The 52,887-nt window shown below is 66.6% G+C and carries 38 protein-coding genes, 2 tRNA genes, 1 other RNA gene and 1 pseudogene; 22 read left to right on the top strand and 20 right to left on the bottom strand.

Annotated features, from left to right (window positions below):
* The first annotated feature begins 57 nt into the window (after positions 1-57).
* The 6 genes from QZ951_RS16880 to QZ951_RS16855 all read left to right on the top strand — a co-directional run bounded on the left by QZ951_RS16880 (position 58) and on the right by QZ951_RS16855 (position 14,648).
* Complete coding sequence (locus tag QZ951_RS16880; RefSeq protein WP_293002704.1) at positions 58-9,186, top strand: hypothetical protein; 9,129 nt, start codon at positions 58-60, stop codon at positions 9,184-9,186.
* Positions 9,179-9,961: a SapC family protein gene (locus tag QZ951_RS16875; protein ID WP_293002702.1), complete on the top strand. Its 783-nt coding sequence runs from the start codon at positions 9,179-9,181 to the stop codon at positions 9,959-9,961. The genes QZ951_RS16880 and QZ951_RS16875 overlap by 8 nt, the downstream gene beginning before the upstream one ends.
* Positions 9,958-11,085: a hypothetical protein gene (locus QZ951_RS16870; protein WP_293002700.1), complete on the top strand. Its 1,128-nt coding sequence runs from the start codon at positions 9,958-9,960 to the stop codon at positions 11,083-11,085. The genes QZ951_RS16875 and QZ951_RS16870 overlap by 4 nt, the downstream gene beginning before the upstream one ends.
* A 108-nt stretch (positions 11,086-11,193) precedes the next feature.
* Positions 11,194-12,159, top strand: coding sequence for a nitronate monooxygenase family protein (locus QZ951_RS16865; protein WP_293002698.1), 966 nt, complete (start codon positions 11,194-11,196; stop codon positions 12,157-12,159).
* Between the two features lie 32 nt (positions 12,160-12,191).
* A complete protein-coding gene (locus QZ951_RS16860) occupies positions 12,192-12,815 on the top strand; it encodes a PadR family transcriptional regulator (protein WP_293002694.1) in 624 nt (207 codons plus the stop codon).
* A 39-nt stretch (positions 12,816-12,854) separates the two neighbouring features.
* Positions 12,855-14,648, top strand: a complete 1,794-nt coding sequence (locus tag QZ951_RS16855; RefSeq protein WP_293002691.1) for an acyl-CoA dehydrogenase — start codon at positions 12,855-12,857, stop codon at positions 14,646-14,648.
* Between the two features lie 113 nt (positions 14,649-14,761).
* Here QZ951_RS16855 and QZ951_RS16850 read toward each other — a convergent pair.
* The 12 genes from QZ951_RS16850 to QZ951_RS16795 all read right to left on the bottom strand — a co-directional run bounded on the left by QZ951_RS16850 (position 14,762) and on the right by QZ951_RS16795 (position 24,547).
* Positions 14,762-14,838: transfer RNA gene (locus QZ951_RS16850), tRNA-Pro, on the bottom strand.
* A 51-nt stretch (positions 14,839-14,889) separates the two neighbouring features.
* Entirely contained in the window at positions 14,890-15,294 is a 405-nt protein-coding gene (locus tag QZ951_RS20430; RefSeq protein ID WP_366943969.1) for a MerR family transcriptional regulator, read from the bottom strand.
* The gene (locus tag QZ951_RS16840) at positions 15,275-15,571 is read right to left on the bottom strand and encodes an integration host factor subunit alpha (RefSeq protein WP_293002689.1); all 297 of its coding nucleotides are present in this window, start codon (positions 15,569-15,571) and stop codon (positions 15,275-15,277) included. Before QZ951_RS16840 ends, QZ951_RS20430 begins: the two co-directional genes overlap by 20 nt.
* A 5-nt stretch (positions 15,572-15,576) precedes the next feature.
* Positions 15,577-17,937 carry a phenylalanine--tRNA ligase subunit beta gene (pheT, locus tag QZ951_RS16835; protein ID WP_293002687.1) on the bottom strand — a complete coding sequence of 787 codons (2,361 nt, stop codon included), beginning with the start codon at positions 17,935-17,937 and terminating at the stop codon, positions 15,577-15,579.
* Entirely contained in the window at positions 17,934-18,947 is a 1,014-nt protein-coding gene (locus tag QZ951_RS16830) for a phenylalanine--tRNA ligase subunit alpha (RefSeq protein WP_293002685.1), read from the bottom strand. The genes pheT and QZ951_RS16830 overlap by 4 nt, the downstream gene beginning before the upstream one ends.
* Positions 18,948-19,026: 79 nt before the next feature.
* On the bottom strand, positions 19,027-19,386 hold the full coding sequence (gene rplT, locus QZ951_RS16825; RefSeq protein WP_293002683.1) for a 50S ribosomal protein L20: 360 nt from the start codon (positions 19,384-19,386) through the stop codon (positions 19,027-19,029).
* Positions 19,387-19,478: 92 nt separating this feature from the next.
* Entirely contained in the window at positions 19,479-19,676 is a 198-nt protein-coding gene (rpmI, locus tag QZ951_RS16820) for a 50S ribosomal protein L35 (RefSeq protein WP_022975473.1), read from the bottom strand.
* Positions 19,677-19,733: 57 nt separating this feature from the next.
* On the bottom strand, positions 19,734-20,267 hold the full coding sequence (gene infC, locus QZ951_RS16815; protein ID WP_366943974.1) for a translation initiation factor IF-3: 534 nt from the start codon (positions 20,265-20,267) through the stop codon (positions 19,734-19,736).
* A gap of 116 nt (positions 20,268-20,383) precedes the next feature.
* Positions 20,384-21,073 carry a methyltransferase domain-containing protein gene (locus QZ951_RS16810; protein ID WP_293002677.1) on the bottom strand — a complete coding sequence of 230 codons (690 nt, stop codon included), beginning with the start codon at positions 21,071-21,073 and terminating at the stop codon, positions 20,384-20,386.
* Between the two features lie 283 nt (positions 21,074-21,356).
* Positions 21,357-21,433: transfer RNA gene (locus QZ951_RS16805), tRNA-Val, on the bottom strand.
* A gap of 82 nt (positions 21,434-21,515) precedes the next feature.
* Entirely contained in the window at positions 21,516-23,597 is a 2,082-nt protein-coding gene (gene uvrB / locus QZ951_RS16800; RefSeq protein ID WP_366943968.1) for an excinuclease ABC subunit UvrB, read from the bottom strand.
* 68 nt (positions 23,598-23,665) lie between these two features.
* Positions 23,666-24,547, bottom strand: coding sequence for a DMT family transporter (locus QZ951_RS16795; RefSeq protein WP_293002675.1), 882 nt, complete (start codon positions 24,545-24,547; stop codon positions 23,666-23,668).
* A gap of 150 nt (positions 24,548-24,697) precedes the next feature.
* Between QZ951_RS16795 and QZ951_RS16790 the strand changes: the two genes are divergently transcribed.
* The 3 genes from QZ951_RS16790 to QZ951_RS16780 are packed head-to-tail and all read left to right on the top strand — an operon-like array spanning position 24,698 to position 28,408.
* Positions 24,698-25,402, top strand: a complete 705-nt coding sequence (locus QZ951_RS16790) for a response regulator (protein ID WP_293002673.1) — start codon at positions 24,698-24,700, stop codon at positions 25,400-25,402.
* On the top strand, positions 25,399-27,147 hold the full coding sequence (locus tag QZ951_RS16785; protein ID WP_293002671.1) for a GGDEF domain-containing response regulator: 1,749 nt from the start codon (positions 25,399-25,401) through the stop codon (positions 27,145-27,147). The genes QZ951_RS16790 and QZ951_RS16785 overlap by 4 nt, the downstream gene beginning before the upstream one ends.
* Before the next feature lie 7 nt (positions 27,148-27,154).
* Entirely contained in the window at positions 27,155-28,408 is a 1,254-nt protein-coding gene (locus tag QZ951_RS16780) for an ATP-binding protein (protein ID WP_293002669.1), read from the top strand.
* Between the two features lie 19 nt (positions 28,409-28,427).
* Here QZ951_RS16780 and QZ951_RS16775 read toward each other — a convergent pair whose 3' ends face one another.
* Genes QZ951_RS16775 through QZ951_RS16765 form a run of 3 tightly spaced genes read right to left on the bottom strand, consistent with a single transcriptional unit; the run spans position 28,428 to position 31,818 of the window.
* Positions 28,428-29,066 carry a hypothetical protein gene (locus QZ951_RS16775; protein ID WP_293002668.1) on the bottom strand — a complete coding sequence of 213 codons (639 nt, stop codon included), beginning with the start codon at positions 29,064-29,066 and terminating at the stop codon, positions 28,428-28,430.
* Between the two features lie 20 nt (positions 29,067-29,086).
* Complete coding sequence (gene ppsA / locus QZ951_RS16770) at positions 29,087-31,459, bottom strand: phosphoenolpyruvate synthase (RefSeq protein WP_293002666.1); 2,373 nt, start codon at positions 31,457-31,459, stop codon at positions 29,087-29,089.
* A gap of 38 nt (positions 31,460-31,497) precedes the next feature.
* A complete protein-coding gene (locus tag QZ951_RS16765) occupies positions 31,498-31,818 on the bottom strand; it encodes a multidrug efflux SMR transporter (RefSeq protein ID WP_293002664.1) in 321 nt (106 codons plus the stop codon).
* A 50-nt stretch (positions 31,819-31,868) separates the two neighbouring features.
* On the opposite strand from QZ951_RS16765, the gene QZ951_RS16760 reads away from it, so the two are divergent.
* The 5 genes from QZ951_RS16760 (at position 31,869) to QZ951_RS16740 (ending at position 39,805) form a co-directional block, all read left to right on the top strand.
* Positions 31,869-32,690 (top strand): pyruvate, water dikinase regulatory protein, encoded by an 822-nt coding sequence (locus QZ951_RS16760; protein WP_293002662.1) that lies wholly within the window; start codon positions 31,869-31,871, stop codon positions 32,688-32,690.
* Positions 32,691-32,803: 113 nt separating this feature from the next.
* On the top strand, positions 32,804-34,495 hold the full coding sequence (locus QZ951_RS16755; RefSeq protein WP_293002660.1) for an alkaline phosphatase D family protein: 1,692 nt from the start codon (positions 32,804-32,806) through the stop codon (positions 34,493-34,495).
* Between the two features lie 196 nt (positions 34,496-34,691).
* Positions 34,692-37,496 (top strand): TonB-dependent receptor, encoded by a 2,805-nt coding sequence (locus QZ951_RS16750; RefSeq protein ID WP_293002658.1) that lies wholly within the window; start codon positions 34,692-34,694, stop codon positions 37,494-37,496.
* A 25-nt stretch (positions 37,497-37,521) separates the two neighbouring features.
* The gene (locus tag QZ951_RS16745; protein ID WP_293002656.1) at positions 37,522-38,499 is read left to right on the top strand and encodes a tartrate-resistant acid phosphatase type 5 family protein; all 978 of its coding nucleotides are present in this window, start codon (positions 37,522-37,524) and stop codon (positions 38,497-38,499) included.
* Positions 38,500-38,554: 55 nt separating this feature from the next.
* Entirely contained in the window at positions 38,555-39,805 is a 1,251-nt protein-coding gene (locus QZ951_RS16740) for an MFS transporter (RefSeq protein WP_293002654.1), read from the top strand.
* A 42-nt stretch (positions 39,806-39,847) separates the two neighbouring features.
* Here QZ951_RS16740 and QZ951_RS16735 read toward each other — a convergent pair whose 3' ends face one another.
* Together QZ951_RS16735 and QZ951_RS16730 are read right to left on the bottom strand one after the other, a co-directional pair.
* Complete coding sequence (locus QZ951_RS16735) at positions 39,848-40,222, bottom strand: limonene-1,2-epoxide hydrolase family protein (RefSeq protein WP_293002652.1); 375 nt, start codon at positions 40,220-40,222, stop codon at positions 39,848-39,850.
* A 58-nt stretch (positions 40,223-40,280) separates the two neighbouring features.
* Entirely contained in the window at positions 40,281-41,912 is a 1,632-nt protein-coding gene (locus QZ951_RS16730) for an alpha-D-glucose phosphate-specific phosphoglucomutase (protein WP_293002650.1), read from the bottom strand.
* Between the two features lie 82 nt (positions 41,913-41,994).
* Between QZ951_RS16730 and QZ951_RS16725 the strand changes: the two genes are divergently transcribed.
* The 7 genes from QZ951_RS16725 to QZ951_RS16695 all read left to right on the top strand — a co-directional run bounded on the left by QZ951_RS16725 (position 41,995) and on the right by QZ951_RS16695 (position 48,081).
* Positions 41,995-42,492 (top strand): DUF1249 domain-containing protein, encoded by a 498-nt coding sequence (locus QZ951_RS16725; RefSeq protein WP_293002648.1) that lies wholly within the window; start codon positions 41,995-41,997, stop codon positions 42,490-42,492.
* Positions 42,493-42,763: 271 nt separating this feature from the next.
* Complete coding sequence (locus QZ951_RS16720; protein WP_293002646.1) at positions 42,764-43,312, top strand: cytochrome b; 549 nt, start codon at positions 42,764-42,766, stop codon at positions 43,310-43,312.
* Positions 43,313-43,532: 220 nt separating this feature from the next.
* On the top strand, positions 43,533-43,928 hold the full coding sequence (locus QZ951_RS16715) for a rhodanese-like domain-containing protein (protein WP_293002644.1): 396 nt from the start codon (positions 43,533-43,535) through the stop codon (positions 43,926-43,928).
* Positions 43,929-43,933: 5 nt separating this feature from the next.
* Positions 43,934-44,860 carry a serine O-acetyltransferase EpsC gene (epsC, locus tag QZ951_RS16710; RefSeq protein ID WP_293002642.1) on the top strand — a complete coding sequence of 309 codons (927 nt, stop codon included), beginning with the start codon at positions 43,934-43,936 and terminating at the stop codon, positions 44,858-44,860.
* 11 nt (positions 44,861-44,871) lie between these two features.
* Positions 44,872-45,099 (top strand): helix-turn-helix transcriptional regulator, encoded by a 228-nt coding sequence (locus QZ951_RS16705; RefSeq protein WP_293002640.1) that lies wholly within the window; start codon positions 44,872-44,874, stop codon positions 45,097-45,099.
* Positions 45,100-45,201: 102 nt separating this feature from the next.
* Positions 45,202-46,128: a family 2A encapsulin nanocompartment shell protein gene (locus QZ951_RS16700; protein ID WP_293002638.1), complete on the top strand. Its 927-nt coding sequence runs from the start codon at positions 45,202-45,204 to the stop codon at positions 46,126-46,128.
* A gap of 15 nt (positions 46,129-46,143) precedes the next feature.
* A complete protein-coding gene (locus QZ951_RS16695; protein ID WP_293002636.1) occupies positions 46,144-48,081 on the top strand; it encodes a family 2A encapsulin nanocompartment cargo protein cysteine desulfurase in 1,938 nt (645 codons plus the stop codon).
* A 46-nt stretch (positions 48,082-48,127) separates the two neighbouring features.
* Here the strand turns inward: QZ951_RS16695 and QZ951_RS16690 are convergent, their stop codons facing one another.
* Both QZ951_RS16690 and QZ951_RS16685 read right to left on the bottom strand, forming a co-directional pair.
* Positions 48,128-49,852: a sulfatase-like hydrolase/transferase gene (locus tag QZ951_RS16690; RefSeq protein ID WP_293002634.1), complete on the bottom strand. Its 1,725-nt coding sequence runs from the start codon at positions 49,850-49,852 to the stop codon at positions 48,128-48,130.
* Between the two features lie 70 nt (positions 49,853-49,922).
* Positions 49,923-51,281, bottom strand: coding sequence for a phosphomannomutase (locus QZ951_RS16685; protein ID WP_293002632.1), 1,359 nt, complete (start codon positions 51,279-51,281; stop codon positions 49,923-49,925).
* 107 nt (positions 51,282-51,388) lie between these two features.
* On the opposite strand from QZ951_RS16685, the gene ffs reads away from it, so the two are divergent.
* Positions 51,389-51,479, top strand: an RNA gene (gene ffs, locus QZ951_RS16680) — signal recognition particle sRNA small type.
* 317 nt (positions 51,480-51,796) lie between these two features.
* Here the strand turns inward: ffs and QZ951_RS16675 are convergent.
* A pseudogene (locus tag QZ951_RS16675) lies at positions 51,797-52,887 on the bottom strand (glycosyltransferase family 39 protein); the annotation flags it as partial.

Below are 52,887 nucleotides of genomic sequence, written 5' to 3'. Positions count from 1 at the left end.
GCAACCGCGGCAACCGGGATCGATCTCGACACGGCGATTGCGAGCCTGGACGCCAGCGTGACCGGTGCCGGCAGCCTGACGATCGACGAAGCCGACGCGATCACCTTGACCGACGTCGACACGGCGAATGGCTCGATTGCGATCACGGCAGCAGGCGCGTTGGCGGCCGTCGATGTTGCCGCGACCGGCGGCTCGGTTTCGCTGACCTCGACCGGAGCCACGGGCAGCATCGCCACGACCGTGGTCAGCGGCACGGGCGTGACGCTGGTGGCGGACGCCATCGACATCGGCGCGGGCTCGGTCAACGCCGGTGCCGGCACGGCCACGATTCGTCAATCGACGAATGGCACGGCGATTTCGCTGGGCGCTGAAACGGTGGGCGAGCTGAGCCTGACCGATGCCGAACTCGATCGGATCACCGCTGGCACGCTTGCGATCGGCAATGCCGGCAGCGGCACGATCACCGTGCGAGGCGCGGTCAGCCCGGCGAACAGCGCGAACCTGAGCCTGACGACCGGCGGCGCCATCGCCAACACCGTGGCCGGCACCGACATCACCGTGGCGAACTTGAACGCGACGGCCGCCAGCGGCATCACGCTCGACACCGCGATCGCGACGCTGACAGCCAGCGTCACCGGCGCCGGCAGCATCGCCATCAACGAAGCCGACGCCCTGACTGTCACCAGCGCCACGACGGCGAACGGTGGCATCACGATCGCGGCTGGCGGTGCACTGACCGCGACCAGCGTCACCTCGACGACCGACAGCGATGCCAACGACATCAGCCTGACGGCGGCTACCGGCAACCTGAGCGTCGGCACGGTCAACGCTGGCGCGGCCGGCGATGTCAGCCTGACGGCGACGACGGGCGCGATCTCCGATGCCAATGGCGTGACGACCAATGTCACTGCCGATGCCCTGATCGCGCAGGCCGCCACCGGCATCGACCTCGACACGACCATTGCCAGCCTGGCTGCGACCACGAGCGGTGTCGGGAGCATCGACATCAGCGAAGCGAATGCGCTGATCGTTTCCAGCGCGATGACGGCGAACGGCGCGATCACGATTGCTGCCGGCGGCGCACTGACGGCCACCAATGTCGTCTCGACGACCGACAGCGACGCCAACGACATCCGCCTGACGGCGACGACCGGCAACCTGACGGTCGATACCGTCAATGCGGGCGCGGCAGGCGACGTCACGCTGACGGCCACGACCGGCGCGATCATCGATGCCAATGGTGCGGCAACCAACGTCACGGCCGATGTGCTGACGGCGCTGGCAGCAACCGGGATCGACCTCGACACGACGATTGCCAGCCTGGATGCCATGACGACCGGCGCCGGCAGCATCGACATCAACGAATCGAATGCGCTGACGGTCACCAGCGCGATGGCGGCGAACGGCGGCATCGCGATCACGTCCGGTGGCGCGCTGACCGTCCTCAGCGCCGTGTCCACCACCAACAATGATGCGAACGACATCAGCCTGACGGCGACGACCGGCAATCTGGTCGTCGGCACGGTCAACGCCGGCACGGCAGGCGATGTCACGCTGTCGGCGGTGGCGGGTGCGATCACCGACGGCAATGGCGCGACGACCAACGTCGTCGCCGACGTCCTGACTGCGGATGCGGCGACCGGCATCGATCTCGATACGACGATCGCCAGCCTCGATGCGGAAACGACCGCTGCCGGCAGCATCGACATCAATGACACGGATGCGCTGACCGTCACCGATGCGACCACGGCAAACGGCGCGATCACGATCAGGTCGGGCGGCGCGCTGACCGCGACCAATGTCGTCTCGACGACCGACAGCGACGCCAACGACATCAGCCTCCAGGCGGCCGCCGGCAATCTGATTGTCGGCACGGTGAATGCGGGTGCGGCCGGCGACGTCGCACTGGTCGCGAACGCCGGTGCCATCACCGATGCCAACGGAACGGCGACCAATGTCATCGCCGATGTCCTGACGGTGAGCGGCAATACCGGCATCGACCTCGACACCACGATTGCCACGCTGAATGCGACGACGACAGCCATCGGCAGCATCGTCATCGACGAAGCCGACGCACTGACCGTGACCAGTGCAACCGCTTCGAACGGCAGCATCACGATCACCTCGGGCGGCGCGCTGACCGTCGGCAGTGCCATGTCGAACACCAACAGCGATGCCAACGACATCACGCTGACGGCGATGACGGGCAACCTGAGCATCGATGTGGTCAACGCGGGAACGGCTGGCGACGTCAACCTGAGCGCCACCACCGGCGCCATCACGGACGCCAACGGCGCTGCGACCAACGTCACCGCCGATGTGCTGACGGCGAACGCCGCGACGGGCATCGACCTTGACACCACCATCGCCAGCCTCGTCGCGGCAACGACTGGCGCCGGCAGTATCGACATCAACGAAACGAACGCACTGACCGTCACCACGGCCACGACGGCGAACGGCGCAATCACGATCTCGGCCGGTGGAGCGCTGACGGCGACCAGCGTCGCTTCGCTGACCGACAGTGATGCGAACGACATCAGCCTGACCGCAACCACCGGCAACCTCGGTGTCGGCAGCATCAACGCCGGCACCACCGGTGACGTGGTCCTCGTTGCGGTGGCGGGCTCGATCACCGATGCCAATGCCGGGGTGACCAACGTCACCGCGGACGGCCTGACGGCAACCGCGGCAACCGGGATCGATCTCGACACGGCGATTGCGAGCCTGGACGCCAGCGTGACCGGTGCCGGCAGCCTGACGATCGACGAAGCCGACGCGATCACCTTGACCGACGTCGACACGGCGAATGGCTCGATTGCGATCACGGCAGCAGGCGCGTTGGCGGCCGTCGATGTTGCCGCGACCGGCGGCTCGGTTTCGCTGACCTCGACCGGAGCCACGGGCAGCATCGCCACGACCGTGGTCAGCGGCACGGGCGTGACGCTGGTGGCGGACGCCATCGACATCGGCGCGGGCTCGGTCAACGCCGGTGCCGGCACGGCCACGATTCGTCAATCGACGAATGGCACGGCGATTTCGCTGGGCGCTGAAACGGTGGGCGAGCTGAGCCTGACCGATGCCGAACTCGATCGGATCACCGCTGGCACGCTTGCGATCGGCAATGCCGGCAGCGGCACGATCACCGTGCGAGGCGCGGTCAGCCCGGCGAACAGCGCGAACCTGAGCCTGACGACCGGCGGCGCCATCGCCAACACCGTGGCCGGCACCGACATCACCGTGGCGAACTTGAACGCGACGGCCGCCAGCGGCATCACGCTCGACACCGCGATCGCGACGCTGACAGCCAACGTCACCGGCGCCGGCAGCATCGCCATCAACGAAGCCGACGCCTTGACCGTCACCAGCGCCACGACGGCGAACGGTGGCATCACGATCGCGGCTGGCGGCACGCTGACTGCAACCAGCGTCGCGGCAACCGGCGGCAATGCCAGCCTGACCGCGAACGGTGCTGCCAGCGACCTCGTTGCCGGTGCCATCAGCGGGGCCAATGTCAGTTTGTCGGCGGGGCGTGCGATCACCGACGGCAATGGCGCGACGACCAACGTCACGGCTGGCTTGCTGACGGCCGATGCCGTCACCGGCATCGACCTCGATACCAACGTCGGGAGTCTTGATCTCGCCGTGACCGGCGCCGGCAGCATCGGCATCGACGAAGCGAATGCGGTCAGCCTGATGGATGTCGATGTCGCGAACGGCAACTTCGCGTTGACGGCCGGGGGCACCATCACGCAGACCGGGCCGGTCAGCATTGCCGGCAGCACGACGCTGAACGCCGGCGCGAATGCCGTCACCCTCGGCAATGTCGGCAACAACTTCGGCGGCGCCGTGTCGGCGAGCGGCAGCGCGATCACGTTGGCCGATGTCGGTGATCTGTTGCTCGGCAACGTCAGCACGCCGGGGCTGGCCAGTGTGACGGCTGGCGGCACGATCACGCAGGGTGCAGGCACCACCATTGCCGCAGGCACGCTGAGCGGCAGCTCGGGCGGCGCGACGACCCTGAACAACGCCAACCTGATCGGCTCGCTCGGCAATTTCACGGCGACGAGCCTGAGTCTGAGCAACGCGCAGGCGCTGAGCGTCGATGGCGCCGTCACCGCCACGGCTAACGTCGCACTGACGACAACGGCCGGTGATCTGGCGATCAACAATGTCGTGACCGCGGTCACCACCACGCTGAGCGCGGCCGGTGCCGTCAGCGAAGGCGCATCCGGTGTCATCGACACCGGCACGCTGACGATCACCGCGACCGGCGATGCCACGCTGGACGGCAACAACCTGATCGACGCGCTCGGCGCCGTCACCGCGGCCAATCTGGTGGTCAGCAACGCCCAGTCGCTGGCCGTCAATGGCCCGCTGAACATCGGCGGCGGCAATGGCGACATCACGTTGCAGGCCACTGCCGGCACGCTGGCAGTCAATACCGCGCTGACCGGCGACGACATCGCGCTGGCCTCCGCAACCGCACTCGACATCGCGAACAACATCACGTCCAACACACTGGATCTGCAGTCGGCCGGCGCGATCACGCAGTCGGTGGGCGTGCTCGACACCGGCTTGCTGACGATCAGCTCGGGCGGCGACACCACCCTGAACGGCGCCAACCTGATCGACACGCTGGGCGCGGTGACGGCAGCCAACCTGAGCCTGACCAATGCCCAGACGCTGGCGGTGAACGGCCCGCTGGTCATCGGTGGTGGGGCCGGCGACATCAGCCTGACGACGACCGCCGGAACCCTGGCGATCAACGGCCCGCTGACCGGCGACGACGTGGCGCTGAGCTCCGCGGCCGATCTCGGCCTGACCGGCGCCATCACCGGCAACACGGTGAGCCTGACCTCCGGTGGCACGATCAGCCAGACGACCGGAATCGTCGATGCCGGCACGCTGTCGCTCAGTTCGGTGGGCGACACCACGCTGAATGGCGCAAATCGGATCGACGCGCTCGGTGCGGTGACCGCGGCGAACCTGAGCCTGAGCAATGCCCAGGCGCTGGTCGTGACCGGTCCGCTGACCATCGGCGGCGGGGCGGGCGACATCAGCCTGACGACGACGGCCGGTGCGTTGCAGATCAACAGCGCGCTGACCGGCGACGCGATCGCGCTGGACGCCGCCGGGGATCTGAACCTGGCCGCCAACGTCAGCGGCACGACGGTGGACCTGCAGTCCGGGGCGAACATCGCGCAAAGCGCTGGCGTGCTGAGCGCTGGCACGCTGACCGGATCGTCCACCGGCAGCACCACGCTGACGCAGGCGAACGCCATCACCACGCTCGGTGCATTCACCGCCAATGGGCTGGCCCTGAGCAATGCCCAGACCCTGACGGTGACCGGTCCTGTCGACGGCGGTGCCAGCACGGCGCTGACCACCACCAGCGGCAATCTGGTGCTGAACGGCAATGTCAGCGGCACCGCGACGGCCCTGAACGCCGCCGGCAGCATCAGCCAGACCGGTGGCGTGATCACGGCGGGCACCTTGAGCGGCTCGTCGACCGGCAGCACGACGCTGACGCAGGCAAACGCGATCACCACGCTCGGCGCCTTCACGGCGGCGGGCCTGAGCCTGACCAATGCGCAGGCGCTGACCGTGACCGGTCCGGTCAATGGCGGTGCCAGCACCACGCTGACCACGACTGCGGGCGACCTGACCCTGGCCGGCAACGTCAGCGGCACGAGCACCACGCTGACGGCGCAGAACGGCGCGATCACCAGCACCTCGGGCGTGGTCAGCGGCACCAGCCTGACGGCGACCGCCGCCAACGGCATCAGCCTGAGCACGGCGGTCGCATCGCTCGATGCCAGTGTCACCGGCACCGGCGGCATCGTCGTCAATGAAGCCGACGCCATCACCCTGACCGATGTCGACACGGTCAACGGCAGCATCGCCGTGAACTCGGGTGGCACCCTGACCGCGACGGATGTCGCCGCCACCGGCGGCGGCGTGACCCTGACCACCACGGCGGGCAACATCGTCGTCGACCTGGTCAGCGGCACCACCGCGACACTGAACGCCGCAGGCGCGATCACCGCGGCGGACACCGACGCCGAGGCCGATGTCGTGGCCGGCACCATCGCCCTGGTCGCCGGCAGCGGCATCGGCAACGACGCCAACGGCGCGCTCGACCTCACCGGCTCCGCGATCGGCGCAACCAGCACCAACGGCAACATCGATCTGGACAGCCTCGCCACCGGCGCGGTGACGGTGTCGAACGTGGCGACCGGGCTCGGCACGATCAGCTTCGATCAGACCGGCAATCAGGCCCTGACCGTGGCCAGTGCCGTGACCGCGGATGGCGCCATCGCGATCAGCAACACCGGCGGCGCGTTGACCGTCACGGCAGCGACGGCGGGCGGCAATGACGCCGACGACGATCTGAGCCTGCGCACGATCGGCGCCGGCGATCTGGTGATCGGCAGCCTGACCGCCGCCGGCAATGACGTGGTGCTGAATTCGGCGGCCGCGATCGTCGACGGCAACGGCGCGACGGTCAACGTCAGCGCCGGCGCACTGTCGGCAACGGCTGCGAGCGGCATCGGCAGCGCCGACGCGATCGAGACCCAGGTCGCCGCCATCACGTTCGCGAACGGCAGCAACAATGTCGCGATCAGCAACGCGCTGGCCGGCGGGGTCTCCGTGGCCGGCACCAGCGGCGGCGGCACCATCGCCGTCACCGAAACGCTCGGCAATCTGACCGTCGCGGGCAACATCGCGACCACCGGCAACACCGCGCTGACGGCGAGCAACGGCAGCATCCTGCGCAGCGCCGGCACGGTCAGCGGCAACGCGGTCACGCTGGCGGCTGGTGGCGCCAACGGCAGCATCGGCGCGGCGGGTGCGCCGGTGCTGACCGACGCCACCACGCTCGCGCTGACCGGTACCGGCAGCGGCAGCATCAACGTCACCGAAGCGAACGGCGCGACAGTCAGTGCGTCGACCGGCAGCGGCGCGATCAATATCGCGTCGACCACCGGCAATCTGACCATCGGCGGCAACATCGCCACCACCGGCAACACCACCTTGACCGCCAATGCCGGCAGCATCCTGCGGACGGCAGGCACGGTCAGCGGCGGCACGGTGACGTTGAATGCCGGCGGCACCAATGGCGCGATCGGCGCACCGGGCGCGGCGATCCTGACCGATGCGACGACCATCGCGTTCACCGGTACCGGCAGTGGCAGCGTCACCATCACGGAAGCCAATGGCGCGTCGATCAGCGGCTCGACCGGCAGCGGCGCGATCACGGTCAACTCGACCACCGGCAACCTGACCATCGGCGGCAACGTCGCTACCACCGGCAACACTTCGCTGACCGCGAACGCCGGCAGCATCCTGAGAACGGCGGGCACGGTCAGCGGCGGTACCGTGACCTTGACCGCCGGTGGCGCCAACGGGTCGATCGGCGCACCGGGTGCCGCAATCCTGACCGATGCCGGCACCATCGCCTTCACCGGCACTGGCAGCGGCAGCGTCAACATCACCGAAGCCAACGGCGCGACGATCAGCGGCTCGACGGGCAGCGGCAACATCGCGCTGACTTCGACCACCGGCAACCTGTCGGTAGGCGGCGACATCGCCACCACCGGCAACGTTGCGCTGGCGGCGAATGCGGGCAGCGTGCTGCGCGCGGCCGGCACGGTCATCGGCAATGCGGTGACGCTGACCGCCGGCGGCACCAACGGCGCCATCGGCGCGCCGGGTGCAGCGATCCAGACCAACGCGACGACGATCGCGTTCACCGGCACCGGCAGCGGCAGCGTCAACATCGCCGAAGCCAACGGCGCGGCGATCAGCGGCAGCACTGGCAGCGGTGCGATCAGCGTCGCCACGACGACCGGTGATCTGACCGTGACCGGCAATGTCGCGACCACCGGCGACACCACGCTGACCGCGACCGCGGGCAACCTGGCCCGTACCGGCGGCACGGTCAGCGGCAATCTGGTGACGCTGAATGCCGGCGGCGCCAACGGTTCGGTCGGCACCGGCAACGCGCCGATCGTGACCGACGCCAGCCGCATCGCGTTCACGTCGACCGGCACCGGCAGCGTCAACATCACCGAAGCCAACGGCGCGTCGATCAGCGGCACGGCGGGCAGCGGTGGCGTGTCGGTGACCTCGACCGCCGGCGATCTGACCGTCGGCGGTGCCGTGACCACGTCCGGCAACACGCGGCTGGCGGCCAGCGCCGGCAATGTGCTGATCAATGCCGCGGTGAACAGCGGCACCGGCACGGTGACCCTGAATGCCGGCGGCAACATCACCGAAGCGGCGGGGGCGGTGATCACCGCCGGCACCTTGACCGGCAGTGCCACCGGCAGCGTGTCGCTGCTCGGCGCGAACCAGATCGCCAACCTCGGCTCGTTCAGCAGCAACGGCTTCGCGATCAGCAATGCCCGCGATCTGACCGTGGCCGATGGTGCGATCGTCGACAGCGGCACCGGCAATCTCGGCGTGACGACGACCGCCGGCGGCATCCGGATCGACGGCACGCTGAGTGCCGGTCGCCCGGTGACGGTCGCCAACGGCACGGTGACCTTGAACTCGGCCGGCACCATCGTCGAAGGCGTCAACGGCCGCATCCTGGCCGATGTGCTGACCGGCGAGTCGCGCGGCGCCGTGACCCTGGGGACGGATGCCCAGCGCAACCCGAACGAGATCGGCACGCTGATGAACTTCGTCTCGCGCGGCGACTTCAGCATCGTCAACACGATCACGCTGACCCTGGCCGGTCTCGATGCACGCAACTTCTCCACCTACGTCAACGTGCTGAACGGCGACATCCTGCAAGGCGGCGTGTCGGAGGTGTTCAACACCACCGGGCGCTTCTCGGCCGGCAACGGCGGCATCGGCCGGCGCGGCTCCGGTGCCGGTCAGTCGCTCCGAATCACCGGCACCGACACGCAGTTCGTCGACGCCATCAGCGCGACGCGCCGGCCGGCGTTCATCCGCGCGCGCACCGCGGAAGGCCGCCTGTTGCGGATCGGCGGCGAGGGCGGCTTCAATGCCGAGATCGCGGCGGGGACGGGCTCGGCGCAGAACTCCAATAACGTCAGCGATTCGTACATCGATCCGGCCGTGATCAGCGCCAGCTTCCGCTCGTACGGCATCGTGCCGTCGGGCATGCGCCTGCCGGAAGATCAGGTCGAAGCGAAGGAGTCCGACGATGAATGAGCCGCTGCCGGCCGCGTCGGGCTCGGGGACGCTGCCGCTGTTCTTCAAGCGCCTGGAAGCGCTCGATTCGGAGCGCCATCGCCGGCTGCGGCGGCGTTCACGGGAGGACTACCGCTTCGCTGCCGCCAGCAACGCGATCCCGATCGGCTTCAGCGAATTGCCGAAGGCCTCGCAGGAGTACCCGATCGTGTTTGCCGGCGACGGCGACTCGCTGCATCTGGCAGCGCTGGTCGGCCTGACGGCGTCGAGCAACCTGTTCGTCGGTGCCGACGGCCAGTGGCAGGGCCGCTATGTGCCGGCCTATCTGCGCTGTCATCCGTTCACGCTCGCACGCGGACCGGGGGCACTGGATTCGGTGGCGACGTACATCGTCGCGATCGACAGCGGCAGCCCGGAGCTCGATGAAAGCGCGGGTTTGCCGCTGTTCTCCGAGCGTGGCGAGCGCACGGCGCAGCTGAACCAGATCGTCGAATTCCTGCAGCACTACGAGGCGCAGGTCGATCTCGGCCGGCGCTTCGCGCAGCGCGTCGGCGAACTCGGGCTGCTGGTGTCGGTGAACGCCGAGGCGCGGCTGCGCAATGGCCGGCAGTTCGCGCTGTCCGGGCTGCGCGTGGTCGAGCGCGGCGCGCTGCGGGCGCTGCCGGTCGAGGCCCGGATGGAGCTGTACGACAAGGAGTGGCTGGAAATGATCTACCACCACTTCGCGTCGCTGCAGTCGTTCTCGAACCTCGTCGATCGGCTGGCGCTGCGCGAAGGAACCGGGGCCGCCGCGTGAACCAGCGTTTCCGCGTCCGTGCGCTGGCATGGGCGCTGGCGCTGACCTGTGCTGGCGGCATCGCACCGGCCGCCGCCCAGACCGACCCGCGTCTGACCGGCGGCACCGTGCTGACGCAGCTCGAAGCTGCGCAGCGCGACCTTGCGGCGCGCGCCGCTACCTTGCCCGACAGCTCGCTGTCGGCGGCGGCCGGACATCTCGGCACGCTGGTCGAGGGCATCCGCAAGGCCATCGGCGGCGAATCCGGCAAGCGGCTCGACAAGATCGACGACGAATCCGAAGGCAAGGTGCTGCGCGGTCAGGCCGCAGCCTTGCTGACACAGGCCTGGCTGTCCGCCAGCACGGGCTGCACCGACAGCGATGCGACGACCACGGCCGCGGCGCTGACCACGGCACTGGCGCGGCTGGCCGCAGCGAAGGCCTCGTCGAACTCGGCGCAGGCGGTGATCCAGTCGGTCGAAACCACCGATCGCCGGGCGGTGTTCGCGGTCAACAGTGACGTCAAGGACGCAACGGTCGTCGTCAACGGCCTCAACCTGCACGACAGCAAGTGCGACGACCCGGCCGTCACCGCGACCGATGAGGCCGGTGCGCCGCTGGCCGCGCAGCCGGTGATCACGGCGGTGGCGCCGTCGCGGCTGGAGTTGCGCCTGCCGCCGGGCCTCGCCGCCGGGCCGTACGTGCTGCACGTGGTGCCGAAACGCAAGTCGCGCTTTCTCGGCTGCGAGAAGCAGCCGGAAGCCAGCGCCGTGCTGAACGTGGTGCCGCCGCTGAGCGTGGCAGTGTCGTACATGGTGCAGCCCGTGTGCCTCGTGACGAAAAACAGGAAGTCGGTCGAGCAGGAACAGCCGGCGGTCAGCGGCAGCCTGCCGCCGCTGGCGCGGGGCGCGACCGTGGTCACCGCGCAGGTTCCGGTGCCGGCCTGCGAGTTCCCGGTGTCGTACGCGATTTCGGCGCAGGCGACGTTCGGCGATGGCCATGTCGCCCGCGTCGGCCCGATCAGCCAGAGCGCGTCGGCCGGCATCACCACGGGCATTCCCGGCGGCGTGTCGCTGAGCTGGGATCCGAACATCCGCCAGCTGCTGGCGACGCTGGCGGCCGGAAACTGCAAGGCGTTCTACTGATCCCGCCGCCGTCGCGCGGTCACGCTTCGCGCATCAATATGCAATTTATTGCATGCGCAAAACTGCGCATATAGACTGCAGGCCTATTTCCACCAGAAGGCTTCCCGCATGTCGCTGCCACCGCTGTTTCACAACCGCCTCCGCATTCCGGTCGTGGCGTCGCCGCTGTTCATCATCTCGAACCCGGATCTGGTCATCGCCCAGTGCAAGGCCGGCGTCGTCGGCTCGTTCCCGGCGCTGAACGCGCGTCCGGCCCAGGAACTCGGCAAGTGGCTGCAGCGGATCACCGACGAACTGGACCGCCACAACCAGGCGAATCCCGATCGCCCGGCGGCGCCGTACGCGGTCAACCAGATCGTGCACAAGTCGAACAACCGGCTGGAGCACGATCTGGAGATGTGCGTGAAGTTCAAGGTGCCGATCGTCATCACCTCGCTCGGCGCCCGCGTCGACGTCAACGAGGCGATCCACTCGTACGGCGGCATCACGCTGCACGACATCATCAACAACAAGTTCGCGAAGAAGGCGATCGAGAAGGGTGCCGACGGCCTGATCGCCGTGGCCGCCGGTGCCGGTGGCCACGCCGGCACGCAGTCGCCGTTCGCGCTGGTGCAGGAAATCCGCGAGTGGTTCGATGGCCCGCTGCTGCTGTCCGGCTCGATCGCCTGCGGCAGTTCGATCCTTGCCGCGCAGGCCATGGGTGCCGATCTGGCTTACATCGGCTCGGCCTTCATCGCCACGCACGAAGCCAATGCCGACGAGCGCTACAAGCAGTGCATCGTCGACTGCGGTGCCGACGACATCGTCTACTCGAACCTGTTCACCGGCGTGCACGGCAACTACCTGCGGCCGTCGATCGTCGCCGCCGGGCTCGACCCGGACAAGCTGCCGGAATCGGACCCGAGCAAGATGGATTTCGGTTCCGGCGGCAACACCGACGCCAAGGCCTGGAAGACCATCTGGGGCTGCGGACAGGGCATCGGCGCGGTCAAGTCGATCGGCTCGGCCGGTGACCTGGTCGACCGGCTCGATCGCGAGTACGCCGCCGCACGCCAGCGTCTGGTGGCGGCCTGATCGTCAGCGTCGGCCACGGCTGATCGACATCCATGGCGCTGTCCCACGCCATCCTGGTCTCGCTGGTCGACCGGCCGCATTCCGGCTACGACCTCGCGAAGCGCTTCGACCAGACCGTGGGCTTCTTCTGGCCGGTCAGCCATCAGCAGATCTATCAGGAGCTGCACAAGCTGGCGCGGGTCGGCTGGCTGCGTTCGCAGATGGTCGAGCAGAGCGAGCGGCCGAACCGCATCGTCTACGAACTGACCGATGACGGCCGGCACGCGCTCGACGCTTGGCTGGCGGAGCCGACCGACCCGCCCAGCTTCAAGGAAGAGATGCTGGTGAAGCTGTTCGCGCTGGCACCCGGCAACCAGCCGGCGCTGCTGGCGGAACTGGAGCGCCGCCGCGCGATGCACGTCGCGCGGCTGGCGCGCTACGAATCGATCATGGCCGAGCACTACCCGGAGCCGGCGCGCCTGCAGGCGCGTCGGCGCGGGCGCTATCTCGGCCTGCGCATGGGCATTCTCAACGAGCGCACGACGATCGCCTGGTGCGAGGAGGCGATCGCCTGCCTCCACGCCGCACCGGCGGACGCGGCGGATGCCGCGGAAGTCGCGTCGACCACCGCGCTGGCATCGCCACGCGCACGCACGCCGGATGCCCGGCACGACTGACCCGTCCCCTCAACCTACCGTCTGCCCGGATTCCTGCCCATGGCTCCCTACCGTGCCCCGCGCCGCGACATGGCCTTCGTCATCCACGATCTGCTTCGCGCCACCGATCACTATCGGCAGATGCCGGTGTTTGCCGAGATCGACGCCGGGCTGCTCGATCAGACGATCGACGGCGCCACCCGTTTTGCCGAGACCGTGATCGCGCCGCTGAACGCCATCGGCGACGAGCAGGGCTGCCGGCTGGTCAACGGGCAGGTGCAGACGCCGACCGGGTTCGCCGACGCCTATCGCCAGTACGTCCACGGCGGCTGGCCGACGCTCGGCTGCAGCACGGCGCATGGCGGGCAGGGCTTCCCGGCGCTGGCGCACACGGCGATCGTGGAACTGCTGTGCGGCGCCAACCAGAGCTGGACGATGTTCCCGATCCTGTCGCACGGGGTCTACAAGATCGTCAGCCAGCACGCCTCGCCGGCGCTGCAGGCGGCCTGGCTGCCGGCCATCGTCGACGGCACCGCGACCACGACGATGCTGCTGACCGAAGCCCATTGCGGCAGCGACCTCGGCTTGCTGCGCAGCACCGCCAGCCCCGCGCCCGAGCGGGATCTGCCGGACACGCCGGCGTACCGCCTTCGCGGCAGCAAGATCTTCATTTCGAGCGCCGACCACGACTGGACCGACAACATCGTCCACATGGTGCTTGCGCGCCTGCCGGACGCGCCGCCGGGTGTGCGCGGCATCTCGCTGTTTCTGGTGCCGAAGCGGCTGCCCGATGGCACCGTCAATGGCCTCACTGTCACCCACGTCGAGCACAAGATGGGGCTGCGCGGCAGCGCCACCTGCTCGGTGACGCTCGACGGCGCGGTTGGCTGGCTGGTGGGCCAGCCACATCAGGGCCTCGCGGCGATGTTCATCCTGATGAACGAGGCGCGGCTGAATGTCGGCGTGCAGGCCATCGCGGTCGCCCAGGGCGCCTACGACGCCGCGCTGGCCTACGCCCGCGAGCGGCTGCAGATGCGCCCATCGAGCGGCGCGCGCCGGCCCGACCTGCCGGCCGACCCGATCATCCATCACGCCGACGTGCGCCGGATGCTGCTGACCCAGAAGGCGCGGATCGAAGGCGGCCGCATGCTCGGCTACTGGATGTCGCTGTGCAGCGACCTTGAAAGCCATCATCCGGACGAGACCGAGCGCCGCGATGCCGCCGACCTGCTGGCGCTGCTGACGCCGGTGACCAAGGCCTTCCTCAGCGACAAGGCCTTCGACGATGCCAACCTCGCGCTGCAGGTACTCGGCGGCCACGGCTACCTGCGCGATCACGGCATCGAGCAGCGCGTGCGCGACGTCCGCATCGCCCAGATCTACGAAGGCACCAACGGCGTGCAGGCGCGGGACCTGCTGGGCCGCAAGATCCTCGGCGATGGCGGTGCCAAGCTCGGCAAGCTGATGCGCCGCATCCGAGACTTTCTCGCGACGCAGGCCCGTGTCGAAGCGATGGCGCCGTTCACCAGACCGGTGGCGGCGCTGGCGGACCAGTACGAGCAGACGCTGCGCGACATCGTCGCCGCGCAGTCCCGGCATCGCGATGCCTCCGATGCTGCCGCTCACGACATGCTGCAGGCGCTGGGACACCTTTGTTTCGGTTACCTGTTCGCCCAGGCGGCGGCGCTGGCGCTGCCGAAGGCCGACGCGCCCGATCCGTTCCACGCGTCGAAGCTCGAAACCGCGCGCCATTACCTCACGCAACTGCTGCCGCAAGCGGATGCCCATCTGGCTGCAGCGCGATCCGCGGCCATCGCACCGGTGGCGCTCGATGAGGCGCGATTGTTCGGTTGAGGCGCCCGCCGGTTGCGATCGGCGCGCAACGGGCCGCGTGGGACGCGTCGGCGACGCGCCAACGAAAATGGCCACCGTGAACGGCGGCCATTCGAATGCAGACAACAGGTGATTGGTCGGGGCGACAGGATTTGAACCTGCGACCACCTGCCCCCCAGGCAGGTGCGCTACCAGGCTGCGCTACGCCCCGATGAGACGATTGTAACGCGCCGCTCGTGTGGCGGCGATGCTGCGGCCGGAGTCAGACCGGCCAGCGGTTGAGCAGCGATTCGAGCTCGGTGCGGATGTCGCGAAGCTCAGCCCGGCGGCTGCTGTTGGTTGCCGTCGTCGGCAGCACCAGCGGCTCGACCACCGCCACGATCGTGTCGACCCGTGGCTGCTCCTTGAGACGCAGACGGGCAGCGCCGATGGTGTCGCCCTGCTCGTACAGCAGGCTGCGGATGCGGCGGATCATTTCGACATCGTCGTGCTGGTAGTAGCGACGATTGCCACGACGCTTCGCTGGCTTCAGCTGCGGGAACTCCTGTTCCCAGTAGCGGAGCACATGCGCCTTGACGCCGCACAGCTCACTGACCTCACCAATTGCGAAGTAGCGCTTGCGCGGGATGTCCGGCAGAGGCTCGAGCTTATGCGTCGGCTTCATCAACGCTCACGCGCAGCCGGAGCTTCTGACCGGGACGGAAGGTCACGACCCGGCGTGCGGAGATCGGAATTTCCTCGCCGGTTTTCGGATTGCGCCCGGGACGCTGGCTCTTGTCGCGCAGTTCGAAGTTGCCGAAGCCCGAAAGCTTCACTTCTTCGCCGTGCTCCAGCCGCTCGCGCACCTCTTCGAAGAAGAAGTCGACGAATTCCTTGGCTTCGCGCTTGTTGAGGCCGAGCTCTTCGAAGAGCGCTTCGGCCAACTCGGCTTTGGTCAACGCCACGGTTGTTATTCCCTCACCGATCCGCCCAGTCGGGCATGAACGCCAGCAGCCACCGCCTGCGCGGCCGCGTCGATTTCTTCAACATTCAGCGTGCGTGAATAGTCCTGAAAAATCAAGCCATAGGCGACGCTCTTGCGTCCTTCCGGCAGGTTCGCGCCACGGTAGACATCGAAGCTCTGGACCGACTTCAGCAACGGTCCGCCGGTGTCGCGGATGACGTCGGCGATCGCCTGTGCGGAGACCGCTTCGTCGACCACGAATGCCAGATCGCGGCGCGACGACGGAAACTCCGACACGCCGCCCGGCGTCGGCAGCGCGATGTCGCGGACGGCGGCCCAGTCGAGCTCGAACAAGTACAGCGCTTCGCTGATGTCGAAGGCTTCCGCCAGCTTCGGATGCAGCGCGCCGAGCCAGCCGACGGCCACGCCGTCGCGCACGAGGCACGCCGTGCGACCCGGGTGCAGGGCAGGGTGCTGCCCGGCTTCGTAGCGCAGCGAGGTGCCGAACAGGGTTTCGAGATCGGCCTTGGCGTCGAAGAAATCGACCGGCCGCGCCGCCGCACCCCATTGTTCGGGCAACGCCGGGCCGGCGATCAGACCGGCCAGCTTTGCCTGCTCGCGGTTGGCCTCGCCGTCCAGCGCATAGACCGCGCCGGCCTCGAACAGCCGGGCGCGCTTCTGCTGGCGCTGACGGTTGTACTGCCAGGTCGGGATCAGACCGCTCCAGATCGTCGTGCGCATCACCGCCATCGTTTCGGCGATCGGATTGTCGAGCAGCACTCCCGGCGTTTCCGGATCGAGCTGCACCTGAATCTTCGGATCGACGAAGCTGTAGGTGACCACTTCCTGATAGCCGCGGGCGATCAGCGCGTCCTTGACCCGGTCGAGCTGGCGCGTGGTTTCCTTCGCCGAGAACGGCGCCAGTTCGGCGGCGTAGGCGCCCGGCGCGATGTTGTCGTAGCCGTGCAGGCGGCCGATTTCCTCGACCAGATCGGCTTCGATCCGCAGGTCGTAGCGATGCGGCGGTACCTTCACCTGCCAGCTGCCGGCGCCACTCGGGGTGACCGTCATGCCGAGGCTCTGCAGCAGCGGCACGATGCGGACCACCGGAATCTCGCAGCCGAGCAGGCGGTTGACCTGCGAATGACGCAGCGCGATCTCCGCGACATGTGCGGGTGCGGTGCCGACCTCGACGATCGGTCCGGCCTTGCCGCCGCAGATTTCCTGCACCAGCGCCGTCGCGCGTTCCAGCGCCTGCCGCTGCAGCGCCGGATCGACGCCGCGTTCGAAGCGATAGCGCGAATCCGACAGCAGCTTGTGGCGGCGGCCGCTGGTCGCGATCGACACCGGCTCGAAACAGGCGGCTTCGAGGAAGATCGAGGTCGTGGTCGACGAGCAGCCCGAGGCTTCACCGCCCATGATGCCGGCGAGCACCAGCGGGCCGGAGTCGTCGGTGATCAGCAGGTCGCGCGGGTCGAGCGTGATGGTCTGCTCGTTCAGCAGCTTGAGCTGTTCGCCGGCCTTGGCGCGGCGGACGCGGATCGCACCCTTCAGCTGCGCGGCGTCGAAGCCGTGCATCGGCTGGCCGAGTTCGAGCAGCACGTAATTGGTGATGTCGACCACTGGATGGATCGTGCGGATGCCCGAGCGGCGCAAGCGTTCGCTCATCCAGTCCGGCGTGCGGGCAGCCGCGTTCAGCCCTTCGACCACTCGGCCGACGTAATGCGGGCAGCCGCTGATGTCGTCGACGATGACGCCGATGCGCGTTTCCGGTTCGACCACGGCCGGCTTGATCCGCGGTGCCGTGACCGGAATGCCGTACAGCGCGGCGGCTTCGCGGGCCAGACCGGCGATGCTGAGGCAGTCCCCGCGGTTCGGCGTCAGCTCCAGCACGATGCTGTTGTCGACCAGACCGAGATGCTTTTCGATCGGCGTGCCCGGCTTGGCGCTGAGGTCCAGTTCCAGCAGGCCATCCGACTTTTCGGCGAGGCCGAGTTCCGAGGCCGAGCACAGCATGCCGCTCGACTCGACACCGCGCAGCGCGGCCTTGCCGATCTGCGTGCCGTTCGGCAGCACCGCACCTGGCAGCGCTGCCGGAACCAGAATCCCCGGTCGGGCATTGGCGGCGCCGCAGACGATCTGCAGCACCTCGCCGGTGCCGGCGTCGACTTCGCAGACGCGCAGACGATCGGCCTGCGGGTGCGGGATGGCGCTGAGAATCTTGCCGACGACGATGCCTTGCGGCAGCACGGCCAGCATGGCTTCCGCTTCGGCCTCGAGGCCGGCCATGTTCAGCTTGTGCGCGAGTTCGGTGGCCGTGGCCGGCGGGTTGACCCATTCGCGCAGCCAGTTCTCTGAAAGTTTCACTTGAACTGCTCCAGAAACCGCAGATCGTTGTTGAAGAACAGGCGCAGGTCGTCGACGCCGTAGCGCAGCATCGTCAGGCGTTCGACGCCCATGCCGAAGGCGTAGCCGGTGTAGCGCTCGGGGTCGATGCCGACGGCGGCCAGCACGTTCGGATGGATCACGCCGCAGCCGAGCACTTCCAGCCAGCGCGTGCCCTTTTCGGGATCGCCCCAGCGGATGTGGACGTCGGCGCCCGGCTCGACGAACGGGAAGTACGAAGGCCGGAACAGCGCTTCGACATCGCGCTCGAAGAACAGCTTGAGGAACGTGGTCAGATCGTGCTTGAGATCGGCAAGGCCCACGTTTTCAGCCACATACAGGCCTTCGACCTGATGGAACATCGGGCTGTGGGTGCGATCGAAATCGACGCGGTAGACGCGGCCCGGGCAGATGATACGGATCGGCGGCTTGCGGTCGAGCATCGTGCGCACCTGCACCGGACTGGTGTGGGTGCGCAGCAGGCGCGCGCCGTTCAGGGCATAGAACGTGTCCTGCATGGCCCGCGCCGGGTGCGATTCCGGAATGTTCAGGGCCTGGAAGTTGTGCCAATCGTCCTCGATTTCCGGACCCTGCACCGATTCGAAGCCCATCGCGTTGAAGATCTGCTCGATGCGGCGGATGGTCCGCGACACCGGATGCAGTGCGCCGGCCGGTTCGCCGCGCCCGGGCAGGGTGACATCGATCGTTTCGGACGCGAGGCGACGCGCCAGTTCGGCATCGGCGATCGCGCGGGCGCGCGCTTCGAGCTGCGCCGACAACTGTTCCTTGACCTTGTTGACCTGCTCGCCGAAGGCCTTGCGCTGTTCATGCGCCATGCCGCCGAGGCTTTTCAGCAGATCGGTGACCCGGCCTTTCTTGCCAAGGAGGTCGACGCGGAGCGCTTCGATCGCGCGCGGATCAGCGGCGGCGGCAATGTCGGCCTGCGCCTGCGTCAGCAGGTCGTCGAGATTCGGGTTAGCAATCGCGTTCATGCGGTGATTCCAGCCAGCTTGCACAATAAAAAAGGGGAGAGGCGAATGACGCCGCTCCCCCGATTTGCAACCCGATCGCTTAGGCGGCGAGCTTGGCCTTCGCCTGTTCGACGAGCTTGGCGAACGCCGGCTTGTCGTGAATCGCGATGTCGGACAGCATCTTGCGGTCGATCTGGATTTCAGCCAGGGACAGGCCGTGGATGAACTTCGAGTACGACAGGCCCAGCTCGTTCGTGGCCGCGTTGATGCGCTGGATCCAGAGCGCGCGGAATTCGCGCTTCTTGACCCGGCGATCGCGGTAGGCGTACTGGCCAGACTTGATGACCTGCTGCTTGGCAGCGCGGAAAACGCGGCCGCGGGCGCCGTAGTAGCCCTTGGCTTTCTTCAGAATCTTCTTGTGACGGGCGCGGGCAGTAACGCCGCGTTTGACTCGTGCCATCGGTAATTACCTTTCGATTGTCTTGTTCGCTGAGCGAATCTTCTATGTAAGCGACGCTTCTACCACTAGGTGACGCCAGTGAACCCGAAGGTTCAGGCGTACGGGAGCAGCTGACGGACTTCTTTGTTGTCCGAGGCATGCACCATCGTCGGCCCACGCAGGTCGCGGATGCGCTTGGGCGATTTCTTGGTCAGGATGTGGCGCTTGAACGCGCTCGAGCGCTTGAAGCCGCCTTTCGCGGTGCGGGAAAAGCGCTTGGCGGCGCCCTTGTTGGTCTTCAGCTTCGGCATGTCTACGGCTCCAATGTGTTCGTGTTACGGCCGCCATCCGCGAGGGGCGACTACTGATTAATGTTTGCGCGGGCCCATCACCATGATGGCCTGCTTGCCTTCGAGCTTCGGGTGCTGCTCGACCAGCGCCAGTTCATCGAGTTCGGCCTTCAGGCGGTCAATCAGCCTGAAACCCAATTCCTGATGCGCCAGTTCGCGACCCTTGTAGCGGATAACGATCTTGACCTTGTCGCCTTCTTCAAGGAATTCCTTGCAGTGCTTGAGCTTGGTCTGGAAGTCGCCTTCCTCGGTCGTCGGACGGAACTTCACTTCCTTGACCTGAATCTGCTTCTGCTTCTTCTTGGCAGCCTGAGTCTGCTTGTCCTTCTGATAGATGTACTTGCCGTAATCCATAATCTTGCAGACCGGTGGGTCTGCATTCGGCGATACCTCTACCAGGTCAAGCCCGGCTTCCTCGGCCTTCGCGATCGCGTCACGCGTGAGCATGATGCCGACCTGCGAGCCATCCGCACCGATGACACGTACACGGGGTACGTTGATTTCCTCGTTACGGCGATCCTGACGTTCCGCGCTGATACGCGTATCCCCCAAAAAACCAATGAACAAAGCGGGTCGACGACAGGTCGCCCGCAGAAAAGAGCGGCATTATAGGAATGCGGTCGCCGCTAGACAAGCCCGGCGCCGATATCGGCCATTGACGCGTGGCGTCAGCCGGGCACCCGGGCTTCGAACACCATGGTTTCGTACTGGTTGATCCACTCGTCGCCGATGTTGCGGCCGTGCTGTTCGATGCCGCGAAGGTTCGGGTCGTCCGACTGGCCGGGCTTCACCTGACGGACGTCGACGAAGCCGGCGCTTTGCAGGGTCTCTGTCAGCAGCATCGCATCGTAGAAGAACTGGTGACCCCAGGCCCGCACGGCCTTGTTGATCACGAAGATCGCGTGCTGCTTGGGCACGTTCGGCAGCGCGAGCTTGCACATCCACTTGACGTAGCGATCGGCGTCGGCCGATTCCGGGTTGTAGTACAGGTCAAGCAGGACTTTCAGGTCCGGCGTGGCGATCCGGATGGTGTCACCCGGCTTCAGGATGCGCCGACATTCCTTCAGCATGGCCAGACCGCCTTCCCACGGCACGTGCTCGATCATGTGCTCGCTGTGCACGTAATCGAAGCGGGCGCTCGGGAACGGGTAGCGCTTGGTCGCATCGAGATAGCCCACCTGCAGCCGAGGGGGTTCGATGTCAGTGACGAGCCAGCCTTCCGTGAAGCTCGGCCCGGCGCCAATCTGCAGCCGAGGCGATGACTGCTTGCGCAGGTAGGACGCGTAGCGGAACGGGGTCAGCAAGCGTGCGATCCACGCAATGACGCGGTAATACCAAGTGCGAAGGAAGGCCCGCATGATTGTCCTCGAACTGCAATGATTGTCGATTGGATGGCGGCGCGAACCGTGCCATCCGGCGTTAAAGTCACTGATTCGCAAGGGATACTGTCGCTTCCCTTACCGACACCTTGCCGCGGAAGTTTATCGTCAGTGACAACGGCAATCGAACGATCGGACGCGTTTTGGCATGGTCAAATCGTATCTATTGTGACCAAGGGCACGGTGACGCGCCGACTTGCATGCCGAAAACAAAAAACCCCGGCAGTGCCGGGGTTTTCGATGAAGCTTTTACCAAATGTGTTGGTAGGCGCGAATGGACTCGAACCATCGACCCCCACCATGTCAAGGTGGTGCTCTAACCAGCTGAGCTACGCGCCTGCGTAGTCAGAAATAATACCGGAGCAACTCCCGGCAGTGCAAGCGTTTTCCCGACCGCACGATTGCCGGACGGCAAACCGGCTCAGGCCGACTTCGCCCCCAGCGCCGTCTCCCGCAGCTTGCGCAGTTCATCGCGCTTCTTCGCGGCCAGCTCGAACTCGAGGTTCTGCGCGGCCTGGCGCATTTCCTTCTCGAGCGTGGCGATCACCTTGGCCAGCTTTTCCGGCGCCATGCGACCGTAGTCCGTGCCCTTCTCGGCCACCTTGCGCGACGGCGTGGTGTCCGTGGCCTCGTAGCCCATCTTCATCACATCGTTGATGCGCTTGGCGATCGAGGTCGGCGTGATGCCGTTGGCCAGGTTGTGTTCGATCTGCTTGGCGCGGCGGCGATCGGTTTCGTCGAGCGCGGCCCGCATCGAGCCGGTGATCGTGTCGGCGTACAGGATCGCCTTGCCGTTGAGGTTGCGCGCGGCGCGGCCGATGGTCTGGATCAGCGAGCGCTCGGAGCGCAGGAAGCCTTCCTTGTCGGCATCGAGGATCGCGACCAGCGACACCTCGGGCAGATCGAGCCCTTCGCGCAGCAGGTTGATGCCGACCAGCACGTCGAACACGCCGAGGCGCAGGTCGCGGAGGATTTCGGCACGCTCGACGGTTTCGATGTCCGAATGCAGGTAACGCACCTTCACGCCGTGCTCGGTCAGGTAGTCGGTCAGGTCTTCCGACATCCGCTTGGTCAAGGTGGTGATCAGCACGCGATCGCCCTTGTCGACCCGCAGCCGGATCTCGCCAAGGACATCGTCGACCTGCGAGGCCGCCGGCCGCACTTCGACTTCCGGGTCGATCAGGCCGGTCGGACGCACCACCTGGTCGATGATCGCGTCGCCGGAGAACTTCAGCTCGTACGGGCCGGGCGTGGCCGATACGTAGATCGTCTGCGGCACCAGCCGCTCGAACTCCTCGAACTTCAGCGGCCGGTTGTCGAGCGCACTCGGCAGCCGGAAGCCGTACTGCACCAGCGTCTCCTTGCGCGCGCGATCGCCCTTGTACATGCCGCCGATCTGCGGAACGGTGACGTGGCTTTCGTCGATGACCACCAGCGCATCCGGCGGCAGGTAGTCGAGCAGGCACGGCGGCGGCTCGCCCGGTTCGCGCCCGGTGAGGTAGCGCGAGTAGTTCTCGATGCCGTTGCAATAGCCGATCTCCTGGATCATCTCCAGGTCGAACGTCGTGCGCTGCTCGATGCGCTGCGCTTCGAGCAGCTTGCCGTTGTCGGCGAAATACTTGATCCGTTCCTGCAGCTCTTCCTTGATCGCGCCGGACATCGCCATCGTCCGCTCCTTCGGCGTGACGTAATGGCTCTTCGCGTAGATCGTCGCCCGCGGCACCCGGCGGCGGACCTCGCCGGTCAGCGGATCGAAGTAGCTGATGCCGTCGACCTCGTCGTCGAACAGTTCGACCCGCACCGCTTCCTCGTCCGATTCGGCCGGATGGATGTCGATGATCTCGCCGCGCACGCGATAGGTGCCGCGCGCCAGCGCAACATCATTGCGGGTGTACTGCATTTCGGTCAGGCGGCGGATGATCTCGCGCTGGCCAAGCTTGTCGCCCTTGACCAGGTGCAACACCATGTTGAAGTAGGCCTCCGGGTTGCCGAGGCCGTAGATCGCCGATACCGACGCGACGATGATCGCGTCCTTGCGCTCCATCAGCGCCTTGGTCGCCGAGAGGCGCATCTGCTCGATGTGTTCGTTGATCGCCGAGTCCTTCTCGATGAAGGTGTCGGACGACGGCACATAAGCTTCCGGCTGGTAGTAGTCGTAGTAGCTGACGAAATACTCGACCGCGTTGTCCGGAAAGAACTCCTTGAACTCGCCGTACAGCTGGCCGGCCAGCGTCTTGTTCGGCGCCAGGATCATCGTCGGCCGCTGGGTCCGCTGGATGACGTTGGCGATGGTGTAGGTCTTGCCCGAGCCGGTGACGCCGAGCAGCGTCTGGTGGGCGAGACCATCGTTCAGGTTCTCGACCAGCTTCTCGATCGCCTGCGGCTGGTCGCCGCTGGGCGCCCAGTCGGCCTTCAGCTTGAAACCGCCGTCGATGCGGCGCTTGAGGCGAACGAGCTTGTCGGAGACGTGCTCGACGATCAGATCGGATTTGGAGGAGGACATGGCAGACGCGCCGGAAAAGGGGACTGCACAGGTTACCCGGCCTGAGGACCGCGGGCTATCGCGCGCGCTCAGGCATCGATCGGTCGCGCGGACGCCGGTGGCCCGCGTCGCGGGATCAAGGTCAGCAGACAGGACCCGATCACCAGCACGATTCCGGCGATCGACCAGACGTCCGGCGCTTCGCCCCAGATCGCCCAGCCGAGGGCACCGGCGAAGATCACCGAGGTGTAGGTGAACGGCCCGATCGACGCTGCCGGCGCGGCGCCGTAGGCCAAGGTCAGCAGCAACTGACCGAGCGTGGCGAACGCGGCGACGCCGACCAGCCAGCCCCACGCCGGAAGTGTCGGGGCCTGCCAGGCACAGTGCGCCGGCAAGGCCGTGACCATGGTCGCCAGCAGCATGAAATAGAAGACGATGCGCGAGGCCGGTTCCGTGTCGCTGATGCGCCGGATGCCGATCATCGCCGCCGCCGCCGTGATGCCCGAGAACGCGCCGATGATCGCTGCCGTCGAGGCCAGTCCGGCGCTGCCCGGCTTCACGATCAGCCCGATGCCGACCAGCCCGATCAGTGCCGCCGGCAGTGCCGACGCCGGAGGGCGCTCGCCCAGCCAGAACCAGCCGATGAACGGTGCGAACAGCGGCATCGTGTAGGTCAGCAGCACCGCTTCGGCCAGCGGCAGGTGACTGATCGAATAGAAGTATCCGACCATCGAGACCAGTCCGAACCCGCTGCGCCAGAGATGACCGCCGAAGCGCCGGGTGACGAACGCCGAGCGGCCCTCGCGCAGCAGCCACGGCAGCAGCATCAGCAGGCCGAAGGCGGAGCGGCAGAACACCACCATCGCTGCCGGAACCGTCGCCGACGCACCCTTGACGCAGGTTGCCGCCACGGCCATTGCGGCCGCGGCCGCCACGGCAAACATCGCACCGCGGCGAAGATCGCTGGACATCGGATATCGGGAGGGATCGGAAACGGGCGGCGCAGTCTAGCCGCTGGCGACCCCGTCACGCGGCCTTTGCGTCGGCCGCATCGACGTTCAACCGCAATTCATCTCGGGCGGCGCAAGCTGTCGCGGCCTGACTGTCGCGGGAATCATGGCGTGGTCACGCTCGCCGTCTGTCTGCACGGGGACGCCATCGGTATGAAAACCCATGACATTGTCGGGCCGACGCTTAAATTGCCGAAGCTGCACGAACCGGACGGATCGCATGGCGCACGTTGCGCGATCCGGATCGATAAAACCAGGTGCCCCGCCAGCGGCAGGCGCATCGCTCAGACAGGTCAGGTCATGCCGAATTCCAACAGCTCTGTCGCTGAAGTGCCGGTCGTCACCGGCACGACACCGCGCGTCGCCATCATCCTGCTGGTCGAGGACAGCATTGCCGATGTCCGACTGATGCAGGAAGTGTTGCGCGAAACCGGTTTGCCGCACGAACTGCTGATCGCCGGTGACGGCGAACGCGCGCTGCGGGCGATCCGCAGCGAGGGCGAATATGGGGGCTGCCGCAAGCCCGACATCGTCCTCCTGGACCTCAATCTACCGGGCATGGATGGCCGCGAAGTGTTGCGAACGATCAAGCAGGACCCCGCCTTGCGACGCACGCCGGTGCTGGTGCTGTCCACCTCCACCGCCGAAAGCGACATCACCGCCAGCTACGACGCGCATGCCAACTGTTATCTGTCGAAGCCGGTCGATCTCGGCGATTTCTTCCGTCTGGCCGAAGCACTGCGCGACTTCTGGCTGCGCCTCGTCGTGCTGCCGCCAAAACCCGATGTGCCGCTTGCGGCCGGAGTCGCGTCATGAGTGCTGACTGGCCGATCGATTCCGATGACGACAATCTCAATGCCGTCGAACGGCTTGAGCCGCTGGCGCTGCTGCTGATCGAGGATTCGCCCGCCGATTCGCGTCTGTTGCAGGAGCACCTGCGCGATGCGATCCAGCGCGGCGAGGTGATGATGCAGGTCGTGCGGCGGCTGTCCGACGCGACGCAGGCACTGAACCGCATGGAATTCTCGTGCGTGCTGGTCGATCTCGGCTTGCCGGACGGCCAGGGCGTGGCGACGATCGAGGCGCTGCGCGCGGTCGATCCCGATGTCGCGATGGTCGTGCTGACCGGCTTCGACAGCGATGACATGGCGCAGCAGACGATGCAGCTCGGCGTGCAGGACTACCTGGTCAAGGGCCGTTACGACGCCGGCCTGCTGTTGCGCCGCATCCGCTTCGCCGTGCAGAACCATCGGCAACTGGTGCAGCTCAACACCGCGCGTCAGGAATCGTTCGCCAGCGCCAGTCAGGACCCGGTCACCGGCCTGCCGAACCGTCCGCTGTTCGAGGATCGTGCCCGGCGCGCGATTGCCTTCGCCGAACGCACCGGCTGCGAACTGGGCATCGTCTATGTCGGCATCGATGGCCTCCCGGCCGGCGGTGATGACGCCAGCCGAATCGCCACCGATGCGCTGATCCGCCGGATCGGCACGCTGCTGGCCGAGAGCGTGCGCAAGTCGGATACCGTGGCGGCGACCGGCGGCGGCGAGTTCGTCTCGATCCTGGTGCCGACCGACGTCAACTTCGATGCCGTGATCGTGGCCCGGCGCTTCAACGAAATGCTGCGAACCATCGATGCCGCGCCGCTGCAACTGGTGCCGTTCATCGGTGTGGCGGTCTACCCGCGCGACGGCGAAACGCTCGATGAGCTGGTCGAACACGCCGAACAGGCGATGTTCCGCGCCCTGCGTGCCGGTGGCGGCGTCTGCGTCTGGGAAGGGCAGGTGACCGCGCATCCGGCCAGCATCGGCGCCGAGCGGCTCTGGTCCGGCTCGCCGCTGGATGCGCTGGTGCCGCTGTACCAGCCGTGGTTCGACCTGCGCGAGCAGCGCTTCGTCGGCGTCGAAGTGCTGTGGTCGGCCAGCGATGCCATCGCCTACCGCACGGCATCGCTCGATACCCGCCGCGAAGCCGGCTTCACGCTGATCCGGACCGCGTTGAGCCAGCTTCGGGTCTGGCGCGACGGCGGTTTCGATCTGCCATCGCTGGGGCTGAACCTCGATTCGGTGCTGCTGGAGCAGCCCGATCTCGCGAGTTTCCTGCGCGACCAACTCGCCGCGCGCAATCTGCCGCCGCAGGACATCCGGCTGGAAGTGCCGGCCGAAGTTCTGGCCGACGCCACGCCGGAACTGCTGTCGCGCCTGCGCCTGTTCCGCGACGAAGGCTACGGTGTCGTACTCGACGACTATCTGAGCGGTGCCGACGGCTTGCTCGCCATCAGCACGATGCCGCTCGACGGCATCAAGATCGGGCGCGATGTCGTGGCGACGCTGCCGACCGATCGCCCGGGCGGCAGCGTGCGTCGCGCGGTGACGGCCGCGATCGGCGCCTCGACCAGCTTGAGCCTCGACCTGATTGCAACCGGTGTCGACGATGATGGTCGCCGCCAGCAGCTGCGCACGCTGGGTTGCCGCTATCTGCAGGGCGATGCGCTGTGCGAGGCGCTGATCGCGGCCGAGTTGCCGATGCGCTGGCGCATCGGCCCACCGACATTCCTGTCGTAGGCTTCGCATGTCGATACTGCTGGATGCCGTCGGCGCGTCGGGCCTGCTTCCTCACGGTGTCTGCTTCCAGTTGCGGCCGGACCTGATCTGGCTGCACGTGGTGTCGGACGCGATCATCGCGGTCGCCTATCTGATGATCCCGGCGACCTTGCTGTGGTTCATCCGCAAGCGGCGAACGCCGCTGTCGCTCGGCTGGGTGCTGGTGCTGTTCGCGGCCTTCATCGTGCTGTGCGGACTCAGCCACATCCTCGGCATCATCACCGTCTGGAAGCCGATCTACTACCTGCAGGGCATCGAGAAGGCGCTGACGGCGGCGGTGTCGCTGGCAACGGCCATCGCCATCATCCCGCTGGTGCCGAAGCTGCTGGCGATGCGCTCGCCGGAGGAACTGGCCGAGGCCAACCAGCGGCTGCGCGAGGAAGTCGCGACGCGCGAGCAGGCCGAGCGGGAACTGAAGCACTCGCTCGAGGAGCTGAATCGGGCCGTCAAGGAACTCGAGCAGTTCGCCTACATCACCTCGCATGACCTGCAGGCGCCGCTGCGGACGATTTCCGGCTTTTCGCAGTTGCTGACCCGGCGTCATCGCGACAAGCTGGACGGCGACGCGCTGGAGTTCCTCGACTACATCGACAAGGGCGCGCGCCAGATGCAGCTGCTGATCCAGGACCTGCTGGCGCTGTCGCGCGTCGGCCGCGCCGAGGATGCACGCTTCGAGCGCAAGCCGCTGGCCGACAGCGTCACCCGCGCGATCAAGGCCCTGCAGAGTGCGATCAATCGCAGCGGGGCCGAGATCGTGTTCGGGGCGCTCCCGGAAATCGAGGCCAATCACGGCCTGCTGGTGCAGTTGCTGCAGAACCTGATCGGCAATGCCATCAAGTTCCAGCGGCCGGACGTGCGTCCGCGCGTCACGCTGACGATCGAGCGCCAGACCGGCGTCATCACCGATGCGGCCGGCAATCTGGCCGATGCCGGCGACCACTGGGAACTGGTCGTCGCCGACAACGGCATCGGCATCGCGCAGGAACATCTCGAAAGCATCTTCGCGATCTTCCGCAAGCTGCATTCACCCGAGGAGTACGACGGTACCGGCATCGGCCTCGCGATCTGCCGCAAGATTGCCGCCTATCACGGCGGCCATATCTGGGCGACATCCGACGAGACCGGCACCCAGTTCCATCTGCGTCTTCCGGTCTCGATTCCGCAGCCGCGTCTTGCTGCCGAAACGGGTGCGGCGCTGCGCACGGTAGCCGTGCTGCGCTGAACGACAGACGTCCGGTACGTCAGCGCACCGGGCGCAGCACCAGCGAGTCTCCGCAGCGATTGCGCAAGTCACGCCCGCACGCACGCGGAGACAGCGAGCGATCGAGGCAAATGCGCACTTCCTGCAGATAGCGACCGGCGCACTGCAGCACGACGCCGTCCGAACGCAGCGCCGGATTGGCCTGCAGCAGATCGCTGCGCAGGCGCGCGGCGTCAACGGTCAGGGTTTGCGGCAGCCGCTGGTAGCGATCCGGGATACGGATCGCGCGATAGCTGCGTTCGAGCGCTGCGAAATAGCCATCGGCGCCAAGCCCGCTGCAGGTGCCGTGCTTGCGCCACTCGTGAATGATCAGGCCCTTGCTCGGCATGATCGGCAGCAGCCGGTTGATCGTCGCATCCGGCACGCGCTCGCGGGATTCGCAGTCCTGCGGCCAGCCGCGCTCGTTCTGCGGCCACAGGCCGTGCGCGACGAAGGCGTAGGGCCGGGCGCACTGCAGCTCATCGTCGCGCCGCGTCGTCGCGCAGTACTCGGGCGACCACGACAGGCTCAGCACGTAGTAATCGAAAATGCCGGCCGTGCCGCGTGGCCGGTCGTCGCGCGCCGTCGCGGTGAACGCGAACAGCAACAGCAGCGTGGCGATGACCGGGAGCCGCTTCATCGCCACGCGCATCGCAAGCCTCAGGCTTTCTGGCCGGCGAGAAACAGCCAGGTCTCGACCACGGTGTCGGGATTCAGGCTCATCGACTCGATGCCCTGATCGAGCAGCCACTTGGCGAGATCAGGGTGGTCGCTCGGGCCCTGACCGCAGATGCCGACGTACTTGTTGGCGCGCTTGCAGGCGCTGATCGCCATGCTGAGCATCTTCTTGACCGCCGGGTCGCGCTCGTCGAAGCCGGCCGCGACCAGGCCGGAATCGCGATCCAGACCCAGCGTCAGCTGGGTCATGTCGTTGGAGCCGATCGAGAAGCCGTCGAAGTATTCGAGGAACTCGTCGGCCATCACGGCATTGCTCGGCAGCTCGCACATCATGATCAGCTTCAGGCCGTTGTCGCCGCGCTTCATGCCGTTGGCGGCGAGGATGTCGGACACGCCCTTGGCTTCGGCCAGCGTGCGCACGAACGGCACCATCACCTGCACGTTGGTCAGGCCCATCTCGTCGCGCACGTACTTCAGCGCCTTGCATTCGAGATCGAAGCACGGGCGGAAGTCCTTGGAGATGTAGCGCGAGGCGCCGCGGAAGCCGAGCATCGGATTCTCTTCGTGCGGCTCGTAGCGGCTGCCGGCGACCAGATTCGCGTACTCGTTCGACTTGAAGTCGGACAGGCGCACGATCACCGGCTCCGGCGCGAAGGCCGCCGCGATCATCGCGATGCCTTCGGCCATGCGCATCCAGAAATAGTCGATCGGCGACGGGTAGGCGGCGATCATCGGATCGATGATCCGGCGCAGATCGGCCGGCTGCTTGTCGAGTTCCAGCAGCGCCTGCGGGTGGATGCCGATCTGGCGGTTGACGATGAATTCGAGGCGGGCGAGGCCGACACCCTTGTGCGGCAGCGACGCGAAGTCGAAGGCCTGCTCCGGCGTGCCGACGTTCATCATGATCTTGACCGGGATCTCCGGCATCTTGTCCAGCTCGATCTCGTCGACGGCGTAGTCGACGTGGCCTTCGTAGACGAAGCCGGTATCACCCTCGGCGCAGCTCACGGTGACGTCGGTGCCGTCCTTCAGCACGCTGGTCGCGTTGCCGGTGCCGACCACGGCCGGAATGCCGAGTTCGCGGGCGATGATCGCCGCATGGCAGGTACGGCCGCCGCGGTTGGTGACGATGGCGCTGGCGCGCTTCATCACCGGCTCCCAGTCGGGATCGGTCATGTCGGTGACCAGCACGTCGCCCGGCTGCACGCGTTCCATCTGCTCGATCGAGTTCAGGAAGCGGACGCGGCCGGCGCCGATCTTCTGGCCGATGGCGCGGCCCTCGATCAGCACCTTGCCCTTGGACTTCAGCTTGTAGCGGCGCAGGCGGCTGCCGCCGGCGCGCGACTGCACCGTTTCCGGGCGCGCCTGCAGGATGTACAGCTTGCCGTCGGTGCCATCGAGGCCCCATTCGATGTCCATCGGCCGCTGGTAGTGCTTCTCGATGATCAGCGCCTGACGGGCCAGATCGGTGATCTGGGCATCGGTCAGCGAGAACCGGCGGCGATCGGCATCGGCCACCAACGTGAACTCGACGGCCTTGCCGCCGGCCGGGTCGGCATAGACCATCTTCTTGGCTTTCTCGCCAAGACCGCGCTTCAGGATCGCGGGGCGACCCGCGGCCAGCGCCGGCTTGTAGACGTAGAACTCGTCCGGATTGACCGCGCCCTGCACGACGGCTTCGCCGAGGCCGTAGCTCGACGTGATGAACACGGCATCGCGGAAGCCGGATTCGGTGTCCATCGTGAACATCACGCCGGAGGAACCCACATCCGAACGGACCATGCGCTGGACGCCGGCGGACAGCGCCACCTTCGAGTGATCGAAGTTCTTGTGCACGCGGTAGGCGATCGCGCGGTCGTTGAACAGGCTGGCGAACACTTCCTTCATCTTCGCCAGCACATCGTCGATGCCGCGAACGTTGAGGAAAGTTTCCTGCTGGCCGGCGAACGAGGCATCCGGCAAGTCTTCGGCAGTGGCCGACGAGCGCACGGCAACCGAGATCTCGACCCCGGCTTCGGCCAGCAACTGGTCATAGGCCGTGCGGATTTCCGCTTCCAGCGCCTTCGGGAACGGCGCCTTCATGACCGACTCGCGGATGTTCTTGCCGACCTTGGCCAGCTTGACCACGTCATCGACGTCAAGATCGTCGAGCTGGGCGTTGATGCGATCGGCAAGACCCTCGTGGCTGAGGAATTCGCGATACGCCTGTGCGGTGGTCGCGAAACCGTCCGGCACCGACACCCCCAGCTTGGTCAGGTGCTGGATCATCTCGCCAAGCGAAGAATTCTTGCCGCCGACGAGTTCGACGTCGTGCATGCCCAGCTGCTTGAACCACAGAACCGTCGGTGTCGCCATGTACGCGGATTCCTGCCTGAGTGCGGGTGAGGGGTCTTTCAGGATACCAACTTGAGACCGATGATCGACACGATCAGCATCGCCAGGAAGAACACCTGCGAGGTGCTGAGCGCATCGTTGAACCAGTAGACGCCGACGATCGCCGTGCCGGCGGCACCGATGCCGGTCCATACTGCATAGGCCGTGCCGAGCGAGATGCCGCGCATCGCCAGGTTCAGCAGGAAAAAGCTGGACAGCGCGAACGCGGTGAACACCAGAATGTATTTCGGACGCTCCAGCGAAAAGCCGTTGGACATCTTCAACGCGGTTGTGAAGCCGATCTCCAGCAGACCGGCCAGCACCAGATAAAACCAGGACATGGGATGGCTTCGAAAGTCAGGAAAGGGGTGGAGACGGGGGAGTGCCCGGGATGACGGACGGCACTCAGAAAATTGTCTTTTTCGTTTCGGACGGCACCGGCATCACCGCGGAGACGCTCGGCGGGACCTTGCTGACGCAGTTCGAAGATGTTGAATTCAAAAAGATTACGCTGCCTTTCATCAACACGCCGGACAAGGCGCGCGTGTCATTGAACTATATCAATCACGTCGCAGCCACGGAAACCCGACGGCCGATCGTGTTCAGCACCACGGTCAACGAGGAAGTGCGCGCGATCCTGCGCAGCGCCAACGCGATGTTTCTCGACCTGTTCGATACCTACATCGCGCCGGTCGAGGCCGAGCTTGGCGTGAAGTCGAGCCACGCGCAGGGACGCGCGCATGGCATGAGCGATCACGGCCGTTACAACGCCCGCATCGACGCCATGAACTTCGCGATGGAGCACGACGACGGCCAGAGTGTGCGCGATATCGGCCGAGCCGACGTCGTGCTGATCGCCCCGAGCCGCTGCGGCAAGACGCCGACCACGCTGTATCTGGCGCTGCAGCACGCCGTGTTCGCGACCAATTTCCCGCTGACCGAGGACGATCTCGAGAACCTGAAGCTGCCGAAGGCGCTGCGCGGTCATGAAAGCAAGCTGTTCGGATTGACCTCGGACCCGGAGCGGCTGCAGCAGGTGCGCAGCGAGCGTCGGCCGGGTTCGAAGTACGCCTCGCTCGCGCAGTGCGCGTATGAACTGCGGCAGGCCGAGCAGCTGTACCGACGCCACAACATCCCGCAACTGAACTCGGCCAGCATGTCGATCGAGGAAATCGCGGCGATGGTGATGCAGGAAAAGAATCTGCGGCGCTAGGACCCGGGGCGATTTTTGCCGTTGGCAGCGGCGCGTCGGCAAGCGCAAGATCGTGTCACGACACCGTCAACACGGTGCACAACAATAAAAGCGTCATCAAAGGGAGAGAGATCATGGGTCACAAGCGCCGTCTGGCGGGCAAGCGTTCGGGTGTCGATCGCCGTCATTTCCTGAAGTCCGCCGCGGCCGGTCTGGCCGCCAGCGCGCTGCCGCTGCTGCCCGAGGGCGGGAACGCCGCGCACGCCGCCGGGGCACTGTCGTTCGTTCATGGCGTCGCCAGCGGTGATCCGCTGAACGATCGCGTGATCCTGTGGACGCGCGTGACCACGCCGGGCACGGCGCCGTGCGCCGTCAGCTATGTGGTCGCGACCGATCCGGCGCTGACCGCGCTGGTGCAGACCGGCACCTTCATCACCGATGCCAGCCGCGATTACACGGTGAAGCTCGATGTCGGCGGCCTCGAACCGGGCCGCACGTACTACTACCGCTTCAACGTCGGCAACGTCACGTCGCCGATCGGCCGCACCAAGACCTTGCCGACCGGCAATGTCGATCGCCTGCGCGTTGCCGTGGCCTCGTGCTCGAGCCTGGCGCACGGCTTCTTCAATGCCTATGCCCGCATCGCCGAGCGCACCGACCTGGACTTCGTGCTGCACCTCGGCGACTACATCTACGAATACGGCAACGGCGACTACGGCAATGCCCGCACGTACGAGCCGGCGCATGAAATCCTGACGCTGGCCGACTACCGCCAGCGCCACGGTCAGTACAAGCGCGAACCGGAACTGCAGGAACTGCATCGCCAGCATCCGATCATCGCGATCTGGGACGACCACGAGTTCGCGAACAATGCCTGGGTCGGCGGCGCCGAGAACCATCAGCCCGATACCGAAGGCGACTGGGCGACCCGCGTTGCGGTCGCGCTGCAGGCGTACTACGAGTGGATGCCGACGCGCGTGCCGGACGCCAACGACCTGCGGCGCAACTACCGCTCGTTCTCGATCGGCAATCTCGCCGACCTGTTCATGCTGGAAGAACGTGTCGGCGCGCGCGCCGAGCAGCTGCCGCTGAACGTGCCGCTGGTACCGCAGGCGGGCCTCGGCGTGTTCCGCCAGACCGGTCCGTTCCTCGATCCGACGCGCCAGCTGATCGGCCAGACGCAGGAAGAGTGGCTGATCACCGGCCTGCGCGCGGCACCGCAGGAGCGCTGGAAGCTGATCGGGCAGGGCGTGATGTTCGCGCAGCTGAAGGTCGTTGGCCTGCCGAACGCGACGACGCTGAGCCAGTTCCTGAATGTCGACCAGTGGGACGGCTACAGCCCGGTTCGCGATCGCCTGTACGACGCGCTGGCCGGCGACAGCAGCAATGCCGCCGTCAACAATGTCGTCGTGCTGACCGGCGACATCCATTGCTCGTGGGCGGCCGACATCACGCCGGATCCGAACCGTCTGCTGGGGCCTCGTTTCGGGGGCTACAACGCGCTCACCGGCGAAGGTTCGCTCGCGGTCGAGTTTGTCTGCACCTCGGTGACGTCGGCCGGCCTCGACAATCTGGGGCCGCTGGCGCCGGTGCTGCGGGTCAACAACCCGCACTTCAAGTACATCAACCTCGACCGCCGCGGCTACATGCTGCTCGACATCACGCCGCAGCGCGTCAGCAACGAGATGTGGTTCATCGACACCGTCGATACCCGCAGCAGCGGCCAGACGCTCGGCGCCGTGTTCCAGACCACGCGTGGCCAGAACCGGCTGCGGCGCGGCACGGTCAGCACACCGCGGGCGAACCCGCCGGCCCCGGCGCCCTGATGGCGACTCCCGTCCCGGCCTCCGATGCGAGGCCGGGACGGAGCCGTGTTCGCGATCGTGCTGCAGAACGCAGCGCGATTCATTTCCTCGTCATCTCCGCTGACTAGGCTCCGTTCGAAATCGATGTCGCGCTGCGGCCATGGGTCGCAAGCCATTGCGACACGGACGTGCAGCGAACCTTTCGACGGGGATTCTGATGATGGGCAAGGATTGCGCGCCGCCGGCGCGGCGATGGCTGGCGGCCGTTCTTCTGGGCAGCGGTGTCGTCACTGCGCAGGCCGATGGCACCATCAGCGGCCGAATCAGCGTCGCCGGCGACAGCGGCAGCGCGCTGCAGGGCACGCTGGTCCGCATTCGGGAACTGGGCCGGGAAGCCGCGGCCGACCGCGATGGCCGCTTCCGCTTTGCCGGCGTGCCGGCCGGCGCCTACACGCTGACCGCGCAGTATCTCGGCGCACCGGAGTCGAGCGAAGCCGTCACCGTCACCGATGGCACCGAGGTCCAACGTGATTTCGTGCTCGGCGATGCCGCGGTCAAGCTCAAGCAGGTGCTGATCGTCGGTCAGCTTGCCGGGCAGGCCGGTGCGCTGAACCGTCAGCGGGCGGCCGACAACATCAAGACCGTCGTCGACTTCGATGCGATCAACCAGTACCCGGACCAGAACGTCGCCGAGTCGCTGCAGCGTCTGCCCGGTCTGTCGCTGGCGCGTGATCAGGGCGAAGGCCGATTCGTCGTCATCCGCGGGCTCGATCCGGCGCTGAACACGGCGACCATCAACGGCGTGCGCGTCGGCAGCCCGGAAGGCGACACGCGGTCGGTCAACCTCGACGTTGTCGCGAACGACCTGCTCGAAGGCCTCGAAGTCACCAAGACGCTGACGCCGGACCTCGATGGCGACGGCATCGGCGGCAATATCGAGATCAAGACCGCCACCGCCTTCGATCGCGGCAATTCGGTCAGCCTGCGCACCGAAGGCAGTTACAACGAGCAGCGCGAAAAGCTCAGCCCCCGTCTTGCGGCGACGGCCACGCGCCTGCTGTCGCTGGATGCCAAGGACGACTTCGGCGTGTCGGCCGGCGTCAGCTACTTCCGGCGCCGCTTCGGTTCAGACAATGTCGAGACTGCGGGCTTTCCACTGCTGGAAACCGACAATGGCGAGGTGCCGGGCATCGCCGAAGCCGAGCAGCGCGACTACCGCGTGACCCGCGAGCGGCTGTCGACATCGCTGAACTTCGATTGGCGCCCGAGCGCCGACCACGCGTTCTATCTGCGCACGCTGTTCAGCCGCTTCGAGGATGACGAAACGCGGCAGTCCAGCGTGTATGTCTTCGATGATGGCGACATCACCGCGCTCGACGACAATGGCGGCCAGTTCTCCGGCGCCACGCAGGAGCGCAACCTGCGCGCGCGGATCGAGACGCAGGCGATCCTGACCGCAGCGCTGGGCGCCAAGCATCGCTTCGACGACTGGAAGCTCGACTACGTGGTCGCCCACTCGCTGGCCAACGAGAAGAACCGCAACAACCTCAGCGGCTCCTTCGTGGGCGAGGGCCTCGATCTCGGCTACTCGCTCGCCGAAAGCCGGCGTCGCCCCCGCCTGTTCGGCGTCGCCAACGATGATCCGGCCAGCTTCGTGCTCGACGAGATCACGCTGGAGGATTCCAGCACCGAGGAACGCGAAACCAGCATCGCGCTGAACCTGCGGCACGATCTGGTCTTCGGTGACGTCAACGGCCATGTCCAGATCGGCAGCAAGCTGCGCCTGCGCAAGAAGACCGCGGAGCTCGATGCCTTCGTCTACGACGGCTTCGGCGACGATGACGTGAGCCTGAGCGGCTTCGCGCGCGACAACCGGCGCTATCCGTTCGGCGACTACGGTCCGGAAGTCGACCCGGGCGCGTTCCGCCGCTTCTTCAACGATGGCCGTAGCGGCTTCGACCTCGATGGCACGTCCTCGGCGGTCGATTCGCGTGGCGCCGACTACCGCATCGACGAAGACATCGTCGCCGGCTACGGACTGGCCGTCGCCAACTTCGGCGATCTGCGCGTTCTCGGCGGTGCCCGCGTCGAGTTCACCCGCTACCGCGCCCGCGGCACGGCGATCACCATCGACGAAGCGACCGGCGACGGTGATCCGCAGTTCGCGCCGTTCAACGCCCGCCGCAATTCGGTGGCGGTGCTGCCGTCGCTGCACTTCCGCTACCGCTTCGACCCGCGCCTGATCGGCCGACTGGCCTACACCGAGGCGCTGGCGCGCCCGGGTTACGAGGACGCCGCACCGCGCCAGCTGATCGAGATCGAGGAGGACGATGGCGAGATCCAGCGTCGCGCCGAAGTCGGCAATCCGAACCTGAAAGCGCTGCGCTCGCGCAATGTCGATCTGGGCTTCGAGTACTACCCGGGCAGCCTCGGTGTCATTCAGGCTGGCGCTTTCTACAAGCGGATCAACAACTTCATCGTCATTGCCGATGTTGCCGGCAGCCCCGGCTTCGAAGCGTTCGACGAAGTGTTTCAGGCCGTCAACGGCGACGCCGCCGATGTCTACGGACTGGAACTGGGCTACACGCAGTCGCTGAAGTTCCTGCCCGCGCCACTCGATGGCATGCTGGTGTCGGCCAACGTCACCTGGACCCACAGCGAAGCGACGCTGCCGTTCCGTGACGACAAGCTGGCGCTGCCGCGGCAGTCCGACCGGATCGGCAACGTGGCCCTGGGCTACGAGAAGTACGGCTTCAGTGGCCGAATTTCGGCAACCTATCGCAGCGCCTTTCTCGATTCGGTCGAGGAATTCGATGATCCGGGCTTTGATCGCTACGCCGACTCGCATCTGCAGATCGACTTCACCGGCGGTTACCAGATCACCGATGCCACGCGACTTTATGTCAATGTCGTCAACATCACCGACGAGCCGTTCTACGCCTATTTCGGCTCCGATCGGCAGGCGTCGCAGTTCGAGCAGTACGGCATCACCGCCGAGCTGGGTATCAAGCTGAATTTCTGATCGCCGCTCACACCCTCATCGCCCGATGACACCGATCCACACGATTGCCGCAATCCTTGTCCTGAGCGTCGCCGGCCTCGCGACTGCCGGTCCCGTCACCCCGCCGACCTCACCGGTGACGCCGGTCAAGGACGCGCTGCACGTGCTCGTGATCGGCGACTGGGGTCGCCACGGGCAGGAAGGGCAAAGCGAGACCGCCGGGCGACTGGCGGCGGCGGCGCGCAAGCTGGAGCCGGAGTTCATCGTCTCCACCGGCGACAATTTCTATCCGTCCGGCGTTGCCAGCGTCAGCGATCCGCACTGGCATGCCTCGTTCGAGGACGTCTACAGCGACCACGCGCTGCACGTCGATTGGAACGTGGTGCTCGGCAATCACGACTACCGCGGCAACCCGCAGGCGGAAGTCGACTACACCAAGGTCAGTCGCCGCTGGCAGTTGCCGGCGCGCTACTACAGCAAGCGCTGGAAGGTCGGAGACGACGGCAGCGTGCAGGCGCAGTTCTTCTTCATCGACACCTCGCCGATGATCGACGACTACCGGCAGCAGCCGGACAAGTACGCGGTGGCCGACCAGGACCCGGCTGCCCAGTTGCGCTGGCTCGAGACCGAGCTGGCCCAGTCGCCCGCGCGCTGGAAGATCGTGGTCGGCCATCATCCGATCTATACCGTGGGCAAGCGCAAGAAGGCGGCGGGTGGCGGCATCCAGAAGGAACTGGAAACCGCGCTGGTCCCGCTGTTCGAAAAGTACAAGGTGCAGGCATACGTCGCCGGCCATGAGCACGATCTGCAGGTGATCCGCCGCCCGGGTGGCACGGTGACCTATCTGGTGTCCGGTGCCGGCTCGGAAACCCGCGCGCTCGGCGTGCCGGATCCGAAGGATGGTCGACTGTTTGCCGTGGCCAGTGCCGGCTTCATGGCGCTGGCGCTGACGCCGAACGCGCTGACGGTGGAACTGGTCGACGCCGAAAACCGAGTGCCGTTTGCCACCACGCTGAAGCCCTGAGCGCAGCCGCCACCGATGCCGGACAAGCTGACCGTCGTCCGGGTAGGCTGACGGCATGAACGCGATTTCCCGGCCCGCCACGGCCCCGCTGCTGCTGCTCACCAGTCTCTATATCGCCCAGGGCCTGCCCTACGGCTTCTTCACCCAGGCGCTGCCGGTGCTGATGCGCGAGAACGGCGCGTCGCTGAAGGCGATCAGCGCCACCAGCCTGCTGTTTCTGCCATGGGCGCTGAAATTCCTGTGGGCGCCGCTGGTCGATCACGTCGGCACGCGGCGCGGCTGGATCGTGCCGCTGCAGTTCACCGCGGCCATCGGGGCGGCGCTGCTGGCGCTGATCGATCCGGCGCAAGGCTTCACGGCCGTGTTCGTCGCCGTGTTCCTGTTCAATGCGCTGGCGGCGATGCAGGACGTGGCGACCGATGGCCTCGCCGTGCGCCTGCTCGACACGCAGGCGCGCGGGCTTGGCAACGGCATTCAGGTCGGCGCGTACCGCATCGGCATGGTGCTCGGCGGCGGCCTGCTGCTGTGGGTCTATGCCCGCCATGGCTGGGCCGCGATGTGTCTCGGCATGTCGCTTCTGCTGGCGCTGACCTGCCTGCCGGTGCTGCTGCATCGCGAGCCCGCTGCGGACACGGGGCGTCCGCCCCGGCCGCCGGTGTCGACGCTCGCGGCGGGCTGGCTGCCGCGTCTGCGCGTGAAGGGCATGGCCGTGCTGCTGGTGCTGGTCTGCGGTTACAAGCTCGGCGATGCCATGACCTCGTCGCTGGTCGGGCCGATGCTGAAGGATGGCGGCTATTCGACCGAATCGATCGCGCTGATCAAGGGCACGTTCGGCTCGATCATGAGCATCGCCGGCGCGGCAATCGGGGGCGCGCTGGCGTTCTCGCTCGGCCGGCGGAGAGCCGTGCTGTGGTGCGGCGTGGCCCAGGGCCTGAGCCTGCTGCTCTACGTCTTCGCAGCGCAACAGATCGACAACGCCGCGCTGGTCTGGACCACCTGCATCGCCGAGCACCTGTTCGGCAGCATGGCGACGGTCGCGCTGTTCACGCTGATGATGGATGCCTCCGACCCCGAGCACGCCAGCACCGACTACACCTTGCTGGCCTGCGCCGTGGTCGTGTCGCAGGGCATCGCCGCGTTCGTCGCGGCGGCGATCGGCGATGCCTTCGGCTATGTCACCGCGTTCGGCGCCGGCTTCGCGCTGTCGGCGCTCGGCTGCGCCGCGCTAGTGCTCGCGCTCGACCGTTCGCGTGGCCCATCGCGCGTCGAAAACGTGTGGCTGCGGGCGCCGGTCCGAGCGCGCTGACGGGCGTCTGCGCCGCCGGTCAACGCAGCGTGCGCCGTCGCCTCACGGCCGGAACGGCTTGGTGTCGAAGTAGTCGCGCCACTCGTACAGCTTGCCGTCGCGGAACTTCATGATCCCCATCAGCGGGATCGACATCAGCGTGCTGCCGTCGGCGGCCACGAAGTGATCGACGCGCTCGGTCAGCACGGCGTCACCGGCTTCCGCGATGGCCAGCAGATCGACCTTGATCGCGACCAGCGGCACCTGCTTCATGAACGCTTCGAAGAATGCGATGGCCTCCGTTGGCCCGCGGGTCATCGACAGGCCGATGTTCTCGTACAGGCAGTCGTCGGCGAAGTACTCGCCGATCGACGGCAGGAAGCGGGCCGGATCCGGCCAGCGGGACATGAAGGCGAGGGCGGTATCGGTCAGGGTCATCGGCTGTAGTCCTTTCACGGGTGGCGGTGGTGACGGCGGCACGGCGGCAGCAACGGCTTCAGGTCACGACGCTCGGACCCTTGCGGCCAGTCAGTTCGTTGATCCGCACGAGCTTGTCGGCGATTGCCGCGATCGGCGCCAGCGCATCGGTCGTTGTCCAGGCGAGCTTGTCGGCGGCCGTCTCGTAGCGTTCGAGATACAGGCGGATCGTCGCGCCTTCGGTGCCGGTGCCGGACAGCCGCAGGATGATGCGCGCGGCATCGCCGAAGACGATGCGCAGGCCCTGGCCGGTGGCGACACTGCCGTCGACCGGGTCGGTGTAGCCGAACTCGTCGGCCTGCGTGATCGTCCAGTCGCCGTGAGTGACGCCGACCAGCGCCGGCAGCGCCTTGCGCAGCGTGTCGACCACCGTGTTCGCGCTGGCCACCGGCAGTTCGTCGTAGTCGTGCCGCACGTAGTAGTGACGGCCGTGGCGCGCCCAGTGCTGGCTGGCGATCTGCTGCACCGACAGGCCGGTCGTGGCGACGACATTGAGCCAGGCGAGCACGGCCCAGAGGCCGTCCTTCTCGCGCGTGTGGCTGCTGGACGTGCCGAAGCTTTCTTCGCCGCACAGCGTCAGGCGGCCGGCATCCAGCAGATTGCAGAAGAACTTCCAGCCGGTCGGCGTCTCGAAGCATTCGACCTTCAGCGCCTTGGCCACGACATCGACCGCACGGCAGGTCGGCATCGAGCGCGCCAGGCCCTTCAGGCCGCCCTTGTAGCCGGGCAGCTTGTCGAGATGGGCCGCGAGCATCGCCAGCGAATCGCCGGGCGAGATGAACAGGCCGCGGCCGAGGATCATGTTGCGGTCGCCGTCACCATCGCTGGCGGCGATCAGATCCGGCGCGTCCGGGCTCAGCGCCAGGTCGTGCAGATGCCTGGCGTAGATCAGGTTCGGGTCCGGATGGCCCCCGCCGAAGTCTTCGAGCGGCATCGCGTTGATCACGCTGGACTCCGGCGCGCCGAGCTGTTCGACGAGGATGCGCCGCGCGTAGGGCCCGGTCACCGCGTGCATGGCATCGAAGGTGATGCGGCCACCGCGCTTGAACCAGTCCCGGATCCTGTCGAAGTCGAACAGGCTCTGCTGCAGTCTGGCGTAGTCGTCGACGCTGTCGACGACGTCGATCAGCGTGTCGCCCAACTGCTGGCTGCCGCGGCGATCAAGATCGACGTTCGCGCCTTCGAAAATCCGGTAACGCGTGATCTGGCGGCTGACTTCGTAGAGCTTGCCGGTCAGCGCTTCCGGCGCCTGACCGCCGCCGGCGATGTTGAACTTGATGCCGAAGTCGCCATCCGGCCCGGCCGGGTTGTGGCTGGCGGTGAACAGCAGGCCACCGGCCGCGTTGTGCACGCGGATCAGGTTCGACGCGGCCGGTGTCGACAGGATGCCGCCCTGGCCGACGATGACCTTGGCGATCCCGTTGCCGGCGGCCATCGCGATCGCCGTGTAGATCGCCTCGCGATTGTGATACCGACCGTCGCCGCCAATGATCAGCGTCTTGCCCTTGAGACTGGCTTCGACGTCGAAGATCGACTGCAGGAAGTTCTCGAGATAGTGCGGCTGCTGGAACACGGCGACCTTCTTGCGCAAGCCGGCAGTGCCGGATTTCTGGTCGGTGTAGGGCTTCGTCGGAAGTTCGCGGATGGGCATTGACAAAGGGGTCGAAAAGGGGAGGAAAACCCGCAGGAATGAGGGTTTGTGACCACTGCGCCGGTATCTTATAGTCCGCCGCATGCACGCCGACACCACCCATTCACCCTATTGCCCCTGTTGCGGCCAACCGCGCCGGATCGCCCATCTGGTCGATCTGTACGAGCGCAGCTATCTGCTGCTGGAACGGCTGGTGCCGGAGCTGAATCTGCCGTTCGAGCGGGCCGTGTCGAAATCGCCGACCGACCTGCCGCTGGTGCTGACGGTGGTCGAACGCGCGCCGTACACCGCCGAACTGCGCCTGACCTACAAGTTCAAGGATGCCAACGGCGAGCGCCGGCTGGAGCCGGATCTCTGGATCAAGGTCTATCGCGATGCCAAGGTGGCCGAAGCGCTGGACTGCGGCAAGCGGCCGACATGGCTGGCGCAGATGTTCGGCGACACCCAGGCCCACGACTATCTCGACGACCAGTGGGGCCGCAACCACATGCTCGCGAAGTGGCTGGAGTACCTGCTCGAGCACGGCCACGGCTTCGCGATTGCCGCGCGGCCGCGGGCGCCGAAGCCGCCAGTCGCCTGATCGAGTCTGATCGGGTCTTTCCGGGCCGGTTTGCTGGTTGCCGGCCTCACCCGTCCGGTTGGCCCGCGTTCACCGCCGGCGCGTCAATCGCAGCACAGGCCGTCCGCACCGCGGTGGTCCGCGTACGTCAGCAGACGGATCGACACTGCGCGGCATGCGTTCATTGACGGACTGCTCACCTTGCGTTCACGCCGTGTCCATGCAACGACGGGCACGCTGCCGTTCCCTCATTGATGTGTCGCTGCCCGATCCACCGGATGGAGCTTTTCCGATGACTGCCCGAACCCGCTACAGCACGCCGCTGATCGCCCTGCATTGGCTGACCCTGCTGCTGATCGTCGCGACCTATTTCTTCATTCTCGTCCGCACCGAGTTCCCGAAAGGCAGCGATACCCGCCTGCTGGTGAAGACGCTGCACTTCTCGTTCGGGCTCACCGTGTTCGCGGTGGTCTGGCTGCGGCTGGCAGCCCGCTTTGCCAATGGCCCGGCACCGACGATCACCCCGGCCTTGCCGCGCTGGCAGCATCTGGCGTCGAAGGCCGCGCACGTGGCGCTGTACGGTCTGATGATCGGCATGCCGATCGGCGGCCTGCTGATCCTGAGCTTCGAAGGCGACCCGATCCCGTACTTCAATCTGTTCACGATCGCGCCACTGGTGGCGTCCGACAAGGAACTGGCCGAAGTCGTCGAGGAACTGCATGAAACCGGCGGCACCATCGGCTATTTCCTGATCGGCCTGCATGCGCTGGCCGGTCTGTATCACCACTACGTCAAGCGCGACAACACGATGGCGCGGATGCTGCCGGGGCGCGAGGCCTGAGGCGTCGGACGTCGATGGGTTATTCGATCCGGGAATTCCCGTATCAGCTCTTATTCCTTCTCGAACCGCTGCAACCGCCCTAAAGTCTCGGCTTCCTGCGCCAGACTCGACTGAACGCGTCGGCGCGCCCGATTCCGGAGGTCCCATGCCGTTCGACAGTCACACGGTTCGTCCCCAGGACGGCGCAAGCCCGTCTCCATCCGGTCCATCGCCAGAGCCCGTGGTTCCGAACGGCGGCAGCGTGGCCCCGGCGGAAGCCTGGCAGCTGGTGCGTTCCGGCGCCGTGGTGCTGGTCGATGTCCGCACGGCCGAGGAACGCAAGTTCGTCGGCCACGTGCCGGACAGCCTGCATGTGCCGTGGGCGACCGGCACCGCGCTGACCCGCAATCCGCGATTCGCGCGTGAGCTGGAAGCGAAGGTCGGCCTGCATCGGCCCACGCTGCTGCTGTGCCGCAGCGCCAAGCGTTCGGCGCTGGCGGTGGATGTGGCGCCGAAGGCCGGCTTCACCCAGATCGCCTACGTGCAGGAAGGCTTCGAGGGTGATCTCGACGAGCACGGCCAGCGCGGCCACGCCAACGGCTGGCGGCATCACGGCCTGCCGTGGCTGCAGGACTGATTCCGGTGAGTGTCGCGGAGTCGGGCCCGCACTGGGATCTGCCGACGATCGTGCGCGAACTGCGCGAGGCGCGCGAGGACTGGCGCCATCGCAGCAGTCGCGATCGTGATTCCGGCGATCGCGAATTCCCGTCGCCGGAGCGCGTGCGCGAACTGCTGCGCCTGCTGCGCGGGGCGCTGTTTCCGCTGCGGCTGGGGCCATCGGACCTGAAGCGCGAAGGCGAGGACTTCTTCGTCGGCCATGCGCTGGACCGCGCGCTGAACGGACTGGTCGAGGAAGCACGGCTGGAACTGGCCAGCCGTCGGCGCGATCACGGCGAGCACCGGCCGGGCGAGGCGCTGCAGAAGGCGCAGGCGCGCATCGCCGAGTTCGCGCGCAGCCTGCCGACGGTGCGCACGCTGCTCGATACCGACGCGGAGGCCGCGTTCCAGGGCGATCCGGCCGCGCGCAGCGTCGACGAAGTGCTGCTGTGCTACCCGGGCATCCATGCGCTGATTCACCACCGCATCGCCCATCGACTGTACGAACTCGACCTGCCGCTGCTCGCGCGGATCGTCGCCGAACTGGCGCATTCGGAAACCGGCATCGACATCCATCCGGGCGCTTCGATCGGCAAGTACTGCTTCATCGATCACGGCACCGGCGTCGTGATCGGCGAAACGGCGGTGATCGGCGATCACGTGCGGCTGTATCAGGCGGTGACGCTCGGCGCCAAGCGCTTCGAGGCCGCGGAAGACGGCAGTCTGGTCAAGGGGCAGCCGCGACATCCGGTGGTCGAGGATGATGTCGTGATCTACGCCGGCGCGACCATCCTCGGCCGCATCACCATCGGCCGCGGGTCGAGCATCGGCGGCAATGTCTGGCTGACCCGCAGCGTGCCGCTGGGCAGCCAGATCACGCAGGCGCGTTCGGAACAGGCGTCCAGCGCTTGAGTGCACCGACGATGAGTTCCGTCAGCCTGCAGCAGGCACTCGCCCGCACGCTGCGCGAGCATCGGCAACGGCTCGGCTGGTCGCAGGAACGGCTGGCTTCGACTGCCGGGCTCGATCGCAGCTACGTCGGCGACATCGAGCGCGGGGCGGTCAGCCCGACGTTGCAGACGCTGGAAAAGCTGTCGGCGGCACTGGGCATTCCGGCCTCAGAACTGATTCGAATCGATCAGGCCAGTTGATCGAACAAAAAAGTCGCAGCCTGAGGACTATGTCCCGTCGACCCTTCGTTCATGCCGGTTCAATCTAAGTTTATTCCCGAACCGATCTGACGAGGATCCCCGATGGCTGATACCGAACTCCTGCCGACCCTTGGCGACGCTGCCGCGCGCAAGCTTGCCAACACCACCAAGACCGTTGCGCAGTACTCGAACATCACGCCGCGCTGGCTGACGCATCTGCTGCAGTGGCAGCCGGTCGAAGCCGGCGTGTTCCGCGTCAACAAGGTGAAGAACCCGGCCGACATCCGCACCGCCTGTTCGGTGACCGAGTCCGGCCAGCTGCCGAACTCCTTCGTCGACTACGAGGAAAACCCCCGCGAATACTGGCTGAAGCAGGTCGCCACGCGCCTGAACATCCACACCCGCGTGTCGGACCTGTATTCCAGCCCGAACGACCAGATCAAGGAACAGCTGCGCCTGATCATCGAAACGATCAAGGAACGCCAGGAATCCGAGCTGATCAACAACCCGGACTACGGCCTCTTGGCCAACGTCGCCGAATCGCAGCGCGTGTATCCACTGACGGGTGCGCCGACGCCGGACGACATGGACGAACTGCTGACCAAGGTCTGGAAGGAGCCGGCGTTCTTCCTCGCCCATCCGCTGGCGATTGCCGCATTCGGCCGCGAGTGCACCCGCCGTGGCGTGCCGCCGCCGACGGTCAGCCTGTTCGGCTCGCAGTTCATCACCTGGCGCGGCGTGCCGCTGATTCCGAGCGACAAGCTGCCGATCGCCGACGGCAAGTCGAAGATCATCCTGATGCGCGTCGGCGAGAAGCGGCAGGGCGTGATCGGCCTGTTCCAGCCGGGGCTGCCGGGCGAGCAGAGCCCGGGCCTGTCGGTGCGCCTGATGGGCATCGACGACCATGCGGTCGCCTCGTATCTGATTTCGCTGTACTGCTCGCTGGCGGTGCTGACCGACGACGCGCTGGCGGTGCTGGAAGATGTGGAAATCAACAAGTTCCACGACTATCCCGATACCTACAAGTAAGGCGCCGAGGCTCCCATGAGTGTCTCGGGCAGCGGTCTCGACCCCGCCGCGTTGCAGGCCATGGCCAATGCGATGTTCAGTGCGCTGCCCGGCGCTGAACCGGCATTGGCTCAGGCACCGGCTGCGCCGCGCGGCCCCATCAACCTCGCTTCGCCATTGCCGCCGGGCGGCATTCCGGTGGCCGGTCACAACAATCCCCTGCCGGTGGCGACCACCCTGCCGATGACGCCGCCGATGCGGACGACGCAGCCGGGTGCCGCGGAACTGGCCGCGCCGCCGTCGTTCATCACGCCGCGCGTGCTGCCGACGCAGGCGCAGACGCCGGATCTGCATGGTCTGCAGAGCACGGTGCTGCCGGCGCTGCCGAAAGGCGGCAGCGGTTTCGCGGGCGTGCCGGAAGCTTTCGCGGCGCTGATTCCGGGTGCGGCGCCGACGCCGAACCTGTCCGACGCCGCCGTGCCGTCCGCGGTCCAGCCGCCGAGCAATCCGTACTACTTCCTCGGCGAAGCCTCGTCGACGAGTGGCGTGCCGGCAGCGCCGCCGCTGAAGCTCGATGGCCTGTCCGATCGGTTCGGACTGTCGACGCCGACGCGGGTTCCGGCGACGCCGCTGGCGACGCCATCGGCACCGTCATCGCCTTCGAGTGCGTCCGCGCCGAGCTTTTATTTCGCTGATCTCGGCGCCGCCCAACCGGCACCCACGCCGAAGGTCGCACCGGGCCGCGGCATCTTCGACGTCGCGACGATTCGCCGCGATTTCCCGATCCTGTCGACCAAGGTCAACGGCGGCAAGCCGCTGGTCTGGCTCGACAACGCCGCGACGACGCAGAAGCCGCAGTCGGTCATCGACCGCATCGCGTACTTCTACGCGCACGAGAACTCGAACATCCATCGCGCCGCGCACGAACTGGCGGCGCGGGCGACCGATGCCTACGAGGCCGCGCGCAAGAAGGTCGCGAGGTTCATCGGCGCCTCGACGCCGGACGAGATCATCTTCGTTCGCGGCACCACGGAAGCGATCAATCTGGTCGCCCAGAGCTGGGGCAAGCAGAACATCGGCGAAGGTGACGAGATCGTGATCTCGCATCTGGAGCATCACGCCAACATCGTGCCTTGGCAGATGCTGGCGGCCGAGAAGGGCGCGGTGCTGCGGGTGATCCCGGTCGACAACACCGGTCAGGTGCGGCTCGACGAATACCAGAAGCTGCTGAATCACCGGACCCGGATCGTCTCGGTGACGCAGGTCTCGAACGCGCTCGGCACCGTGGTGCCGGTCAAGGAGATCATCGATCTCGCCCATCGGGCGGGTGCCAAGGTGCTGATCGACGGCGCGCAGTCGGTGTCGCACATGAAGGTCGACGTGCAGGCGCTGGATGCCGACTTCTTCGTGTTCTCCGGCCACAAGGTGTTCGGGCCGACCGGCATCGGTGTGGTCTACGGCAAGAAGGAAATCCTCGAACACACGCCGCCGTACCAGGGCGGCGGCAACATGATCCAGGACGTGACCTTCGAGAAGACCGTCTACCACGGCCCGCCGGCGCGCTTCGAAGCGGGCACCGGCAACATCGCCGATGCGGTGGGGCTGGGTGCGGCGATCGACTACGTCGAGCGCATCGGCATCGAGAACATCGCCCGCGCGGAGCATGACCTGCTGGAGTACGGCACCGATCTGCTGTGCCGGATTCCGGGGCTGTGCATGATCGGCACCGCCGCCCACAAGACCAGCGTGATGAGTTTCGTGCTCGACGGTTTCACGACCAACGAAGTCGGGCAGGCATTGTCCGAAGAAGGCATCGCGGTGCGCACCGGCCATCACTGTGCGCAGCCGATCCTGCGCCGCTTCGGGCTGGAGTTCACGGTGCGGCCGAGTCTGGCCTTCTACAACACGTTCGAGGAACTCGACCTGCTCGCCGACACGGTGCGGCGGCTGGCGCAGACGCGTCGACGCGGCTGAAGGCAAGGCGATCGCAGGTCTGGATCAATCCGGACCTGCGACCGGTTCACTCCGTCGAGAACAGTCCCACCTCGCGGCTGAAGGCCTGCGCCTTGTAGCTGTCGACCAGGGCCTTGTCCGGGCAATCGTCGAGCGCGCCGTCGCAGAGCTGGCGCATGGCCGACAGCGCGCTGAAATACTCGTCCTTCGCGACGCCGCCGATGTCGGTGACGAGGCTCGGCATGAAGGCGATGTCCATCAACTTCATCTTCGGGATCTTCGGCACGACCAGATTGCTGCGCACCTGAAATTGCGTGACGTTCTTCGGTTCCGGCAAATCGAAACGGTACGGCGGCGAATCCTGCTCGTAATAGGCCTGATGGTCGCCGAACCACGCGAACACGGCAGGCCGTGCGCCTTTGTCGAACAGGAACTGGTCCATGTCGGCGATGGCCTGATCCAGCGTCACCAGGCGGCCGATGTAGTCCGTCAGCCGCGCGGCAAGGTTCTTCGGAATGCCGGTCTTGTCGAGGTTGTACTGGATGCGCGTGAACTTCGAATACGGCGCGTGTTCCTTGACCGACAGCAGATAGACGAACAGGGGCTGCGCGCCGTTCGGGCCGGCACGGTGCTCGCGGATGATCTTCTGCGCGGCTGCCCCCATGCGGTCGGTGTCGGCGATGTCCCATTCGTCGCCCGGGAAGCGATCGTACTCGTGGAAATCGCGCAGGGTCAGCACGGTATCCGCACCCATCGTTTCGTAGGTGCGCCCCGCGCCGTAGAAGCGCTTGAACGTCGGCATCAGCACCACGGTGCGATAGCCCTGTGCCTTCAGCAGCTTGAACAGGTTGGTCTCGGTCTTCGGGCCGATCGTCGTGAACACGAGGCTGCGGCGCGCGCCGAAGTCGTCCGGCACCAGCCCGGTCAGCACCGAGAACTCCGACAGCCAGGTCTTGCCGCCGAACGTGTGCGTGCGCAGCAGGCCGCTCGCGCGTGTCTGCGGGCTCGGGTCGAACATCGCGAGCTTCGGCAGCCTGGCCCCCGGCAGCTTGAAATTGCGGACGTCGAAGGTCGATTCGTTCAGCCACAGCACGATGTCCGGCGTCTGCGGCGCTTCATCGGGGCTGACCACGGGCAGCTGGCCGCGTCGCGCGATGAAGATCGATGGATCGCCGGCGTGCGTCGGCAGCTCGAACGAAAACATCTGGAACGAGAACAGCAGCCGGCCGAGCACACCGCAGCGATGCCCGGGGCCGCAGTCGGCATCGTCAAGCCAGACTTCCCACTGGTGATGGTGTCGCGACTGGTACAGCAGGCCGACGAGTCCGATCGCCAGCGCCAGCGACGCCAGCCGCAGCTTGGCTGCGACCGGCTTCTGGCGCCGCGCCGCCCAGACCGCATCGATCACCAGCAAGCTGGCGCCGAACACGAACAGGCTCAGCACGCCGTAGATGCGCGGATACTGGCGCACGATGGTCCAGTTCGCCGGCTCGGAAATGAAGGCCCAGTCGGCCACGATCAGCCGCGTGTAGAAGTACTTGAGCTTCAACTCGCCCATGCCGTAGACGAACAGCGCGACCGCGGACGCGATCGACAGGCTCCAGACCCAGCGCCCGGTCAGCGCCAGCATCACGGTGAACGGCACGAGGAACAGACTGAGGTTGATCGGCACGCACAGCGCATCGTCGCTGTACTGCACCGAGACGTAGATCGCGCCGGCCGCCAGCAGCCAGCGCAGCGCGAACAGCATCCGGCGCGCGACGACCGTCGCGCGGCTTGCGGCCTCGTTCATCGGATGCGTCCGACGGTGGCGGTACGCGAGCTTTCGCGGCGGAATTGCGCCCGATACGCGGCTGCGGCGCTCACGCGGCGTCGATCAGCGCCAGCAGCTCGGCGGTCTTCGCGTCCATCAGCGCCGGATTGGCGCGCGACTCGACATTCAGGCGCAGCACCGGCTCGGTGTTCGAGCCGCGGAGGTTGAAGCGCCATTGATCAAAGGCGATCGAGAGGCCATCGACCTTCTCGACCCGCGCGCCCGGCAGGCCGGCATAGACGGCTTCGACCTTCGCGATCGTGCCCTTCACATCGGCGACCTTGCGGTTGATCTCGCCCGAGGCCGGGAACTTGGCCTGACGGTCCTCGACCAGTTGCGACAGGGTCTTGCCGCTCGCCGAGATCAGCCCGGCCACCAGCAGCCACGGGATGTTGCCGTTGTCGCAGTAGGCGAAATCGCGGAAGTAGTGATGGGCGCTCATCTCGCCACCGTAAATCGCGTTCTCGAGGCGCATGCGCTCCTTGATGAAGGCGTGGCCGGTCTTCGACTGGATCGGTCGCCCGCCGGCCGTTTCGACCATGTCGACCGTGTTCCAGGTCAGGCGTGGGTCGTGGATGATCTTCGCGCCAGGCTCCAGCTTCAGCATCGCTTCGGCGAGCAGCCCGACGATGTAGTAACCCTCGATGAAGCCGCCCTTCTCGTCGAACAGGAAGCAGCGGTCGAAGTCGCCGTCCCAGGCCACGCCGAAGTCCGCACCGTGCTCGATCACCGCTGCGGAGGTCGCCGAGCGCATCTCCGGCAGCAGCGGGTTGGGGATGCCGTTCGGGAACGTGCCGTCCGGCTCGTGATGGATCTTGATGAACGCGAACGGCAGATGTGGCTCCAGCGCGTCGATCACCAGACCCGCCGAGCCGTTGCCGGCATCGACGACGATCTTCAGCGGTTTCAGAACCTTCGGATCGACATAGCCGAGCAGGTGCTCGACGTAGTCCGGGCGGTAGTCGTGATGGGTGCGCTTGGCTTCGCCGGATGGCGCCTTGGCCGTCGAGGCCGCGGTGGCTTCTTCCAGCGCCCGCAGGCCGGTGTCGCCGGAGATCGGGATCGCACCGCCCTTGACCAGCTTCATGCCGTTGAAGTCCATCGGGTTGTGGCTGGCCGTGACCATGATGCCGCCGTCGATGCCCGGCTGGAACGACGCGAAGTAGACCTCTTCGGTGCCCCCGAGGCCGATGTCGACGACTTCGACACCGCCCTCGACCAGACCGTGCGCCAGCGCGTTGAGCAGTTCACCGCTGGACAGGCGCACGTCGCGGCCGAGCGCGACGCGCTTCGGGCTGAACGCGGCGGCATAGGCCAGGCCGAGTCGATAGGCGACATCGACATTCAATTCATCCGGCACGCGGCCGCGAATGTCGTAAGCCTTGAAGCAGGGGAGGCGCAGGGTCATGGTCGGGTGGTCAAAAAACGAGCAGAGTCAATTGGCTGCAAGACGGCGGCCAACGCAAATTATGCTTGAGCTTTGGGTGGCACGAGACGACAATCCGCGCTGGTCCGCGCCGGTGCCCCCGCGACGGCAAGCCGTGAACCCCGCCAGGCCCGGAAGGGAGCAACGGTAGCGGTGCAGACGGGTGCCGGGGTGTCGCTGGCGCGGGCCTTCAGAATTTGCAGCAACCACCACGGCTCGCTCAGGCGGGCCGTTGTCGTTTTCGCGATCGAGCGGTCGGTCGGCGGCCGGGTCGTGCGTTCGATCCGTGGAGCCTTCGTTGCCGCCAGCGTGGTCTTCAAGCTCGGGTTGCCGCGTTCGCTGAACGATCAATGGCGCGGCCCCACCAGAGGCTGCGGTCTCGCCGGCAAACGGGTGCATGCCGCCGGCCGACGGGACCACGCCCAGCGCGTCGGTGATGGGCGTGCACGGACGGTGTCTGCGCCATCGCGGCATACCGCTTGCGCTGCGAACGTCGACTAAGGCCGGTTTTCTGCCTGACGCAGCAATAGCGCCACGCCACCTTTCTTGAACTCCGGGATCAAGGTCACGCTGGCGCCGAGGTCGCGCTGCAGGTCCGGAATCCGGTCCAGCTTCACGAACACCAGTTCGCCGGGTTCCGGCAGGCGGTTCGGGGTGACGGCGCCGCGGTACACGCTGAACGTCGGCAGATAAGTGCGATAGCTGACGGTCATCGCACCGATTTCCTTGGCGCGCACGGCCGCTTCCTGAGTCGGCACCTGCTGTGCGGCGGCCAGCACCGGCACCACGCCGAACCAGACCAGCATCGACAGCGCCAGCCCGGAGCCGAGCAGCGCCTGCCACGCCGGCACCGAGCGCCGGACGAGCAGGGTGACGATCACCGCGAGAACGATGACGCTGAGGATCGTGTAGTCGCGCTCGAACGAACTGGCCGCCAGCGACAGGATGCCGGCTTCGTACGGGCGGCTCGGGTCGATCGGAATCTGCGGCAGCACCCACGGCAGGCTCGCGAGCAGCAAGGTGAACAGCAGCACCGGCAGCAGCGTCCAGACCTTGGCCGGCAGCCGGTCCCAGGCGCGGCCGAACAGGATGAACAGCGGCGTGCAGCCGTACAGCAGATAGTGCGGCAACTGCGTGCCCGAGAACGAAAAGAACACGAACACGAACGCGAACCACAGCAGCAGATAGGTATCAAGCGGATCCGGTCGGCGGACGCGCGCGAAGACGCCCGGCAGCAGCGCGGTGAACGGCATGACGATGAACGGCAGCGCCGCGGCGTAGTACCAGCGCTTGCCGCCGTGGCCCTGCAGGGTCGAGCCGTAGCGGGTCAGGTTGTGGTCGAACAGGAAGTGGAAGAAGAAATCGGTCTGGCCGGTCGCGGCCAGCGGCGCCATCCAGACCGCGACGACGGCGAGGAACACCAGCCAGCCGAACGGATCGAACGCGGCCTTGAGCCAGTCCAGCGGTCGACGCTGCGTGGCGTAGAACACGGCGCTGATGATCACCGGCAGCGCCACGGCGATCGGTCCCTTGGTCAGGAAGCCCAAGCCCATCCACAGGTAGGCGCGCAGCAGGCGAGGGCGTGTCG

Origin of the sequence: Nevskia sp., from assembly GCF_021732705.1 — a bacterium.
Taxonomy (GTDB): Bacteria; Pseudomonadota; Gammaproteobacteria; order Nevskiales; family Nevskiaceae; genus Nevskia.
This window is presented reverse-complemented; position numbering and strand designations above follow the sequence as displayed.

Bases quoted from the DNA above. Each gene is read 5' to 3' on its own strand.
- QZ951_RS16760 (WP_293002662.1), top strand. From the start codon at position 31,869: ATGACGGACGGCACTCAGAAAATTGTCTTTTTCGTTTCGGACGGCACC.
- QZ951_RS16855 (WP_293002691.1), top strand. From the start codon at position 12,855: ATGGCTCCCTACCGTGCCCCGCGCCGCGACATGGCCTTCGTCATCCAC.
- QZ951_RS16740 (WP_293002654.1), top strand. From the start codon at position 38,555: ATGAACGCGATTTCCCGGCCCGCCACGGCCCCGCTGCTGCTGCTCACC.
- rplT (WP_293002683.1), bottom strand. From the start codon at position 19,386: ATGGCACGAGTCAAACGCGGCGTTACTGCCCGCGCCCGTCACAAGAAG.
- QZ951_RS16700 (WP_293002638.1), top strand. From the start codon at position 45,202: ATGGCTGATACCGAACTCCTGCCGACCCTTGGCGACGCTGCCGCGCGC.
- QZ951_RS16730 (WP_293002650.1), bottom strand. From the start codon at position 41,912: ATGCCCATCCGCGAACTTCCGACGAAGCCCTACACCGACCAGAAATCC.
- QZ951_RS16705 (WP_293002640.1), top strand. From the start codon at position 44,872: ATGAGTTCCGTCAGCCTGCAGCAGGCACTCGCCCGCACGCTGCGCGAG.
- QZ951_RS16765 (WP_293002664.1), bottom strand. From the start codon at position 31,818: ATGTCCTGGTTTTATCTGGTGCTGGCCGGTCTGCTGGAGATCGGCTTC.
- QZ951_RS16725 (WP_293002648.1), top strand. From the start codon at position 41,995: ATGCACGCCGACACCACCCATTCACCCTATTGCCCCTGTTGCGGCCAA.
- QZ951_RS16780 (WP_293002669.1), top strand. From the start codon at position 27,155: ATGTCGATACTGCTGGATGCCGTCGGCGCGTCGGGCCTGCTTCCTCAC.
- QZ951_RS16810 (WP_293002677.1), bottom strand. From the start codon at position 21,073: ATGCGGGCCTTCCTTCGCACTTGGTATTACCGCGTCATTGCGTGGATC.
- QZ951_RS16745 (WP_293002656.1), top strand. From the start codon at position 37,522: ATGACACCGATCCACACGATTGCCGCAATCCTTGTCCTGAGCGTCGCC.
- QZ951_RS16775 (WP_293002668.1), bottom strand. From the start codon at position 29,066: ATGAAGCGGCTCCCGGTCATCGCCACGCTGCTGTTGCTGTTCGCGTTC.
- QZ951_RS16865 (WP_293002698.1), top strand. From the start codon at position 11,194: ATGTCGCTGCCACCGCTGTTTCACAACCGCCTCCGCATTCCGGTCGTG.
- QZ951_RS16720 (WP_293002646.1), top strand. From the start codon at position 42,764: ATGACTGCCCGAACCCGCTACAGCACGCCGCTGATCGCCCTGCATTGG.
- QZ951_RS16860 (WP_293002694.1), top strand. From the start codon at position 12,192: ATGGCGCTGTCCCACGCCATCCTGGTCTCGCTGGTCGACCGGCCGCAT.
- uvrB (WP_366943968.1), bottom strand. From the start codon at position 23,597: ATGTCCTCCTCCAAATCCGATCTGATCGTCGAGCACGTCTCCGACAAG.
- QZ951_RS16830 (WP_293002685.1), bottom strand. From the start codon at position 18,947: ATGAACGCGATTGCTAACCCGAATCTCGACGACCTGCTGACGCAGGCG.
- ppsA (WP_293002666.1), bottom strand. From the start codon at position 31,459: ATGGCGACACCGACGGTTCTGTGGTTCAAGCAGCTGGGCATGCACGAC.
- rpmI (WP_022975473.1), bottom strand. From the start codon at position 19,676: ATGCCGAAGCTGAAGACCAACAAGGGCGCCGCCAAGCGCTTTTCCCGC.
- QZ951_RS16690 (WP_293002634.1), bottom strand. From the start codon at position 49,852: ATGAACGAGGCCGCAAGCCGCGCGACGGTCGTCGCGCGCCGGATGCTG.
- QZ951_RS16685 (WP_293002632.1), bottom strand. From the start codon at position 51,281: ATGACCCTGCGCCTCCCCTGCTTCAAGGCTTACGACATTCGCGGCCGC.
- QZ951_RS16695 (WP_293002636.1), top strand. From the start codon at position 46,144: ATGAGTGTCTCGGGCAGCGGTCTCGACCCCGCCGCGTTGCAGGCCATG.
- QZ951_RS16735 (WP_293002652.1), bottom strand. From the start codon at position 40,222: ATGACCCTGACCGATACCGCCCTCGCCTTCATGTCCCGCTGGCCGGAT.
- QZ951_RS16750 (WP_293002658.1), top strand. From the start codon at position 34,692: ATGATGGGCAAGGATTGCGCGCCGCCGGCGCGGCGATGGCTGGCGGCC.
- QZ951_RS16755 (WP_293002660.1), top strand. From the start codon at position 32,804: ATGGGTCACAAGCGCCGTCTGGCGGGCAAGCGTTCGGGTGTCGATCGC.
- QZ951_RS16795 (WP_293002675.1), bottom strand. From the start codon at position 24,547: ATGTCCAGCGATCTTCGCCGCGGTGCGATGTTTGCCGTGGCGGCCGCG.
- QZ951_RS16785 (WP_293002671.1), top strand. From the start codon at position 25,399: ATGAGTGCTGACTGGCCGATCGATTCCGATGACGACAATCTCAATGCC.
- QZ951_RS16875 (WP_293002702.1), top strand. From the start codon at position 9,179: ATGAATGAGCCGCTGCCGGCCGCGTCGGGCTCGGGGACGCTGCCGCTG.